Genomic DNA, 57,671 nt, shown 5'->3' on the forward strand with positions numbered 1-57,671 from the left:
CGACTCTATTCCTTATGGAGTTCCCTCTTCACGATAAAGAAGGAACTTAAATTAAAGTTGTTAACCGATAAAAATCGATTATTTAGCGTTACGAGCTTCGATTACAGCTTGTGCAACGTTGTTTGGTGCTTCATTGTACTTCAGGAACTCCATAGAGTATGAAGCACGACCTTGTGTCTGAGAACGCAGGTCAGTAGCATAACCGAACATTTCTGACAATGGTACTTGTGCACGAACGACTTTACCAGTAGGCAGGTCATCCATACCTTCAATCATACCACGACGACGGTTCAGGTCACCAATAACATCACCCATGTAGTCTTCTGGTGTTTCCACTTCAACTTTCATGATTGGCTCAAGTAGAACTGGTTTAGCTTTTTTGAAGCCATCTTTAAACGCGATTGAAGCCGCAAGTTTAAACGCCAATTCAGAGGAGTCAACATCATGGTAAGAACCGAAATGTAAACGAACACCCATGTTAACAACCGGGTAACCAGCTAATGGACCAGATTTCAGCTGTTCTTGGATACCTTTGTCAACCGCAGGGATGTATTCAGTAGGAATTACACCACCTTTGATGTCGTTGGCAAATTCGTAATCCATTTGAACGCCGTCTTTATCGTTTTTGTTCAGTGGGAACATATCGATAACGACATGACCATACTGACCACGACCACCAGACTGTTTCGCGTGTTTACCTTCGATATCAGTCACTTTCATAGTGATTGCTTCACGGTAAGCAACTTGAGGTTTACCAACGTTCGCTTCAACTTTAAATTCGCGACGCATACGGTCAACCAGAACGTCCAAGTGCAATTCACCCATACCAGCGATGATAGTCTGATTAGTCTCTTCATCACTTGATACGCGGAATGATGGGTCTTCTTGAGCCAGACGGCCTAATGCGATACCCATTTTTTCTTGGTCAGCTTTAGTTTTTGGTTCGATTGCAACAGAGATTACTGGCTCTGGGAATTCCATACGCTCCAGGATGATTGGTGCATCAACCGCACATAAAGTATCACCTGTAGTTACGTCTTTCAGACCGATAGCCGCCGCGATGTCACCAGCGCGAACTTCTTTGATCTCTTCACGTTTGTTAGCGTGCATCTGTACGATACGGCCAAAACGTTCTTTCTTCGATTTCACTGCGTTCAGAACTGTGTCACCTGAGTTAACAACACCAGAGTAAACACGGAAGAACGTTAAGTTACCAACGAATGGGTCGGTTGCAATTTTAAATGCTAATGATGAGAATGGCTCATCATCACTTGCGTGACGCTCTGCAGGAGTGTCTTTACCGTCGTCCAGAATACCATTGATTGCAGGTACATCTGTTGGCGCAGGTAAGTAATCAACAACTGCATCCAGCATCGCCTGAACACCTTTGTTCTTAAATGCAGAACCACAGGTAACCAGAATAATTTCGCTTGCAAGAACACGTTGACGTAATGCAGATTTAATTTCTGCTTCGGTCAGTTCTTCACCGCCCAGATATTTTTCCATCAGTTCTTCTGATGCTTCTGCTGCGGTTTCGATCAGGTTGTTGTGCCACTCTTCAGCAGCTTCTTGCATGTTCGCAGGGATATCTTCGTATTCGAAGGTAACGCCCTGGTCTTCGTCGCTCCACTTGATTGCCTTCATTTTCAGCAAGTCAACAACACCAGTGAACGACTCTTCTGCACCGACTGGTAATTGCAGTGGAACTGCGTTAGCAGCTAAACGTGATTTTAATTGCTCAACAACACGTAAGAAGTTCGCACCCATACGGTCCATTTTATTAACGAACGCGATACGTGGAACTTTATATTTGTTAGCCTGACGCCATACAGTTTCAGACTGTGGCTGAACACCACCAACCGCACAGTAAACCATTACTGCGCCATCAAGAACACGCATAGAACGTTCTACTTCGATGGTGAAGTCAACGTGTCCCGGGGTGTCGATGATGTTGATACGGTGTGGCTCATACTGTTTTGCCATACCAGACCAGAATGCAGTAGTCGCTGCAGATGTGATAGTAATACCACGCTCTTGCTCCTGCTCCATCCAGTCCATTGTTGCAGAACCTTCGTGAGTTTCACCAATTTTATGGTTTACACCAGTATAGAACAGAATACGTTCAGAAGTTGTGGTTTTACCGGCGTCGATGTGTGCACTGATACCGATATTACGATAACGTGCTATGGGCGTTTGACGGGCCATTTTTTCCTCTCTCGTGGGCGTTCAATGCTTCATATAAAGGGTAGCAAATGGCTACCCTGAGATACATCACTAATGTGGGTAAGAAATAATTACCAACGGTAGTGTGCGAACGCCTTGTTAGCTTCTGCCATACGGTGAACGTCTTCACGTTTCTTAACAGCGGAACCTTTGTTCTCAGCAGCGTCTGATAATTCATTTGCCAGGCGAAGCGCCATAGATTTATCACCGCGTTTACGAGCAGCATCAACGATCCAACGCATTGCCAGGGCATTACGACGAACCGGGCGAACTTCAACTGGAACTTGGTAAGTTGAACCACCAACACGGCGGGATTTAACTTCCACAGTCGGACGCACGTTATCCAGTGCTAATTCGAATGCATCAAGTTCAGTTTTACCAGAACGCTGAGCAAGGGTTTCAAGTGCGTTATATACGATTGCTTCAGCAGTAGATTTTTTCCCGTCTACCATCAGGATATTTACAAACTTGGCCAGTAATTCTGATCCGAACTTAGGATCTGGAAGAATTTTACGTTGACCTATTACGCGACGACGTGGCATGGATATGACTCCGTTGTTAATTCAGGTTTGTCCAAAACTCTACGAGAGTATTTTGACATTAAGATTAAAATGTTTGGCCTTACTTAACGGAAATCCATTAAGCCTTAGGTTTTTTCGCGCCGTATTTAGAACGAGCTTGCTTACGGTCTTTAACACCAGAACAGTCCAGTGCGCCGCGAACGGTGTGATAACGCACACCTGGTAAGTCTTTAACACGACCACCACGGATAAGGATAACGGAGTGCTCCTGCAAGTTGTGGCCTTCACCACCGATGTAGGAAGAAACTTCGAAACCATTAGTTAAACGAACACGGCATACTTTACGTAATGCTGAGTTTGGTTTCTTAGGAGTGGTAGTATATACACGAGTACATACGCCACGTTTTTGCGGGCAAGCTTCCAGTGCTGGAACGTTGCTTTTAACAACTTTCGAGCTACGAGATTTGCGTACCAGCTGATTAATAGTTGCCATTATTAAAAAAGCTCCTGGTTTTATTGCTTCGTAAACACGGATTTTGACCTCGTTCGCCAACATGACGATACACGAGGACGCGAAATTTTATTGCTGACTGGCTCAGGTGTCAAGAAATATACAACTTTTAGTGCCTTTATATGGCAAAATGTTGTTTTTGGACTTCTGTTAGCTTCACAAAACCTTGATATGTGATTACAGAAACTGCGGTTGAGAGGGTATTTTGCAACCCGCGAGCATTGATGTCGGCATCCAAAGCGTACAACTGCGCACCTGTTTTTTGTAATGCAATAAGAAAAGGTGACTGTGCGACTGCCGCAACCACGCCATCTTGCATCAGTAAAACTACGTCTTCCGCCGTAATAAAGCCTAGCATCGCAGAAAAATCACATTTAAATGGAGATGTTGCTAATGTATACAGCATAGAAAAGATCCTACTATAGATCAAAACTTAACCCAAGCTCAAAATTCACACAACAGATCAAAAATTAAGCACCACATCACATTCAGCTATTCTCGCTCTGATCTCTTTCTTGTTGAGAATTGTTGGCGTCACGACCCATTTGGTATTTTCCCCTAACCCTCTTTCTTGTAATGAAGAGCCGCAGAGATAAATCTTTTCAATGTCATATAATGGCAATATTTTAAATGTTGCGATGTAATCCCGAGCAAGCACTTCAGCAGGGTGTTGGTTTGCCAGAAGCTGATAGACGCCATCAGAGAGAAAAAACACCTGAATGTCTTCTGTCAGTGCTGAAGTTGCTAATAATGCATCTAGCCCTTCTCGACCACTGGCATTTCCATGGGGCATGGTTGTAAAGACAAAAGCTATTTTTTTCACACGATACCTTGTATTGAGCTGTTCTTAGAATTGAATTGTCCGGTCTGTGGTTATCATCGCTTCCGCAAGGCTTCCTAACCCACTCATTATAAAGCCCTCAGCAAGGTTGGCTGTTGGAAGTGATAAACTTTGCGCTTGTTCTTGGTCAACAACCCCTCGGCGCAAAGCTGCGGAAACACAGATATGCATTTCACACCCTGATTGTTTTGCCAGTTCTTGCCAAGCTGAAACTAAATTGAATTCATCTGTTGCCGGCGAGGTAAGCTGATTCGCATTGAAAACACCTTCACGATAAAAAAATAATGTTTTCAATATATGCCCTTCTTCAAGAAGGGCTTTTGCAAATTGATACGCACTCGCTGCTTGTTGTGTACCGTAAGCGGGACCTGTCACAACTAAGCAGTAGGTTAGCGAATTTGTATTACTCATTCACCGCTCTTGAATTGACGAATATATAAGTAAACCGTGTGCTTAGAAATATTCAGGCGGTCAGCTACTTGGTTGATGGCGTCTTTAATATCAAAAATACCTTTTTCATATAAGTTAAGAACCACTTGCTTGTTTTTTGCATTATTAGAGACATTACGATCACCACCCACTTCTTCAATCGTATATTCCAATGTTTGCGCGACAAGGTCATCAACTGAAGAGGCAAAGTTCACATCTGAAGTGACTTCTTGTTTAGTTTCTGGAACAAACGATTGAATAATTTCAGAGAACGGTACATCTAAGTTCATATTGATGCATAGTAAGCCAATCACACGTTGCTTACGGTTACGAATCGCAATAGTAACGGATTTCATTAAATCACCGCTTTTCGCTTTCGTAAAATAAGCTTTCGAGACATTCGATTCTTCGTCTGCCATATCGTGCAGCATTCTCAACGCTAGGTCTGTAATCGGTGAGCCGATTTTACGCCCAGTGTGCTGACCATTTGCGATTCTGACTGCAGAGCAGTTTAAGTCTTCTAAAGAGTGAAGAACAATTTCACAGTGCCCACCGATTAGCATTGCTAGACCATCCACAGCAGCTTCATATGATTTTAAAATCTCGTGGTCTGTCTCAGAAAAGGGCTGGTTATCCAATATGTTAATATCGCTGAGGTCGTGTGATTGTATAGAATCAGACATTTCAACATCATCCTTCTAATGTAAAAAACTCATCCTGTTGACTAAAAAGGCGTTCATTATTCGACTATTTGGCCTTCATTACTTTGTCCGTAGCCAACAATTGTGATGATAAAAAATAAAATAGAGTCTTTTGAAGTTAAAACTCCACGGCGTTGCCGTCAAGCGAATGAATGCAAGACAGTCTGTTTTATCACAAGTTTTAAACAATTTGAGAATTTTTTTTGATGAGAAATACAAAAAAGCCCAACGCATGAATGTGTTGGGCTTCAAAATACACTTAACTAATGCTTAGTGAATCATTATTTAGCAGCAGGTTTGATATCTAATAATTCAACATCAAAAACTAATGTTGAATTTGCAGGGATACCCGGCACGCCATTTTCACCATAAGCTAACTCAGCAGGGATAACTAACTGCATTTTGCCGCCTTTTTTCAGGTTAACTAAACCTTCAGTCCAGCCTTTAATCACTGAGTTTAATGGGATAGTCAGTGGCTCGTTACGTGAATATGAGCTATCGAATTCAGTGCCATCAATCAGAGAACCTTTGTAGTGAACGACTACAGTTTCGTCTGCTTTAGGTTTTGCACCTGTACCGTCTTTTTCAATTTTGTACAGCAGGCCTGATTTGGTTTTTACAACGCCTTTTTCTTTCGCGTATTTTTCGCGGTACTCAGCACCTTTTTTCTCATTGTTGGCTGATTCTTCTTTCATTTTTTTGTCGGCAGCTTCTTTGACTTGACCTTCAAACTGACGCAATGTTTCCTCAACTTCTGCATCGGTCATTTTGCTTTTGCCGTTAAATGCATCTTGGACACCAGCAAGTAATTGGGCTTTGTCCAAGTTAATACCAATTGTTTTTTGCTCTTCTAAAGAATTCTGCATGTAGCGACCTAAAGACGCACCTAGTGCATACGCATTACGCTCTTCTGCGTTTTTGAATGCGCTGCTTTGTGCTTTGGCTTCCGCTGCCATCACTTGCGGAGCAGCAAAAGTAAATGCTAGCGTAGTTGCTAAAAGGCTTGCCTTAAACAGTGATTTCATCCTAGTCTCCGATAACTTTTATTCGATTATATTCGAATAGCGAACTATTCGTTTTATGGGTAGGGCTCTTTAAGTTTAGACCCCGTTACCCCATTGAGTATTAAAAAAATATAATAACTACTGAGACCACATTAACAAAAAGTCGTTTCGTCGCCTATATCTTTAACTAAAACTTATCTATTGATTTGTAATGTTCAGTTATTATGATGGTTTAATTACGATATAAACGCTTAAGGAGAGTCGGATATGGACTCATCTGATACATTTGAACAACGCTTAGAACTTTTAGAAAGTAAAGTTGCCTTTCAAGAACTGGCGATTGAGCAACTTAACCAGGTTATTACTGACCAGCAAATGCAAATGAGCCGCCTTCAAGAGCATTTACGCATTGTGGCTGAAAGACTGAAATCATCCCAAGATTCTCACTTAGCAAGGCCAGAAGAAGAAACACCACCGCCACACTATTGATTTCAAATATAAAACTCTTGATTTCAAATACAAAAAAGGAAGCTTTCGCTTCCTTTTTTTACAAACACTAATACAAGGTATTAGTGGCAGCCGCAGCCGCCTTGTTTGTGTCCGTGACCTTCGCCGCCACCGCAGCAACCGCCTTCTGAACCATGGCTATGACCACCACCGCCACAGCAACCACCTTCGTGATCGTGATCATGGTCGTGACCGCCTGCACCATGGACGTGGCCATGTGCAATTTCTTCTTCTGTTGCTTCACGGATAGCCATGACTTCAACATTAAATTTCAGGTTTTGGCCTGCTAACATGTGGTTACCGTCAACGATAACTTCATCACCTTCAATGCCTGTGATTTCGACAGGAACTGGGCCCATGTCAGTGTCAGCTAAGAAACGCATACCCACTTCTAGCTCATCAACACCCATAAATACATCTTTAGGAACACGTTGAACTAAGTTGTCATCGTATTGGCCATATGCGTCGTCTGAAGCGACTTCAACATCGAAGTTTTCGCCCACAGAACGACCTTCTAATGCTTTTTCTAAACCTGAAATTAAAGACCCACGACCATGCAAATAGTCCATTGGTGCGCTTGCTGGTGATTCATCAACTAAAACACCGTCTTCTGTTCTTACTTGATAAGCCAAGCTGACCACCAAGTCTTTTGCTACTTTCATGACATCTCCTACTACCCGTAAGGGAAAAATTTTTGCCAATTGTACCGAAAAACTCAGATGATGTATTGAGAATTGACAAATTTCTATTATTCAGGTGTAAAAATTCCAATAACCTGCTCTTTTTGCCTAACATGACCAGTTGCTTCATCCCCTGCTTGGCGTTGTTGATCGCCGCAATTGACACACTCAACGACATCAATTTTATCTTCACGCCACATCATTAATGTGTCTTGTGACTTGCACTTAGGGCAAGTCGCTCCAGCAATAAAGCGTTTACGTATTGAAGCCATTTCTAACCCTTACTGTTCATTATTCCAACTATGGGGCTGGCGATGCTCTCTTTGCATTTCTTTCTCAAAGAGCTCATTAAGTTCACGACGCGCCTCTTTAATGCGTGAAATTTGCCCGCTATCACTATTTTCATTTTCAGGGTAGATATCCCTGAGCATTTTCATGTCTAAACGACGGAAATGCTGCTTGGCACGATAAGCTTTATGAGGGTGCATCCCCGTACTGACTAAAGCCTTGCTGCCAAGTTCAAGCGCACTCGAGAATGTTTCACGGCTAAAGTCAGTCACGCCACATTGCAATAGCTCATGAGCCTCAAGACGACCTTTAGCACGAGCAATAATATGCAAGTTAGGGAAGTTTTCTTGGCAAATTTGCACAATTTCCATCACTTCTTCAGGGACATCACTGGTAATCACAATAGATTTGGCTTTATCAGCTCCTGCTGAGCGCAATAATTGCAGTTCACGTGCATCGCCGTAATATACTGTATAGCCGTAGCGGCGCATGGTACTAATCGCCGTAACATCTTGTTCTAGTACTGTAATTTTAACCTTATTAGCCATTAATAATCGGCCAACCACCTGACCCATACGACCAAAACCGACCAAAATAACATGCGGGTCATTATCCTCTACAAACGGTTTTTCACTCGAGGCCGGCTGTTGATTATAACGATAGTTCAAATAAGCATCTATCAATTGCATCACAAGTGGAGTGGTCATCATCGAAAGCGTGACAACCACCAGCAATAAATCCATTTGCCGTTCATTAATCACACTTGCACCAAAGGCAGTTGCATAGATTACAAATGCAAATTCGCCACCTTGGCTAAGCACACCAGAAAATTGCGCTCTCGCACCATTTCGAAGCCTAGCGGCTAAACTCAGTCCGTAAAGTACTAACGCTTTGACAGCGACCAATACTACAACAGCAATCAATACTTGCGGTAAATAGGCCCACAACACATCTAAATTCAATGACATACCTACTGAGATAAAAAATAGCCCCAGTAGCAAACCTTTAAACGGTTCGATATTAATTTCCAATTCATGACGGAATTCTGTTTCCGCTAACATGACCCCTGCCATAAAGGTTCCCAGAGCCATAGAAAACCCAAGGCTTTCCATAATGAGTGCAGAACCTAATACCACCAATAAGGCGGCAGCCGTAAAAATTTCATGAACGCCAGATTTAGCAGCAAGCCTGAACATCGGCCGCAATAAGTAACGGCCAACGACCCATAAGCCTGCGAACGCCACTATCTTCAAACCAATTTTTTGCCAATCACTGGTTGCTGAATCCCCTGCTAACAATGGGATCAGCGCCATAATCGGGATAACGGCCATATCTTGGAATAACAAAACAGAGAAACCGAGTTGCCCGCTTTCTTTGTTGGACATCCCTTTTTCGTTCATCAATTGAAGTGCCATTGCCGTTGATGACATCGCCATACCTAATCCACCGACAATAGCCGCTTGCCAAGAGAATTTGGCTAAAAATAGCAGTGACGCCATGATAGCTGCGGTCACGACCACTTGAAGCGTGCCCACACCGAAAATAGAGCGCCTAAGTTCCCATAATTTAGAAGGTTTTAGCTCTAACCCAATAAGAAACATCAGGAACACCACCCCCATTTCGGAGAAGTGTAAAATATCATCAACATTGCGAATAAAGCCGAAAACAAATGGCCCAATCATGATCCCGGCAAGCAAATACCCAAGCACAGCACCTAAGCGGATTTTTTGTGCGATAGGTACCATAACGACCCCTGCACAAAGGAAGATGATAACGGATTCAAATAGCCCCAGTTCTGACATTAGGATAACCCTCCCGCACCTAGCGGTTGCTGCATCCATTGACGGTAGTCATCGATAAGCTGTTCAAAGCGTTCTTTAGGCTGCCGACGTGCTGCATAAATAATGGTTGGTTCTAACCACTGCATATCACACATTAATGCGGTCAATTCAAATGGGCGAAGTATTTCTGTAAGCGGGTAATGATTATACCCATCATGTTGATAAGCGTGGATAGGCTCCCCCGTCGTGATCACCGAGCGCCAATATTTGCCTTTTAATTTCTGGTACCCCACGTCGGTAGCAAAACGGCGAGTTAACACGCGATCAAACCACTCTTTTAACAAAGCAGGGCAACTATAAGTATAGAGAGGATGCTGAAAAACAATGATATCGTGCTGACACAATAATTTTTGTTCCGCGGTAACATCAATAAAATAATCTGGGTAAATTGCGTATAGATCGTGCACAGTCACATGGTCAAAATCACGTACTGCCCCCAATAACGCCTTATTAGCCATCGATTCGTCGGGGTCCGGGTGAGCGTAGACCACCAACACTTTCGGTGTATTTGACATCTTTCCCTCCTCAAAGGCGTGTCAGACGGAACATTTTCCGTTACCATGCAGCCTGCTAAATAGAGTTTACACCCTAAACATTGCAGTCTTTGTATTATTATTCGGGTGTGTAGATTTGGGTAATTTAACATATTTTTAATAGACGGTTGCTATGATTGTTTTCTCTTCACTCCAAATTCGCCGAGGTGTTCGTGTCCTACTGGACAATGCCACTGCGACTATTAACCCCGGCCAAAAAGTTGGTTTAGTGGGTAAAAACGGCTGCGGTAAATCGACGCTTCTTGCGTTATTAAAAGGCGAATTACAAGCTGAAGCAGGTTCTGCAACCTTTCCAAGCAATTGGTCTATGGCATGGGTGAACCAAGAAACTCCCGCGCTTGATGTGCCCGCTCTTGAATATGTGATTGATGGTGATCGCGAGTTCCGAGCCTTAGAACAAAAACTTCAGCAAGCCAATGAAAAAAATGATGGCCATGCCATCGCAGTAGTTCATGGGCAGCTTGATGCGATTGATGCATGGACCATTCGTTCTCGCGCCTCCAGTTTGCTACATGGCTTAGGTTTCAGCCAAGCACAGCTAGATTCCCCAGTAAAATCATTTTCGGGTGGATGGCGGATGCGTTTGAACCTCGCGCAGGCACTGCTTTGCCGTTCTGACCTGTTGTTACTCGATGAGCCAACCAACCACCTTGATTTAGACGCGGTCATTTGGTTAGAAAAGTGGTTAAAAAGCTACCAAGGCACCCTGATTTTGATTTCCCATGATAGGGATTTCCTCGACCCGATTATTGATAAAGTGCTGCATATCGAACAAGAAACCATGTTCGAATATACGGGTAACTATTCTTCTTTTGAGCGCCAACGTGCGACAAAACTCGCCCAGCAGCAAGCGTTGTATGAAAGCCAACAAGCTAAAGCTGCGCATTTGCAAAGTTATATTGATCGCTTTAGAGTGCAAGCCACCAAAGCCAAGCAAGCACAAAGCCGCATTAAGATGCTTGAAAGAATGGAAATGGTCGCACCGGCTCATGTGGATAACCCATTCCATTTTTCATTCCGCAAACCAGAAAGCTTACCGAATCCATTATTAAAAATGGAAAAAGTCAGCGCAGGCTACGGTGAAAAGGTCATTTTGCAATCCATCAAACTGAACTTAGTCCCGGGGTCACGCATTGGTCTGCTCGGGCGTAACGGCGCAGGTAAATCAACTTTAATCAAAATGTTAGCTGGCGACTTACCTCCATTACAGGGAGAAATCTCCCTCGCAAAAGGGATTAAACTCGGTTATTTCGCCCAGCACCAATTAGAGTATTTGCACCCTGAAGAATCCCCCTTGCAGCATCTTGCTCGCCTTGCCCCTGAGCAAACTGAGCAGCAATTACGTGACTATTTAGGTGGTTTCGGTTTTAAAGGTGACCAAGTTACTGACCCAAGTGGCCGTTTTTCTGGTGGGGAAAAAGCGCGCTTAGTTCTCGCTTTAATCGTCTGGCAGCGCCCTAATTTACTGTTGCTCGATGAGCCAACCAACCACTTGGACTTAGATATGCGCCAAGCGCTTACTGAAGCCTTAATGGCCTTCGAAGGCGCTTTAGTTGTCGTTTCCCATGATAGGCATTTATTGCGTACCACGACCGATGAACTGTATTTAGTCCACGGCGGTTCTGTAGAGCAGTTTGATGGTGATTTAGAAGATTACCAACAATGGCTAGCTGAGCAAAACAAGCTCGAATTACAGCAAGTGCGTGATCAACAAGAGAAAGATAAACCAGCAGCCGCTGCAACGGTGACGGCACAAGATAGAAAAGATCAAAAACGTCGTGAAGCTGAATTTCGTCAGTTAACTCAGCCTATCCGTAAAAAAATTACGGAATTGGAAAAGCAGATGGATAAACACTCTCATGCCCTGAGTGAGCTTGAAGCAAAACTTTCTGATGCAGCCATCTATGAACAAGATAAAAAAGCTGAATTGACGGAATGTTTGAAAAAACAAACTGAACACAAAGCAGCGCTTGAAGACGTGGAAGTGGAGTGGATGGAATTGCAAGAGCAGTTAGAAACCATGACTAGTGAGTTTGAATTAAATTAATTCGTTATAAAACATCACAATCCATTAAAATCACGAAAAGCTATCTTTTGATAGCTTTTCGTTTTTATCATCACTGAATCTTATTCTTTCACACACATCACATAATACTGGCCATCAATAATTTCAGTGCCTTCGGTTTCGTGTTCAAAACCAGGGAATTCGCTATCCCATGCTTGAAGACTATGTAAATAGCCGATATGTGGGCTATTTTTATCGCCAAAGCTTTCCCCCGATAACAACATTGGGATACCCGGTGGATAGGGAATAATCGAGTTAGCAGCAATACGCCCGGCGAGTTTATCTAAAGGAACCGACTCAACACGGTTAGCAACAATTTCTTGATAGGCATCGCGCGGGCTCATCATCACTGCAGGGAGTTGTTCATAAGCCTGATTTAGTTGACCTCCAGGGTTATTTTTTTGTAGATACACAAACATTTTATTCCCTAAATCACGTAGCCCCATCTCACTATAGATCTCAGGAGCCGCTTCAACCACTTCAGGCAATACCTTTTTCAGTGCCGTATTATTGTCATAGTGGCGCTTAAACGACAGCAGCGCGTTGACCAATGTCCCCCATTTTCCTTTCGTAATTCCCATCGAAAACAAAAACATAATTTGGAAATCGGTCGTACGGGTTGGCACAATACCATAATGATTTAACCAAGCTGTGACTAAAGCAGCAGGAACGCCGCTATCCAGTAATTTACCGTCATCTCCCATCCCCGGCGACAAGATACTTACCTTAATTGGGTCAAGCATCGCCCAATTTTCAGGGATATCTTTAAAACCATGCCATTTATCTTCAGGATTCATCACCCAGCAGCTTTGCTCTTTCATCAACAGTTCAACAGGGGCATCTTCAAATGCATAGCGTTTACCTGTTGCTGGGTCTTTCACCATTTCTTGATTCCATGGTTTGAAGAACCACTCATCATCATTGATAAATTCTTTGTATAGGAAGCCCAGTGATTGACGGAAGTCGATGGCTTCACGGATGACTTCATCAGTGAGTGAACGCCCACTGTTGCCGTCCATCATATCTGCGGCAATATCATTCGAGGCACAAATTGCATATAGCGGCGAGGTGGTCGCATGCATATGATAAGCTTGGTTAAAACGATTAAAATCAATCGCATTACGGCCATTTCGGACGTGGATAAATGAAGCTTGTGAAAGTGCATTCAATAATTTATGCGTAGAGTGGGTCGCAAAAACGGTAGGTTCATCGTCTTTTCTAGGGTCATCACGCATCGCAAAGTGGTCACGGTAGATAGGGTTAAAGCGCGCGTAGCCGTACCATGCCTCATCAAAATGGATTCTATCCAATGATTCATCAAGCAAATCCTGAACTTTGCGTGCGTGATAGCATACGCCATCGTAAGTACAGTTAGTTACTACACTATATGCGGGACGTTTGCCAATTTTATCCGAAGTTAATGGGTTTTTAGCGATTTTTTCAGTAATCGCTTCCGGTGTCATCTCTTGAGGGTAAATCGGACCAATAATGCCATAACGATTACGGCTTGGCGTCATATAAACCGGTTTTGCTCCAGTTAAAATCAAACCTTGCTCAATAGATTTGTGGCAGTTACGGTCAATGACAACAACGTCATCATCCGTCATACAAGCTTGCATAATCGTTCGGTTCGAACCTGATGTTCCCACGACCACTGAATAAGATTGGTCAGCACCAAAAATACGGGCGGCATTTCTTTCACATTCACCAAATGCGCCGGTATGGTCTAACAGTGACCCCACGGCAACTCGCTCGATACCAATATCGGTACGAAACAAGTTTTCTCCAAAGAAATCATGATAAATGCGACCCGCGGGGGTTTTGGTGAACCCAACCCCCCCCTGATGACCCGGTGCTGCCCATGAATATTCATGTACATCACTGTATTTAATCAAGCTTTTCATCAAAGGGGGCAATAAATTAGCGCGGTAGCGGATAATCGCGGCAAGAACTCGGCCTGCGATAAAATCAGCGGAGTCTTCTAAAATCCAAGCAAACTCATCAACTTGCTCCATCATTTTGCGGTCGAATGCCGTCAAGGCTTCTTCACGATCACTTAATAAAAAAACAGGAACATCTTCCTGCCTACGGTGAAGTTGGGTAATCAATTGATTTGCCTGAGTTTGTTCTTGTTTGTCTGACATATCTCGGCCATATAACAAGCAATCAATACTGGTATTTGATCGAATGTATGCCATCCCATCTTCAAAATTACGGATGATCACGGTTTCTACGTGCTCATCGTTAAGTTCACTAGCGAGTCTTGCTACGGCATGACTAATAACGGAGTCGTCATCAGTTAATTCCGTATAAACTATGAGTGCTCTCATCAATAACTCCCTTTTAACTTTTTAAAATCAAAATACTGATAATATTAGTCTTAACGTAAATAAGGTTTGATTGCAAAGTTATCGATGAGGATTCAAGCCACTAATCACTCATCTAATTTATTAATCACTACTCTTGCATTCATAACTAACGACTTTGCTTTCGCTTCTCGTCGTTGCAATAACGCCATAAAAATCAGGTCAGTAAGCGTATTTTGTGCGGTTCTTGAAGAAATTGATGAACTACGCCATTCATCTTCCTCCGCAATACTTTCAAGAACATAATCAGCAATTTGCCCCAGTGGTGAATCACAGTCACGCGTAATCGCAATGACACATGCCCCTTGCTTACGTGCAATATTCGCTGCTGTTAGCATGTCTTTACGCTTCCCTGTAAAAGAAATAACGATTTGTACATCATGAGCATTGAGAGTGAGTGCCGCCGCAATTTGCACATGATGGTCTGACTCCACGAGCGTTGTAATACCAATTTTTTGTAATTTATAACTTAAATCTTTTGCAGTTAAGCCTGACCCACCAATACCGACAATCTGTACTCTCTGTGCTTGGTCTATTCGCTCAACAATGCGTTCAAACTGTCTGAAATCAATTAATTTTGTTGTTTCTGTAATTGAATGATTTTTCTCCATTGCCAATTTCTGAGCAACAACCATCAAGTTATCATCAGGTGCAATGCGGTTATGTAAAGCGGAATGAGGTGCTCCCTCTTTCAGTTGCTGGCGTCCAATAATCTCACTAAGTGCAAGTTTCAAGGCGGGATACCCCTTCACCCCGACTTTTTGACTAAACTTAACGATGGCAGATTGGCTGACATCTAAAATTTCTGCTAATTGCTGAGACGATAAATTCAGTACATTTTCGGGATTTTCAAGGATGAATCGTGCAATTTTGCGTTGGTTTTCCGCTAATCGCGGTAGTGAGTAAGTAATGATGTCCAATAATGTCATGGTGACCTCTAATAATAGTTGTAATAGCCAGACCTATAGATAAAAAAATAATAATAAATTATTCCTCAACCAAATCACTGATACCTGATAAATAATACTTACAATTCAAAGAGTCGTAACTTTAGTCTGTAAAATAAATCACAAAATATTCTTGTATATTCACAAGATAGAATAGATAGCACCGTGATATTAGTCACATATAAGGAATAAATAATTCCTTAATATTAGCCCAATAACTGATCTAGGAGCAATTTTTATGACTATCGACTTAAGCAAAATGGTAACTGAAAGCCGTAATGCAGCCAGTACTAATATCGACCAACTATCAACGGCTGAAATGCTAAAGGTCATTAATAATGAGGACAAACTCGTTCCGTTAGCGGTTGAAAAAGTGCTCCCTGAAATTGCTCAACTGGTTGATAAAGTTGCAGAAGCCTTTTTAAAAGGCGGTCGTCTGATTTACTCAGGCGCAGGAACCTCTGGCCGTTTAGGAATTCTTGATGCCAGTGAGTGCCCGCCGACTTATGGAACGCCCCATGAGCAAGTTGTTGGTTTAATCGCCGGTGGTCATCAAGCTATTTTTCGTGCCGTAGAAAATGCAGAAGATAAGCCTGAACTGGGCGAACAAGACCTCAAAGATATTCAATTCAATGATAATGATGTGTTAGTTGGTATCGCAGCGAGTGGTCGAACACCTTATGTATTAGGAGCTTTAGCATACGCGAATGCTATTGGTGCAACCACAGCTGCCATTAGCTGTAACCCAAATAGCCCAATTGCCAATGCCGCAGATATTGCTATCACTCCCGTTGTCGGTGCAGAAGTTGTCACAGGCTCTTCACGCATGAAAGCAGGAACTGCACAAAAATTGGTACTGAATATGATCACCACTGGGGCAATGATCCGTATCGGAAAGGTGTTTGGTAATTTAATGGTTGATGTTGAAGCAACAAATGCCAAACTCATTGAAAGACAAACAAAAATTGTGATGGAAGCGACCGACTGTGACCGAACTACTGCAGAAACCGCCCTTCAACAATGTAATCGACACTGCAAAACTGCCATTTTAATGGTGCTATCGGGCTTGAATGCCGATGACGCACGTCAACTGCTCTTAGACAACAACGGTTTTATTCGTACGGCACTCAATATGGCCTCATCCGCCTAATTTGCGGATTTTAATGGGATAAATAGTATGGCTAAAATAACAATAGAAATGATACAGCAGGTCCTACAACACGTTGGAGGACGCCGTAATATTAAATTAGCGGGTAACTGTATGACCCGTTTGCGGCTCACACTCAACGATGACCAACTAGTCGATAAAGCTGCACTCAAACAAATCGCAGGGGTGCTTGGTGTCATTGAGAGTGATGAACAGCTGCAAGTGATCCTTGGCCCGGGTAAAGCACAAACTGCCGCAGACTTAATGAACCAACTGTTGGATAACGATGAAGAGGATAGCCATGAGGCAACAACCCAGCCTCAGGATTTAAACGACATTGCATCCGCAAATAAGCAGCAACTGAAAAAGAAACAAACCAGTGCCGTTCACCGGTTTTTATCCAAATTTGCCACGATATTTACACCGTTAATTCCGGGCTTTATTGCTGCCGGCCTACTATTAGGCTTTGCAACTCTAGCGAAACAAACCTATTTCCCAGCAGGGCTTCCAACAAAGCCTGAAGAGCAGACCCTACTCGTACATACTATTTTATATATGTCAGTATTTAGCAAAGGGCTGTTTAGCTTTCTAAGTATTCTCATTGGTTATAACACTCAAAAAGCCTTTGGCGGTAGCGCGGTAAATGGTGCCATCATTGCTTCACTGTTTGTTCTTGGATATAACCCTGAAATAGCCAAAGGGTTCTATTCTGACATGAATAGCTTTTTCGGGTTGGCTATCGACCCAAGAGGTAACATTATTGGGGTATTGATTGCGTGTATTTTTGGCGCATGGGTTGAAAAACAGGTACGCAAAATTATCCCAGCTAACCTTGATATGATTTTAACCTCAACAATTACCTTATTAATTGTTGGTGCTGCTGTGTTTATCTTTATCATGCCTATTGGGAGCTGGTTATTCTCTGGCATGTCATGGCTGTTTGTTCATTTAAGCAGCAACCCATTCGGAACTGCCATACTTGCTGGGCTATTCTTAATTGCAGTCATGTTTGGCGTGCACCAAGGTTTTGTTCCGGTATATATGGCACTCGTTGAAACTCAAGGTTTTAACTCACTCTTCCCTATCCTAGCGATGGCAGGTGGTGGCCAAGTTGGTGCAGCAATGGCGTTGTATGTTAAAGCCGCAAAAGATTCGGTGTTACGCAATCAGATTCGTGGGGCTATCATTCCAGGTTTCTTAGGTGTCGGTGAACCACTTATTTACGGTGTAACTCTTCCGCGGATGAAGCCATTTGTTACCGCATGTTTAGGTGGTGCCGCAGGCGGTTTCTTTGTTGGGCTAGTGGCTTGGATGGGTTTACCCGTTGGTTTGAATACCGTCTTTGGCCCTTCTGGCTTAGTCGCTATCCCAATGATGACGTCAGCTGATGGGGTGTTCCCTGGAATGTTAGTTTATGTGGGCGGGTTATTCACATCCTACTTATTCGGTTTTATTTTTACTTATTTTTTCGGAACTAAGAACGTCGATTTAGACTAATCGCCTCCCTTATATGTAAAAAGCAGCCCATGGGCTGCTTTTTGATGAGTCATATAAACTGCACTTTTATCAGAAAATCATTCCAACCAAATCAGGGGAACGCACAAAGCCGTTAAAATCCCCATTACCCAGTTAAAAATAAACCAAGCACGGCGGCTACGCAAAAATAGGCTGATTAATGAACCAAACCCCATCCAGATTAAACCCGCCACTAAGTTAACCACCACAAATGCGATACTCATCATTAAAATAGATTGAGTAAATAACTCACCGGGTAAGCTAAATCCCCCTACGGCTCCCAAACCCATCATCCATGCTTTCGGGTTTAAAAACTGCAATAAGCCACCTTGATACCAAGTCACGCTTTTCGCAACTTCGCTATTCGTCTTCAGTGGTGCATAATTTGCCGTCGCTGTTTTCCATGCGAGCCATAACAGGTAGATGCTTCCGGCGACTTTTAAGGCGATATGAATCGCAGGATAGAGCAATAAAAGTGCAGCAATACCGAATGCAGAAAGATAAAGTATGGACTGCATGCCTAACATAATACCAAGGCATAATGTAATCGTATGGCGAAAACCGTAGTTTGCTGCACTTGACGTTAGCAACATATTGTTAGGGCCGGGTGTGACTGCTGCAATGAATAAAAACGTAAAAAGAGAAAAAATCAGCCCCAGTGTCATTTATAATTTAGCCTCAAACTCAAATTTGTTTACTTGCATCACAAAAAAATAACAGTATGTTATGTGACTCACAAGAGTCTCCATTAAATAAAAATAAGGCTATGTCAGAAAACTTTCGTCCAATAAGTTGGGCTAAAAATCCACACCTCCAAACATTACTGCCAAGGATTTTCCGTAGAACACCGAAAATCAAACCTATATGGCAACGGCTTGAATTGCCTGATGGCGATTTTATCGATCTCGCTTGGAGTGAAAAACCCGAGCTAGCAGCGCATAAGCCACGATTAGTGATTTTCCATGGTCTAGAAGGTAATTTTAAAAGCCCTTACGCTCACGGAATGCTAGAAACTGCCCAAAAACATGGTTGGTTGGGTGTGATTATGCATTTTCGCGGTTGTAGTGGTGAACCCAATCGCCAACAGCGAATTTACCATTCAGGTGAAACCAGTGATGCTCGCTATTTTCTCCGCTGGTTGAAACAAACCTATGGTGATGCGCCAACCGCCGCAGTTGGTTATTCTCTTGGTGGCAATATGTTAGCCTGCTATTTAGCTGAAAGCGGTCAAAATGCAGATGTCGATGCGGGTGTTGTTGTTTCAGCTCCTTTGATGTTAGAAGCCTGCTCTTTACGCATGGAAAAGGGCATTTCTCAGTTTTATCAACGTTACTTACTAAATGGCTTGAAACGCAATGCCACCCGGAAATTAGTCCGTTATCCAGGCTCATTACCCTTAAACCTCTTACAATTGAAGCAGCTTAAGCGGATCCGTGAGTTTGATGATGTGATTACTGCTCGTATTCATGGATTTGATGATGCGACAGATTATTATCAAAAATGCAGTGCATTACCCAAGTTAGCTTATATCACTAAACCAACGTTAATTATTCACGCCAAAGATGACCCATTTATGGCGCCTGAAGTTGTTCCTGATTTATCATTTTTACCCCACAATGTGGAATACCAAATGACAGAACATGGCGGGCACGTCGGCTTTGTGAGCGGTACATTGAGAAAACCGCAAATGTGGTTAGAAAGCCGTATTCCTCAATGGCTAACCCCTTATTTAGATAAGGAAATAATGTGATTATTCCTTGGCAAGAACTTGAGCCTGAAACATTGGAAAACCTGATTGAGAGCTACGTATTGCGTGAGGGAACCGACTACGGCTCCCATGAAAAAAGCCTGCAAGATAAGGTTAACGATGTGAAACGGCAGTTAGTTTCTGGCGAAATTGTGCTAGTCTGGTCTGAATTGCATGAATCGGTTAATTTCATGCCTAAGGGAAGTTTTTCTGTATGATGTTTTTATTCCATGGTTCATTTTTACGTCATCTTTTGTCATAAAAAAGTTGCGTGTTTTCCAACATAATCATGTCGTAAAACCATCAAATAAGGCTCACAACCCTAACACCCGTTAATCCGCTTCATGCACTATTGATTAAAATAGTGCTTATAAGCGCAGCACAGGGAGTCCACGATGTCTAAAAAGCACCCAATCATTGCTATCACCGGTTCAAGCGGGGCTGGCACAACGTCAACTAGCCAAGCATTTCGTAAAGTCTTTCATCAATTAAATATCCAGCCTGCAACATTAGAAGGGGATAGTTTTCACCGCTATACACGCCCTGAAATGGATATGGCTATCCGAAAAGCCAGAGAACAAGGCCGGCACATCAGTTACTTTGGCCCCGAAGCGAATGATTTTGCTTTGCTTGAACAAACTTTAGTCGACTATGCAAAATCGGGTTGTGGGCAATCCCGTAAATATCTACATACTTATGATGAAGCGGTACCTTATGGCTTGCAGCCCGGGACATTTACCCCTTGGGAACCGCTGCCAGATAAAACGGATATTTTGTTTTATGAGGGGCTACATGGCGGTGTTGTCACACCGGAACATAATGTCGCACAACATGTTGATTTACTTGTCGGTGTTGTCCCTATAGTCAACCTAGAATGGATCCAAAAATTAATCCGTGATACGACAGAGCGAGGGCACTCCCGCGAAGCCGTTATGGACTCTGTCGTGCGTTCTATGGGTGACTATATTAATTACATCACGCCACAATTTTCTCGCACTCACATCAATTTTCAACGCGTTCCGACGGTAGATACCTCCAACCCATTTTCGGCTAAAGCCATTCCATCACAAGATGAAAGCTTTATTGTGATCCGCTTTCGTGGGCTAGAGCAAATTGATTTCCCCTATTTGCTATCAATGATATCTGGCTCTTTCATTTCTGCAATGAATACAATTGTCGTCCCCGGAGGAAAACTAGGTTTAGCCATGGAATTAATTATGGCGCCAATAGTCGAAAAACTAATTAATCAAAAGGACAACAATTAAATTATTTTTTGATTAATAAATAAGATGCTTATCATTAATTAAGGTAAGCATCTTTTAATTCAAATATACCAATAAAAATTAAATTTATTTTTAGTTTTTTATTTCAAAGCTATGTGTGACTTCCACGGTTTTCTCTAACATCAATGCGACTGAACAATATTTTTCAGCAGAAAGTTGAACGGCTCGTTCGACCGCTTTTTCCGTTAATTCATTCCCTGTTACAATAAAATGTAAATGGATTTTCACAAAATAACGAGGGGCTTCTTCGCGACGCTGTGAGGTTAATTTCACCTCACAATCCGTAATATCATAGCGGCCCTTTTGTAGAATCGAAACGACATCAATCGCGCTGCAACCGCCCGCTGCCATTAGCACCATTTCCATTGGACTTGGGGCTTTATCACCTGCATTGCCGTCCATCATCACTTGGTGCCCAGACGCAGACTCCCCTAGAAAAGAAAGTCCTTCAACCCACTTAACTCTTGCTTCCATTATATTTCCCCTTGAAATGAAATCGGTTTAAAGGCTACATTGTTCCATAGATGCAATGAATGTTATATCAACTTTATTTGGCTGAAGCGATACAGGGAAGACTTTCTTTATTGGATATGCTACAAACAATACTTAGTTGATAGGATTAAGATCAAAACTCAACGGTTTAATTGATCATATTATAGTGTTGATATCAATTTGCGTTACCCAAAGCAATCAAAAACGCTGAAGCAATCAGCTGTTAGATTATTTAAAGGTATATAAGGCAAATTAATATGCTAAGCTAGTGACTTTAAAGCCAGCCTTTCTAGTATGTTTTTCTGAATGGCTGCAATAACATACAGAGGATAACGCTAATGGTTCTCGGCAAGCCACAAACAGACCCTACTCTTGAATGGTTTTTGTCACACTGCCATATTCATAAATATCCATCCAAGAGCACTCTTATCCATCAGGGTGAGAAAGCAGAAACCCTTTACTATATCGTTAAAGGTTCGGTGGCTGTTTTAATTAAAGATGAAGAAGGCAAAGAAATGATCCTCTCTTACCTGAATCAGGGGGATTTCATTGGTGAGCTTGGGTTATTTGAAGAAGGGCAAGAACGTACTGCGTGGGTTAGAGCCAAAATAGCCTGCGAAGTTGCTGAAATTTCTTACAAAAAATTCCGTCAATTAATTCAGGTAAACCCTGATATTTTAATGCGCCTTTCTGCGCAAATGGCTAGTCGTCTACAAACAACATCTGAGAAAGTCGGTAACCTCGCATTCTTGGACGTTACAGGCCGTATTGCTCAAACTCTATTAAACTTAGCTAAACAGCCTGATGCAATGACACACCCAGACGGTATGCAAATCAAAATTACTCGTCAGGAAATAGGCCAAATCGTGGGTTGTTCCCGTGAAACAGTCGGCCGTATTTTAAAAATGTTAGAAGACCAAAACCTGATCTCTGCACATGGTAAAACCATCGTTGTTTATGGTACTCGCTAATTAACCTTTCAGCCTCGCTCTCTTGGCGAGGCATGCAATTTAAAATAACGTTATACCTCTGGTATAACGTTATTTTTTCTTATCCATAGCCTATTTATATACTTTCATTAATGAGTATCGTTTCTTTATATTCTTCTAGCTAATTATCGAACTAATATAATGGGAGTTAACCATTATTAGGAGATTATTAGTCGTGACGTTAGATACTAAAGTAAATAATCAAGCCAGTATATTTATTAACATTAACAACAAAGTAATTCCATACAAAAAAACCTCAGTCATTGATAATCTAAATGTTATTAAGCCATTGAGCTCAGAGAGTTATAATAAAATAAACTTCGCAATTCAGAATAGTGAATTTCACGAAAGTGCACAGCCCGTACTAAATCAACTACCCTATTCACCACCTGTTGAAAAGCTCTTATTACCTTATACCTATCATGAGGATGATTTAGTTTCCTCATCAGATATCTTCAAAAATAGCATTGAAATAAAAAATGATTCACTTATCAGTGAAAAAAAGGATACCGAGCTAATGCCACTTAATAAAATAAGCACTACAGAAACCAAAGTTTTTAAAGATTTCCGTTTAAATCGCTCAGCTGGTCGATTTTCAAATTTAATATTAGAAATAAAATCAACACATGAAAAAGGCATTCGTTATTTAAAAAATATACTTAAAAAAAATAACAATGAAGAACTATGTGTTAAGTTTGAAAGTGGAAAGGCTAAAATTATAGACAAAGCCACTATAGCCAGACAAAATTTAATGAAACAACACGAAAACATTAATGACGCCAAGGCTACGAATAACGTATTTTATACAGTACAGCAAGAAAATTCAGATTTATATAATAGCTATAAAATCCTACTGGATGAAATAGGTATAGTTGAATCAAAAGCTAATAAACTGATAATGGAAAATTCAAACAATAAAAATCAATCCCAGTACCATAAGTTATTTGAGGAATTAGATATCATGGATATGATAAACTCACCAGAACTATCGAATGATAACCTTGAAAAAATCAATAATACCTTTGATGAAATGAAATCAGTCATTAAAATGTTAGAAAATTATATCGATGAGTCTGCTACCAATGAACAATTAGTCTGGGATGATTATGACCCTAACTGGAATAATCTACCAAATGAAAGCCTAAATACACAAAATAAAGAAATGATTAAACAAAACATTTCACAAGATGTTATTGATGATGCAGTTTATATAATCAACAAGTCAGACACTGACATTATAGACGATGATGCAAAATCTGAGCTTAATTATTTTTTTAATAATTCCCCTCAGTATTTAAGATATACCTACTATTCAAGTAATGAAAGCTTAAATTCCAATTCATCTGGCTATCATACAAATAGTAGCTTTTCCCCAAGCAGTTCAAAATATTCTTCAACCGAATCGTTACACCAAGAAAAAGACAATGAAAACTTGAGTGATATAAATAAAATTACAGCTAACAAAGTAGATATAATAAACTCACCTGAAAGAGAGAAAAACAAAAACACTCAAACACAAACACAAACACAAACACAAACACAAGCACAAGCACAAAAAATGAAACTATTAATGGAAGGGAAAAGTTCAACAGGTTATCTTCCCCCCTCTCATCAAAATAAAGAAAATGACTCAATTAAAATGGAACAAATAGAACAACTTGATAAAAAATAGCTGAGTTGAAAGCTTTGAAAAAAGAATACCAAGAAATGGCTATTATCTCTTCAACACAAGAAAAACAAACTGCGCAATTAATATTAAAGGTAAAACAAGACCCTGTAAAAAGTAGAAAAATGTAATTGATAAAACGTTTATTACAGAGGCAAAAATGCCTCTGTAACTTTACTCAACAATTTAACCTAACAACTTACCGATCGCCGTTTCTAATTTCGCCATACCACTATTAATTTCTTCCTCAGAAATAATCAGTGAAGGCGTAAAACGTAAAACATTCGTGCCAGCATTGAGCATCATCAGACCTTCTACCGCACTGGCTTGCAAGATATCTTTCGAACGGTTCAATAGTTTGCCGTCTAATTCAGCACCAATTAATAACCCCATTCCTCTGACCTCAGAGAAAATGTGGTATTTTTCATTCAGTTTATTCAAATGAGCGACAAATAATTCACGACGCTTTTCGACACCATTTAATACTTCCTCAGTATTAATAATATCAAACGCCGCATTACCTACTGCGCACGCTAAGGGATTGCCACCATAGGTGGTGCCGTGCGAACCCACTTCCATGGTTTTTGCCACTTCTTCAGTGGTGATCATTGCACTAATAGGGAAACCGCCACCCAATGCTTTTGCCGTGGTTAAAATATCAGGCACAATATTGTAATGCATATAAGAAAATAATTTACCTGTACGGCCCATACCGCTTTGTACTTCATCAAAAATCAACAATGCATTATTTTCATCACACAGCTTACGAACTCCTTGCAGAAATTCCGCTGTTGCTGCGGTGACGCCACCTTCACCTTGTACTGGCTCAAGAACAACTGCGCAGGTATTTTCATCAATCACCGCTTTGACAGCATCAAGGTCATTAAATGGCACATGAATAATATCCGCAGGCTTTGGCCCAAAACCATCCGCATATTTCGCTTGCCCACCAACCGAAACGGTAAATAATGTGCGTCCGTGGAAAGCTTGTTTGAAAGCGATAATCTTAGTTTTATAGGGGCTGTATTTAGTAATAGCGTAGCGGCGTGCTAATTTAAACGCAGCTTCGTTAGCTTCTGAGCCGGAATTCACAAAAAATGCGCGGTCAGCAAATGTCGCATTCGTGAGCTTTTGTGCTAACTTCAACGCCTGCTCGTTGGTGAAAATATTACTGACATGCCATAGCTTTTCGCTTTGTTCACGCACCGCAGCCACCAAACTAGGGTGGCAATGCCCCAAAGCAAGAACAGCGATCCCACCAGCAAAATCAATATATTCTTTACCTTGCTGATCCCAAACGCGGCTACCTTCGCCTTTAACTGGAATAAATTCCGCTGGCGAAAAAATAGGTAACATAACTTGATCAAAAGTTTGCCGATTTACTACTGGTTGCTCAGACATACCCCTCACCTGCTCTTATTTAATGCAATTATGAAAATATAAGCATTAAATATGAATAAAAAATCAAAAAAGAGCAATAGTAAAGGGCATAATATGCATAATTAATTTTTTCTGAATACGATTGCTAAATTAATATTTTAGAAAATTGTTTAGTAATTCATGGCCTTGTTCACTCAGAATGCTTTCAGGATGGAACTGAACACCTTCTATAGGCAAGGTTTTGTGCCGTATTCCCATGATTTCATCAACATCGCCATTATTCAGTGACCATGCTGATACATCAAAAGAAACAGGGAGTGTCTCTGCAGCAATCACCAACGAGTGATAGCGTGTCACTGTTAAGGGACGATTTAAGCCTTTGAATACACCTTGATGGTTATGGTGAATAGCAGAAGTTTTACCGTGCATAACTTCTCGTGCTTTGACGACTGATGCACCAAAAGCTTGCCCAATCGCTTGATGCCCTAAGCAAATACCCAAAATGGGTAATTTACCTGCAAAGTATTTTATCGCCTCAAGGGAGATGCCAGCCTCATCCGGTGTACATGGCCCAGGTGAAATCACAAGATGTGTAGGCGAAAGCTGTTCAATTTCTTCGATGGTAATTTCATCATTACGTTTTACAACAACTTCAGCCCCTAACTCACAAAAGTATTGGTATAAGTTGTAAGTAAATGAATCGTAATTATCAATAAGTAGAAGCATATTAGCCTATCCGACTGATTTTTATCATTATATATTATTTTCTTATGCATATTTTTATTGTGTTGGCAATCAGAACGATGATTAAAACACCATAAAAATAATAAGGGCGGCTATCATAGCACAGCCAAAGCAGGAAAATAGCCTATTTAAGTCAATGATTGTTTTTTCTCAGCTAAAAATTCCATATAAAAATCATGGAATTATATTTACACCCCTATAACAAAGCTGTATTTTGGTTAAGAATTACTTTAAATACAATGAAATAAAAGGTTGATAAAAATTAGCAAGAGCTAACATATTTTAACTAACATAGTTAATGAAGAGAAACTCAAAGAGGAAGGAAAAACGCTTTTAAGAAAAGTGGGCACGTTAAAACAACCTACCCACAGTATTCGACACGACAGCTTTTAATGACTATCGTTTTTAATTACTACGGTTTTTTAATCACTTCAGCAGAAATAATTGTAATCGGTTCAACTGGGACATTTTGATATGGCCCTACGTTTTCCGTTTTTACTTTAGAGATTTTATCTGCAACATCCATCCCTTTCACCACCTTACCAAATACAGCGTAACCGAAGTCACGTTGGCCGTGGTCTAAGAAAGCGTTATCAGCCACATTAATAAAAAATTGGCTAGTTGCACTGTCTTTACTTGCAGTACGCGCCATAGAAATAGTACCGCGTAAATTACGTAAACCGTTATCCGCTTCATTTTTGATTGGAGCACGGGTTTGTTTTTGCTGTAAATCTTTATTAAAGCCACCGCCTTGAATCATAAAACCAGGGATAACACGGTGGAAAGTGGTTCCGTTGTAATAACCTTCATTAACATACTGAACGAAATTTTCTGTCGTAACAGGGGCTTTTTTACTATTCAGTTCTAATTCGATATCACCCGCCGACGTGACTAATTTAACATAAGTCTCACCCGCAGATAATGCAAGAGAAGATGCGCTCATTGCGCAGATGGCCAAAAGTGGCACAAAAATTCGTTTTAACATGTAAGGTCCCTTTCGTTATAGCTCATTACAACTGCAATCAAGCAATTCTAGAGTGAAGCCAACAAGAATGCTGAAGATTTACCTATATTTACGCCAAAAAATAAAAACACACCAAATGCGCTAAATTCTAGACCAATTTTAGTGAAAAACGTCATTAATAATGGTTATTTTTCTATTATTACAATTTCGCAGACTACAACACACAAAAAATAATACCTGACACCAAGGGAAAAGCGGTTAAGAGGATATTTCGAGTTGTCGGGAAGCGCTAAGCAAAGCTATAATCCTCGAGCCTTTTGAGGCTAACTCAGGGAGAAAGACAAATGGCAATTAAAAATCATAACTACCAGATGGCAAAATTTGTCATCAGTGCACCCGATATCCGTCATCTACCTAAAGATACCGGAGTTGAGGTGGCTTTTGCTGGCCGTTCTAATGCGGGGAAATCCAGTGCGTTAAACGCATTAACACAGCAAAAAAGCTTAGCACGCACCAGTAAAACGCCAGGAAGAACTCAGCTAATCAACCTATTTGAAGTTGAGGAAGGCGTTCGCCTTGTTGACCTTCCAGGCTATGGTTATGCCGAAGTTCCTGAAGAAATGAAACGTAAGTGGCAACAAGCACTCGGGGAATATCTCCAAAAACGCGAATGCATTAAGGGGCTTGTTGTATTAATGGATATCCGTCATCCATTAAAAGACCTCGATATGCAAATGATTGAGTGGTCTGTCGCAATGAATGTGCCAGTTCTGGTTTTACTCACTAAAGCAGACAAACTGGCCTCTGGAGCAAGAAAGAAACAGTTAATGGAAGTGCGTCAAGCACTTGCTCCACTTGAAGGGGATATTGAAGTCGAATACTTTTCAGCACTGAAAAAAATTGGTGTCGATAAACTCCGTATTAAGCTAGATAGTTGGTATAACACACCGGCTTGATTTCTTTAGTAGTGAGCCAGAAATGGTTCATTACACCCTCATAGCTTCTAATTCACTGAATTTTAGATAAAAAAATGCTCCAGTCAAATACTTGACTGGAGCAGCTAATATTCAGCTAAATCCGATTACGTGAAGTAAAAGGTCTGAAAGATAGAACATCTTACCTCTGTACCCTACGCCTATTAATGTACTTTATTTTTCGCTCGAAAAAAAGCCTTTTTGTAATTTTTTTTCAAAGCTGTCTACGATTCAGCATGATAATACGAATAAAATAAGACAAAAAAACGGATTTTAATTACATATTTATGAGATATATGTCGCATAAAAATGTTAATCATATCCTCAAATTTCATCATGAAATAATTGATTTATTACAGAGTTATATTAAATTTCTAGTTAATAATTTCAAATGCATAATTATCTGTTATGTATTCACTTAAACATAAAAAAACCCCCAATAACGTATTGGAGGTTTTGTAGATTCAATATTGTTAAAAATTAATGGGCTTCATCCCAGTTATCGCCTATCCCCACATCCACTTTTAATGGTACATCCAATTTCATGCTTTGTTCCATTAACAATTGGACCTGAGCTTGGACACGCTCTAACTCAGATTCTTTCACTTCAAAAACCAATTCATCATGAACTTGCATTAGCATATCTGCATGTGGCTTTTTGGTTTGCAACCAATTATCAACAGCAATCATCGCTTTTTTAATGATATCCGCTGCGGTTCCTTGCATTGGTGCGTTGATCGCTTCGCGTTCCGCGGCTTTACGGCGCATTCCATTACTGGACTTAATATCTGCCAGATATAAACGGCGACCTTCGAGGGTCTCTACATAGCCTTGCTCAGACGCTTGCAAGCGTGTGTTTTCCATATAACGTAATACACCTGGGTAACGTTCAAAGTAAAGATCCATATAGCGCTGCGCCTCACCTCGAGGGATCCCTAATTGACGCGCTAAACCAAACGCACTCATGCCATAGATAAGCCCGAAGTTAATCGCTTTGGCACTACGGCGTTGGTCACTAGTGACTTGTTCCAGTGGTACACCAAAGACTTCAGCGGCTGTTGCTTTATGGATATCTTTCCCTTCCGCAAACGCAGTTAATAGGCCCTTATCTTGGGATAAATGCGCCATAATACGTAATTCAATTTGCGAGTAGTCCGCCGCCATCACTTTGTAGCCTTCACGAGCAATAAAAGCTTGGCGGATCCGGCGCCCTTCCTCAGTTCTAACAGGAATGTTTTGTAGGTTAGGATCTCGAGAAGATAAACGCCCTGTTGCTGTGACGGCTTGATGGTAAGAAGTATGAACACGCTGAGTACGCGGGTTAATCATGAGTGGCAGTTTATCCGTATACGTGGATTTTAATTTGGCTAAACTACGGTGCTCGAGCAACAATTTTGGCAATGCATGATTCAGCGCCAATTCTTCAAGCACTTCTTCATTAGTCGACGCTGCCCCACTTGGTGTTTTCTTTATCACCGGCAATTGCAATTTTTCGAATAAGATAGTTTGCAATTGTTTTGGCGAAGCGAGGTTAAACTCTTCCCCTGCAAGCTCGAAAGCCTCTTTTTCCAGCTCAGCTAAACGAGCGGTAATCACCTTTGACTGCGCTGCAAGTACGTTTGCGTCAATTAAAACACCTTTGCGTTCCATGCGGACTAACACAGGCACAAGTGGCATTTCAATATTTTGGAAAATATGATTAAGCGTTGGCTCAGCTTCTAATTGTGGGTATAACGCTTGGTGCAGTAATAACGTGACATCCGCATCTTCCGCGGCATAATTAGCTGCTTCTTCTAAGGCGATTTGATTAAATGTCAGCTGTTTTTTACCTTTACCCGCGATTTCTTCAAAGCTCACAGTTTTGTGGTTCAAATGGCGATCGGCCAAGCTGTCCATATCATGGCGCCCCATTCCCGCAACACTATTTAACACATACGATTCCAGCATGGTGTCATAGCCAATACCTTTTAATTCAATGCCGTAGTTTTCAAGAACTTCTGCATCATATTTCAAGTTCTGGCCAATTTTGAGAATTTTTTCACTCTCAAGCAAAGGTTTCATAACTTCCAAAACCTCTTCCAGAGGGAGTTGTACTGGCGCATCAAGGTAATCGTGACCTAATGGCAAATAAGCGGCATGCCCTGGCTCAATTGCAAATGACATGCCCACTAAACGGGCTTCTTGGGTATCTAAGCTATCGGTTTCAGTATCAAAAGCAAATAACGATGCCTTGCTCAGTTTTTCAACCCAGCGCTCTAAATCCGCTTTTTCTAAAATCGTTTGGTAATTTTCAGCACTCAATGTTGGTGCTGTTGGGATTGATGGCTTGGCAGCTGACGTTGCTGGCGTTGGGCTCACTTTTGTACTTGTGCCTTTCCCCTCCATCCAAGTCCCATTTTCAACATCCGTTAACCAACGTTTAAATTCATAACGGCTGAATAATTGATGTAGCTTATCCACATCTGGCTGAGCAACTTGTAACTCTTCACAGGTCTTTTCCAGCTCAACATCCGTTTTAATTGTCGCTAATTGATATGATAAAAAAGCAACATCACGGTTTTCAGCCATTTTAGGGGCTAAGGTTTTAGAGCCTCTAAAACCTAATGGAGCGATAGCTTCAAGGTCATTATAAATTGCTTCTAAGCTACCAATGCCTTGCAGTAAGGCTAGTGCTGTTTTTTCACCGACACCAGGCACGCCAGGAATGTTATCTGACGAATCCCCCATTAAGGCTAAAAAGTCGATAATAAGTTCAGGGGGCACACCGTATTTTTCTTTGACTTCATCAGGCCCTAGAATAGTGTTATTCATGGTATTAATGAGCGTAATATTAGGCTCAACTAATTGCGCCATGTCTTTATCGCCCGTACTGATTAATACTGGCATACCTTTTCGGCTTGCTTCACAAGCTAATGTCCCGATGACGTCATCGGCTTCCACCCCTGAAACAACAAGTAAAGGTAACCCCATCGCTTCTACCATTTCATGCAATGGAGCGATTTGAGCGCGCAAGTCATCAGGCATAGGTGGGCGATGAGACTTATAGCTTTCGAACAATTCATCACGAAATGTTTTTCCCTTCGCATCAAAGACAACCGCTACATGGCTAGGTTTATACTGCATAATTAAACTGCGTAGCATATTAAGCACGCCATACATTGCCCCTGTAGGCTCACCAGCACTATTGGTCAGTGGAGGGAATGCATGATAAGCACGGTATAGGTAAGAGGAACCATCAACCAAAATAAGGGGGTTTTCTGCAATCTGAGCCATAATCTGTCATCATCTTTTAGTCAGGAACGAATGCTAATAGGATGCCATAATGTCGCCTCAGATACATCCCAAGTTTTATATTCCGCTTAATCGCATTGTTAAAAGCACATCAAATCATTCACGATTTCAAATACATTATTTATTACGATTAGTTAAAATTATTATTTACAATTAAATTAATCACACCAATGTACTAAATACCTGATTAACATCCTGTGGATAACCTTGTGTGTAAATTTGTGTTACTCAGTAAATTCAATAAGTAATATGATGATTAACAGTATGAACAGGAAAGTAAAATCAAAGAGTTAGCACAAGATTGAGTAGATTTAATGCGCCGGAGAGAACGTCTTAGAATTGTGGATATTGATAGGAGAAAAAAGACGATGGCTAATTTACCACCGTCTATTTGCTATTATTTTTTACTTACTAAGAAGTTCACAACGTTAGAGAACTCTTTGCCATAATCAGCGGCATTATCAACTGAGATACCGTTATTACGAACTTGGTATTTACCATCAACAAATAATGCAGGAACACCACGCAATTTTAAGTCTTGCGCTGCATTTTGCTGTTTCGCAACGATAGATTTTACAACGAAGCTATTTAAAGCTGCATCATACTCATCACCAGAAATACCCGCTTTGATAAAGGCATTACGAATATCTGCTTTGCTGTTGATAGTTTGCGTTTTTTGGATACCTTCAAACAGAATAGGCGTCACTTTGTCTTCTGCTTTCAGGACAATCGCAACGGCCCAAGCTTGGGTTAAATCAGCACCTAAAGGACCAAGAAAATCAACGTGATAACGTTCCATTTTCACGCCTTCTGGCAAGTTTTTCTCTACGGTTTGAGGCACTTTATACACACTCTCAAATTGATAGCAGTGTGGGCAATAAAATGAGAAGAACTCCAGAACTTGCGGTAAATTTGGTACAGCTTTAACATCAGTATACTCTTTACCTTCCGTGTAGTTTGCCGCTGCAGCACTAAAAGACATGGCAATACCAAGCAAAGCCAACATAATTTTTTTCATAGACTACATTCTCCAAAAACAAAAACTTAAAAGTTAAAACTGAGGGGTTAACTGCAAAGGGGCGTCTTGCAACCGTTCAATCTGTTGATTAAATTCGAGCGATTGTTTTTGCCAAAAATCATCAGCTTGTAGCCAAGAAAATGCTCGAGGAAATGCAGGGTCTTGCCAACGGCGGATAATCCACCCGAGATAATGTACCATACGCATTGCTCTAAGAGGTTCAATAAGCTTCAGCTGTTTTACATCAAAATCACAAAACTCATTATACGTTTCTAATAACGTATTCAATTGAATGACTTGTTCTTGGCGAGAGCCATTAAGTAGCATCCAAAGGTCTTGGATTGCAGGCCCGTTTCGGGCGTCATCAAAATCCACCAGCCAAGCTTCATCGCGCCATAGAATATTGCCTGGGTGGCAATCACCTTGTAGACGAATAGATGAAATTGAGCTAGGCCACTGCAATTTTACTTGTGCAATCAATGCATCTAAAGACGTTATAAATTGGGACTTATAACGTTCTGCAATCAAAGGACTCGATGCTATCACTTGGTGAGGTTGTGCCAAATATTCATCGAGACCTATTGTCGGACGAAATGCAAAATTTTTACGCTGACCAATTTGGTGTATACGCCCTAATAAGTGGCCGACACTTTCTAATTGAAACAAGTTATCTGTTTCATATTGTCGGCCACCGACACTCGGAAAAATTGCAAATATAAACCCACCAAATTCCAATACCGTTTGCCCGGCAAACTCAAGAGGTGCAGCTACAGATAACCCTTCATCTCGTAGCTCTAAAGTGAAATCATGTTCTTCTTGAATTTGCGAACGATTCCAACGCTCGGGACGATAAAATTTAACCACAAAGCGTTGCCGATTTTCGTCTTGGAACTGATAAACTCGATTTTCGTAGCTATTTAATTCAAGCAGCCCAGATTCAGGGTAAACCCCAACTTCCATTAAGGCGTCTAAAATTAAGTCGGGGGAAATTCCACTAAAATGGAAATTCGAATGTTCTATTTGATCCATCGCGTTTTAATCTTTAATAATGCCACGGGCACGCAAAATAGCGGTTTTAAAGTCATCTTCATAATCTTTTTTTAAACCAGGGATCGCTTCATTGCTGTCCGAGCCACGCATTTTTAAATGATAAATCAGCACATCATCTGTTAACTCAGATAAACTGCCTTTAAAACCTGCTTCGTCAGCCAGTTTTTGCAATAATTCAACTAAGTTTAAATCTGAATTATCTTTCCAGACAGGGTGCAGAAGCTCAATAACTTCATTTAAGCGATGGCATTTCATGTTTATTCCTTTATCACGAATATTCGATACAAGTTACCAATAATCATACAAGAGAAAAAGCGAACTGTTGTCAATCTACGTAAAGTTTAACTGCAATACGCGGGAATATTCATTGATTTTATAGCAAAATAGAATAAATTTTAGTAATTACTATACTCGAAAGTGTTTTCTACGAATGTTGAAACATTTTCTTGAAGATATTCAAGGATATTGAACATGTCATTTCGTCAGTCAATAACCGGTGTCATACTTGCAGGCGGCCGAGGAAGCAGGATGGGTGGGCAAGATAAAGGCTTAGTTCCTTTACTCAGTAAACCACTCTACCAGTATATTTTAGCGCGTTTAAGCCCCCAAGTGGGCCAAGTCATCATCAATGCAAACCGCAATCAAGCGCGTTATCGAGAGAGCCAGTTGACCGTTATTTCTGATTTAAATAGTGATTTTTCTGGTCCACTCGCTGGAATGCAAGCTGCACTACACTATGCTAAGACAGAGTGGTTGCTATTTGTACCTTGTGACGTTCCTGATTTTCCACTTAATTTAGCTAAAAAAATGTTTAGTGAGAAAGGCACTCACCTTGCCTGTTACGCACAAGATAATGAACGAGAACATCCAACATTCGCTTTACTACACAACTCGCTTAAAACTCGCCTTGATGATTACCTTGCAAGAGGCGATCGCAAACTGATGCTATTTATGCGTGAAATCGACGCAAAAGGTATCATTTTCACGTCAGAGTCTGACACGTTTATTAATTTAAATACTCCGGAAGATAGCCGTCTATGGGAGCGGCAACGAAAATAGCCATGAATCAGAATACTCTACCTCTACTTGGCATTACCGCTTATAGCGGCACTGGCAAAACAACATTATTAAAAAAAGTGATCCCGTTACTTCGCAAACGTAATGTTCGCGTTGGTTTAATTAAACATACCCACCATGATATGGAAGTGGATAAACCGGGCAAAGACAGCTTTGAATTACGTAAGGCAGGTGCAGACCAAACGCTCGTTGCTAGTGAAAAACGTTGGGCGTTAATGACCGAAACCCCCGACGCTAATGAAATGGATCTACGCTATTTAGCCAGCCGTTTCGATCCCGCTTCGTTGGACTTGATCCTCGTTGAAGGATTTAAACATGAAACAATCGATAAAATCGCGTTGTTTCGTTCTGAGGTGGGTAAACCCCTTAATGGCTTGATAGATAACTATGTGGTTGCTGTTGCCAGTAATGAAATCATTGATACTCACGTGCCGCAATTAGATATCAATAACCCTGAGCAAATCGCTGATTACATTGTGTCTTGGTGGCAAAAAACAATCAAATAGGTACTATACCGCCATTCGTCATGTACAAAAGAGATTGGCTGAATTGAGCGTGTTAGTTCACATTTTCATACTTTGCTGTTTGAATAACCCAAAAAGTTTAATTACAGTACATGAAAATTAAGTTATTGGATTGTTACTGCACTTATCACGCAGGCAAAACCTGATTAGTCAATGAATTGTCATTGCGCTATCAGGTTTTTTTCGTTTTAGGGGAAACAAAATGCAGATCGCAAAAATTTTAAACAACAATGTGGTCGTTGCCCTAAATGAACAGCAGCAAGAAATTGTCGTTATGGGACGTGGGCTCGCCTTTCAAATGAAAGTTAATGACTTTGTCGATACTAAAAAAATAGAAAAAGTCTTTGAGTTACGTAGCCATGAATTAACAAGTCGGCTAAGTGAACTGTTGAGCCAAATACCAATTTCTGTCATGAAAGTCTGTGACAAGATAATTGAAAATGCGAAAAGTAAACTTGGCAATCTGCATGAAAGCTTATATATCGTTTTAACGGATCACTGCAATTATGCGATTGAAAGGCAGCAAAAAGGCCTAGCTATCACTAATACCATGTTATGGGAAATTCAACGGCTTTACCCAAAAGAGTACCAGTTGGGGTTAGAGTCATTGGCATTGATTAAACAAGATTTAGAGATTGAGTTACCCATCGATGAAGCTGGGTTTATCGCGTTACATTTCGTCAATGCACAGTTGACGGGTGAAATGCCAATTGTCATGGAAACGATGGCAATCATGAATGAAATCATGAACATCGTAAAATATTACCTTCAAATTGAATATCATGAAGACACGCTAAGTTACCAGCGATTTGTAACTCATTTGAAGTTTTTCACCCATCGAATGATGAGTAATGAGCCAGTTCCTAATGACGATATTGCGATGCATCTTGTCATCAAAGAAAATTATTCAACTTCTTGGAAATGTGCTGAAAAAGTCAGTACTTTTTTAGCTAAGAAATACCAACGCGACTTAACAGATGAAGAACGAATGTATTTAACCATTCATATAGAGCGAATTAGGAAAGAAAAATCGTCACATAAGTGACGCGAAGTAAGCCGAAAAACTATTTATTGATACAAACTGATAAAAACCGATGGATTGCTACTGCCCGTTGGCAGGCAAAACCTGATTTTCACTACTAGCCTTATTCGTGCTGGTGGTGAGTCAGGTTTTTTTTTGCTTATTTATCAATAGTAACGTGGCTTCTATTGTTTAGGTAATAAAGGAAATCAATATGAAATATCAAGCTTTGGCGGAGCAAATTATCGAAAACGTTGGAGGAAAAGATAACGTTGTCGATTTAATACATTGCGCGACACGCCTACGCTTTAAACTGAAAGAAAGTAAAAAAGCCAATGCAGAGCAATTAAAACAAAGTCCAGAGGTTATTACCGTAGTTGAAAGCGGCGGTCAATTTCAAGTCGTCATCGGTAACCACGTTAACGAGGTTTTTAACGCTGTTAATCAGTTAATTGATACAACCTCAAGCTCAATAAATCAGCCCAAAAAAGCGGAAAAAAAAGTGGTAAAACAAGATAAAGAAAGCTTACTAGGCTACTTTATCGATATTGTTTCCAGCATTTTTACGCCCATTTTAGGCATCATGGCTGCTTCAGGTATTTTAAAAGGGTTACTTTCATTAGCAGACGCATTAGGTTGGCTATCCACAAGCAGCGGCACTTATCAAATCTGGTTTGCAGCAAGTGACTCTTTATTCTATTTTTTCCCACTGGTACTCGGCTACACCGCAGGGAAAAAATTTGGTGGAAGCCCATTTGTTACCATGACGATTGGTGGTGCACTCATTCACCCAATGATGATTACCGCTTTTCAGCAAAGTCTCGTTGCGGGTTCTACACCTGAATATTTTTTGGGGATCCCAGTCACCTTTATTAACTATGCAGCATCTGTCATTCCGATTATTTTTGCCTCTTGGTTAAGCTGCTTGCTTGAAAAGCGACTAAACCAAATTTTACCTTCTGCAATGAAGAATTTTATTGCACCTTTTCTGTGCTTACTCATTATTGTTCCACTCACCTTCCTTGTTATTGGGCCTTTAGCAACATGGATAAGCATGTTAATTGCGGAGAGTTTCCAAGCTATTTATAACTTTGCCCCAGTTATCGCAGGTGCTTTCATGGGAGCCGTTTGGCAAATATGCGTTATTTTCGGCTTACATTGGGGAATTGTCCCTATTGGTATTAATAATTTAAGTGCCCTAGGCCACGATGCGCTATTCCCTCTATTACTTCCCGCTGTAGCTGGGCAAATTGGCGCCACTTTAGGTGTTCTATTAGCAACAAAAAATGCAAAAATGAAAATTATGGCAGGCTCTTCCGTCACCGCTGGCTTATTTGGTATCACTGAGCCTGCTGTCTACGGTGTGACTCTTCCTCTGCGCCGACCTTTTATTTTTGGCTGTATTGGTGGTGGTGTTGGTGGCGCAATTGTTGGTTATAGCCAAACTCTGACATTCTCATTTGGGTTGATTAATATTTTTACCTTTGCACAAATCATCCCAGAACATGGTGTTGATAATACGGTTTGGGGGGCCATTATTGGTACAACGCTTTCTTTCTTATTTGCCGCTATTGCAACCCGTTTCTTTGGTATTAAAAAGGAAGCGATATCCCCTGAAATATCGGTTAAAACTGAGATTACTTCAACCCCCAATGAAGTTCTTGCACCATTGAGTGGTGCCGCTATCTCATTAAAAGATACCCCAGATGAAACTTTTGCAAGTGGCTTACTTGGACAAGGCGCGGCCATTATTCCAAATACTGGAGAAGTATATGCGCCATTCGATGGTGAAGTGAGCTCATTATTTAAAACTGGCCATGCATTAGGGCTGTTGAGTCAAAGCGGTATTGAACTGCTCATCCATGTGGGGATCGATACTGTGAAATTAGATGGGCTTCATTTTTCACCTCAAATTAAACAAGGTGATGTTTTCAAAACAGGTGATTTATTACTGACATTTGATCGAGAAAAAATTCTCGAGGCTGGGTATGACTTAACAACCCCTGTCATTATTAGCAACAGTGATGATTATACGTCAATCGAGTTCGTTGAGCTTAATAAATCAATTCAAAGCTGTCAGAAATTTATCACCGTTAACCACAAATAAGGAGCTAAGCATGATTAAATTTCCAAATTCATTTTTATGGGGTGGCGCAATCGCAGCCAATCAAGCTGAAGGTGCTTATTTAACTGCGGGTAAAGGGCTCAGCACATCCGATATTCAACCTCATGGCATATTTGGTTCATTAATTGAAAGAACACAAAATGAGAGTTTTATTAAAGATATTGCCATCGATTTTTATCACCAATATAAAACCGATATCGCACTTTTCGCTGAAATGGGTTTCACCTGCTTACGAACCTCGATTGCATGGAGCCGTATATTTCCACTTGGTGACGAATTAACGGCCAATGAAGAAGGTCTCGCTTTTTATGATAATTTATTTGATGAAATGGCGAAATATAACATTCAACCTGTTATTACCTTATCCCATTATGAAATGCCCTATCACTTAGTGACACAATATGGTGGTTGGGGAAATCGTAAAACGATTGAGTTTTTCGAACGTTATGCACGCACCGTCTTTGAACGTTATAAAAATAAGGTCAAACTATGGCTGACGTTCAATGAGATTAATATGTCACTACATGCACCAATGACTGGTGTAGGCCTACCTGAAAATAGTTCTCCTTCAGAGGTTTACCAAGCGATTCACCACCAACTTGTCGCCAGTGCAAGAGTCACTAAAGCCTGCCATAGCATTATCCCTGATGCTAAAATCGGTAACATGTTATTAGGAGGTCTCGTTTATCCATTAACTTGTAAGCCTGATGATGTATGGGAAGCCATGATAGAGAATCGCAAATGGCTATTTTTTGGTGATGTACAATGCAGAGGCCAATACCCAGGTTATATGCTGCGTTATTTTCGAGATAACCAAATTAATATTACAATAACAGAAGAAGATAAGCGTGACTTACAAAATACCGTGGACTTTATCTCATTCAGTTATTATATGACTGGTTGTATTACCGCAGATAAAGATGAATATGAGAAAAAACGCGGAAATATCCTTAGTATGGTGCCAAACCCTCATTTAGAAAGTTCAGAATGGGGATGGCAAATAGATCCAAAAGGAATTAGAACACTATTAAATTTATTATGGGATAGATACCAAAAACCTTTATTCATTGTCGAAAATGGCCTAGGTGCAGTAGATGAAATAACCTCTGATGGCCATATTAATGATGACTATCGTATTCAATATATTAATGACCATTTAGTTCAAATCCATGAAGCTATTGAAGATGGTGTTAATATTATGGGTTATACCAGTTGGGGGCCTATCGATATTGTCAGTGCATCCAATGCAGAGATGTCAAAACGTTATGGATTTATCTATGTTGACCGTGATAACAAAGGTAACGGCTCTCTCGAAAGAAAACGTAAAAAAAGTTTCTATTGGTACCAAGGTATTATCAACAGCCAAGGAGAATTATTAAATCAATAGAATAAATACCCAAATATAATAACACTCTCTCGGGGTAATTTATTTATCTCGAGAGCCCCTATATTAAAAATAAAACCGCATGAGCCCATTTTCTATTATTGGGTTAAAGCAAACTATTGCTAATAGGTTATATCCGACATGAATAAAAAATTATTATTCTCTTTGTTATTTTTAACATTGCCTGCTATTGCTAATGAACAACAATGGAATGGAACTGTTTTAGGCTTTGAACCCGCACCTAAAGGAATATTCGGTGATATGTTGGGCATACGTCCTATATTATCCGACTACGGTTTTTCATTTCACAGTAATTATTTGAGCCAAGTCGCCTATAATGCAGGGGGCGGTTATAATAATGATAAACATACTGCTTATATAGACCAATTTGCTTTCACATTCACACAAGATCTTGAACGTTGGACAGGTATTCCCGATGCTCGTATCGAAGGAAATATTGTCAATCGTAACCATGAAGACAATCTAACAGTTAAGCGCCTGCAAGACCCTCGAGTACCTAATAACGACCTTGCACAAGAAAGCTATGGGGGCGGCTCCGTAACACGGTTAGGTTGGCTTACTTTTGCTCGCAGTTTTGATGACCGTCGACTAACTTGGCGTATTGGGATGATGAATAAAGTACAAGAGTTTGACCAAATTATCCCTTGTGATTTTCAACTACTTAGCCAATGTGGTGGAAAATCAGCCAACGCCCTGACATGGAGCAACTGGAATATTCATACTTGGGGAACGACCGTTAGCTATAAAATCACCCCTGAGATTACCATCAAAACAGGAGTTATGGAGCAGAATCCTCAAGCGACGGATAGAAGCCATGCGTGGAGTTGGTCAACCAAAGGCAGTAAAGGTATTTTATTACCCTTAGAAGTTGAAAATCGTACTTTCGTCAATGGGTTGCCTGGTGCTTATAACTTAGGATTATTATATACCAATGCCAAACAGCATGATCTGTATAAAGATAAAAGCTATAACAACACATGGTTTGTCTATGGTGGAATGAACCAACAATTAACTCGCCATCAAGATGATGAAAATCGAGGTTTAAGTTTATCTGTCAGTGGCAGTTATCATGATGAGCGCAGTAATTTCATGAATTATGTTGTTTCAAGTTCCCTTCGCTACCGCGGGGCATTTGATGCAAGGCCTGAAGACTGGATTGGTCTCGGTATCTCGTATATTGAGCTCAGCGACCACTTTGCGAAAAACCAAAAAATACAAAATGAGCAGCTAGGGATCACCGATTATAATGACCCGTTATATCACCCTATTACTTCAAACGCATTAAATGCAGAACTCTATTATCGCTTTAAACCTGCTTATTGGCTGGAACTCCAACCAAGTGTGCAATATTGGCATCAACCAGGCGGCGTCCAGAAAACATCAGATGCATGGGTTTTGGGGTTAAAAACGGTTTTAACATTTTAAATAATATTACTGTGTATTTATCGGTATTGATAAAGGGAATTTTCCATTCCCTTTATCGCCAATTAACATATTAATTAGCATTCAGCTCATTGTTTTTTTACTATAGCTAAATTATCTTTGCTATTTTTCTCACTCCATAACATTAAGCAGACAACTTCATGACCCGCACTCAGCGCCTACTCACGTTATTGCAGATACTTAAAGAGAATCGCTATCCTATTACCGCTGAAGCACTTTCATCACAACTGCAAGTCAGCGTGCGTTCTATCTATCGAGATATTGAATCCCTACGAGACCAAGGTGCTGAAATTGTCGGGGAAGCCGGTATTGGCTACCAATTAAAAACGGGTCTATTACTACCGCCTTTAGCTTTCGATGAAAATGAACTTGAAGCCTTAATATTAGGTTTACGTTGGGTAAAAAGTAATGCAGACACCGAACTAAAAAACTCAGCAATACGGGCGATAAGTAAAATTAATGCCGTAGTAGCAGGTCATTCACAGAAAATTCTAAATCAAAATACCTTATTTGCTCCTACCACACATTTCTATGAAATTAACGACATCATCGTTAAAGACTTACGTTTAAGTTTACGAGAAGAATGCAAAGCCAAAATGACTTATCTTGATGGACAAAACCAGCCTAGTGAGCGAGTCATTTGGCCAATTGCAATTGGTTATATGAAAGATTCACAAGTACTGGCTGCTTGGTGTGAATTACGGAAAAGTTATCGCCATTTTCGTTTAGACCGCATTCAATCTTATTGTGCTCTTACTGACAAACTCCCTTATCCAAAAAACTACCTGCTAGAACGCTGGCAAAAAGAAGTATTGTGCGTCTCTCCTGACAATTTCTGACACTCAACTCCCTTATAGTAAGTGCTCAACTTCATATAAGGAAATCACCATGAGCGAACTGGTTCTTTTTACTAATTCAATGTCACGTGGCAACACGGTCGACCTACTATTAAAAATTTTAGATGTTCCTTACAAGCGTATTGAATTAGGTTATGGTGCAGATATGCATACGGCTGAATATCTTGCAATTAATCCGATGGCGAAAGTTCCCGCACTTGTTGATGGTGATGCGATTGTGACGGAAACGGCGGCTATTTGTCTCTATTTAGCCGATAAATTTATTGAAAAAGGCTTAGCGCCTGCATTGAATGACCCTAAACGTGCAGATTATTATCGCTGGTTCCTATTTACTGCAGGGCCCATTGAATCCGCATTCACTATCAATAACTTAGGTATTCAATTAGATGAAGAGCAGCAAAAATCTTCTGGTTTTGGTTCTGTCGAACGCACAATGGCCTGCTTAGAAATCGGTTTAAATAATGCAAAACCATTTATTTGTGGCGAGCAATTTACCGCAGTGGATGTGTATGTCGGGGCGTTTGTCATGTTTTTAGTCAAATACCAAATCATGGAAGCGACTCCTGCAATGCAAAAATATCTTGATAGCTTAACAGCCATTCCTGCGATTGCAGAGCTGTTGGCAAAATAATACAAAAAAAGCTAAGTTCAGATGAACTTAGCTTTTAATTTTAGATAACCAATGCTTAACGCATTGTCACAAATTCTTCTGCCGCTGTTGGGTGAATAGCCACCGTATTATCAAAATCTTTTTTGGTTGCACCCATTTTTAATGCAACCGCAAAACCTTGTAGGATTTCATCCATTCCGAAACCAATACCATGGATGCCAACGATTTTTTCATCTTCACCAACACAAACTAATTTCATACGGCAAGGTTGACGGTGTGAAGTGACGGCGGTATACATTGCAGTGAAAGATGATTTATAACATTTCACTTTATCAGCACCATATTTTTCAATCGCTTCAGGTTCAGTTAAGCCGACAGTACCAATTGGTGGGTGTGAGAACACCACTGTTGGGATATTACTGTAATCTAAGTGTTCATCCGGTTTATTATTAAATAAACGTTCAGATAAACGACGACCAGCCGCAACCGCTACAGGAGTTAACTCAACCGCGCCAGTGTTATCACCAACCGCATAAACACCCGGCACATTGGTGTTCTGGTATTTATCAACCTTGATATAGCCTTTTTCATTCAGTGCGACGCCTGTTGCTTCAATATTCAGGTTATCTGTCATTGGTTCACGACCAATAGCCCAAATTAATGCATCGACCGTTTGTTCTTGGCCATTTTCCAGTTTTAATGTTAGTGAGCCATCTGCATTTTTCACGACTTCTTTTGGAATTGATTCCGTATGCAGTTTAGGGCCTTCGGTATTCATGACTTCCACTAATGTTTCGACAATCAGCGGGTCAAATGAGCGCAGTGGGGCGTGTTTGCGCACAAATAAATGCGCCTCTGCACCTAAACCATTTAATACACCGGCGAGTTCAACGGCAATATAACCGGCACCCACAACCGCAACACGTTTTGGTAATGCTTCAAGTTCAAAGAAACCGTCAGAAGTCATACCATATTCTGCACCTGGGATAGCAGGGATCACTGGGCGCCCGCCAGTTGCAATCAAAATATGGTCTGCGGTGTAGGTTTCACCATTCACTTCAACAGTGTGCGCATCAATAAACCGTGCAAAACCATTGATGACATCAACTTTATTATTACCTAAGACACGGTCATAAGACTGGTGAATGCGGTCAATATAAGCAGTACGACTATCAATAAGTGTTTTCCAATCAAAACGATTAATTGTCGCATCAAAACCATAATCAGGACCATAATTGCGAATAGCTTCTGAGATTTGTGCTGCATGCCACATCACCTTTTTCGGTACGCAGCCCACGTTAACACAAGTCCCACCTAATGCTTTCGCCTCAATTAAGGCACATTTTTGCCCATACATTGCTGCACGGTTCATCGACGCAATACCACCGCTTCCGCCACCAATTGCGATATAGTCGTAATGTTTGCTCATAATTTGGTTATTCCCATTGATTAAATGATTTATGAATGCATTTTCTCGCATCATGCTATTGATTGTCATGGCATAAATAGCGCTTTACGATAGATAACACCTGTTAATTTAATCGGTATTACCTATCAAAAATACAGTTTACTCTGGAACAATCCACTCAACTAACGTATGTCCAGTCCCTTCAGGGACGAGTGTTTTGTGTAACCACGGCAGCACATTCTTCATTTGCTGCTCAAGTTTCCAAGGTGGGTTGATAACAATCATACCGGATGCCGTCATTCCACGTTGATCGCTATCAGGACGTACCGCCAATTCAATTTGTAGTATTTTTCGAATGCCTGTTGCTTCTAATTGATTGACCATACGCTTAATTTGTTGACGCAATACAACAGGATACCAAATTGCATACGTTCCTGTTGCAAAGCGTTTATAGCCTTCCACCACCCCTTTCACGACCGCTTCATAATCCGTCTTCATCTCATAAGGTGGGTCCATTAGCGCAAAGCCGCGTCGACTCTGTGGGGGTAATTTAGATTTCAGTTGTTGATAACCATCTTCTCTGAAAACCTGCGCGCGGTTATCCCGTGAAAATTCCGTACGTAATAATGGATAATCGCTCGAATGTAATTCAGTTAATACCAGCTTATCGTGTTCACGTAATAAATATTTTGCCAATAATGGTGAACCTGGATAATAGCGTAAACGCCCATTATCATTCAGCTGGCGCACAATATTCATATACGGCAATAATTCCTCAGGTAAATCCGGTTGCTCCCAAATACGCGCAATCCCTTCAAGATATTCACCTGTTTTTTCCGCATGTTCCCCCGTTAATTGATAACGGCCCGCACCTGAGTGCGTATCTATATACAGAAATGGTTTTTCTTTCTCTTTCAGAGATTCAATGATCAAGCTCTGTACCGTGTGTTTTAGCACATCGGCATGGTTGCCTGCGTGAAAGCTGTGACGATAACTTAACATGTAACGTTTATTTCCTGAGGAAATTCAATATTAGCCACTAAGATGACTATTATTAAATAGGTTCTTTAAAGATAGCCTTTTTGAACAAAAAATAGACCGGATTTATTCTTCCGCCTCATTATAGCTAAATTTAGCGACAAATGTCATAACCATAGTCATGCTAAAATTCACATGACCAGAATGAAAGAAAACGCTATCCTAAACACAAATTTAAAAATAAACAGAGGTAAATTATGAATAAGTTACTTATCACCACCAGCGCTTGTGTTTTATTTTTTGCTAGCTCATCGGCAATGGCAGCAAAAACACAAAACGGCTGCGAAATAAAAAAACAACGCATCGAAGAACAAATCAATTACGCTAAGCAACATGGAAATCAGCATCGAGTAAGAGGCTTAGAAGAAGCATTAGATAATGTGAATCGTTATTGTACGCCTGAATCTTTATACCGTGATAGCCAAAAAGAGGTAGCAGAGAAAACAGAAAAAGTGCAAGAACGCGAAGCTGAATTACAAGAAGAAAAACTAGAGGGCAATGACCGTAGCAAAATTGAAAAGCGCGAGAGAAAATTAGCAGAAGCACAAGCTGAATTAAAAGAGGCCCAAGCTGAGCTGAAAGTTTATAAAGATGCGCTTTAGCCTATCGCCCCTTTTCCTCTGATTAATTAATTAGTTACTTTAACTTTAAACAAACATCCCAATGACTATTTATCTCATAACACAGTCATTGGGATGAATTTATTGGCCAATTTAAGCTATAGTATTGTGCATATCATTCATTTATAGGCATTAAATAGGTCGAAAAGTCAGACAATTTTAGTTGCGGGAAAAGGGGATTAAATGTCGAATACGCAGGAAGAAGAACAAAAAGATACCAATAAACTGAAAGCGACACTGAATAAAAGTATTGATGGCAGTAAAAAAGCATTGACCTTCTCAATGCGAGTTGTGAACTTTATTTGTGCGATTCCTTTTATTGCTCATATCATTCGTACTGCACAACGTTTTAACGACCGAATGGGAAACCAGTTTGGGGCTGCAATTACCTATTTCTCCTTTCTCTCTTTAATTCCTGTTTTAATGTTTTCATTCGCCGCTGCCGGTTTTGTATTAGCCAGTAATCCTGAACTACTTGAAAAATTAGTTCGTGGAATTTCTGCAAATATTACTGACCCTACGCTCGCAAATACATTAGAAAGAACAATCGATACGGCAATACGTCAACGTACGACAGTTGGATTAACCGGGTTAGCTTTAGCCGTATACTCCGGAGTTAATTGGGTTAATAACTTACGCTTGGCTATTTTGGCGCAATCACGTTCTGTATGGGAACGTAATGAAGATGAACATGAAAATATTATTTTCCGCTACATTCGCGACTTCTTTGCTTTAATTGGTCTACTTATTGCCTTAATTGTGACAATTACCCTGACTTCTGTTGCTGGCTCTGCACAGGCGACGATTGTCAGTACGCTTGGGCTAGACGGTATAGAATGGCTAAAACCTGCTTGGACACTGATTGGTTTAACCATATCCATTACAGCCAACTTCCTATTATTTTTATGGATTTTTTGGATCCTACCGCGCATGCAACATCGCCGCAGATCACTATTTAAAGGAACATTGCTGGCGGCCATTGGGTTTGAAATCATTAAATCCATTATGACTTGGATTTTACCTAACCTTGCTTCATCGCCTTCTGGAGCCGCATTCGGTTCAGTCCTTGGGTTAATGGCCTTCTTCTACTTCTTTGCACGTTTAACTTTATTTTGTGCAGCTTGGATAGCCACTGATGAGCCAAAAGGTTCATTGGATAACGAAATGGTTGAATAGCAGCTTATTGAGGGCGGTGATGTAACCCGCCCTACCACGCTTAAAACTAGCGTTTCATTTCTTCTGCTAACGTTTTAACCAATAAAGGCGCTGGCATCTCGCGAGCTTTCGCCACACTCTGCCCCGCCCAATATGCCGCAAACTCATCGCTATCTGACTTCATTGCCGCCGCATTAAGTTGCTTACCAATATCATAAACTAATGGGTAATCAGGTAATTTACTTGTCTCGTAGCCGTTGCCTACTTGAATAAATTGATTAATAATCCCTCTCGCTGGACGCCCTGAAATTGCAGAAGTTAGTTGAGTGTGATCCCCAGTTTGCTGCTTGATCTTAGCTCGGTATCCTGCATTCGCAGCAGATTCAGGACAAAGCAAAAATGCCGTTCCTAATTGCGCGGCGGCAGCACCGCACTCTAAAGCCATATTAATAGCTTGCCCATCCATCATGCCACCAGCTGCAATCACTGGTAAATCAATATGTTGAGAGATTAACGTCACTAATTCATAAGTGGTGAGTTCTTCATCTAAAGCTTGCAAATCAAACATGCCTCGATGCCCTCCCGCTTCAATACCTTGTGCAACAACGGCGTCAATTCCAACCAATTCAATTTGTTGTGCTTCGTGCAAATTCGTAGCCGTCGCCATGGTATAGATACCCTGTTGCTTGAATTGCTGTATCACCTCGGTGGATGGAATATTAAAATGAAAACTCACTACTGCAGGTTTTGTTTCGAGTAACATCGATAACATTTCTGAGTTATCTAAAAAAGTTTGATAAATTTCATTGAGATAAGTAGGGGGAGTCTCATTAAATTGGGCGAAATAAGGTGCTAAATACTGGATCCATCCCTGCTCATTAGCGGGATAACGTTTAGCCGGTAAATGGCAGAATAAATTGACATTGAATGCTTTACTTGTCAGTGCTTGCGTTTGAGTAATCAATTGGCGAGCTTGTTCCACTGAATTTGCGCCTAAGCCTAGCGAGCCAAGCCCACCAGCCTCTGAGACCGCAGCGGCTAGTGTTGGAGTAGAAACACCCGCCATCGGCGCTTGTATGATGGGATAACGCAAACCTAACCGTTGTAGAAATATATTCGAGTTGTTCATGTTTTTTCCTTTACTTCAATATCCGGGTACATTTTATGTTCTTATATTGAAGATAAACATAGCACCAAATTTATATAAAAAGAAAAAACACTTGCCATCATATGGTCGCCAACTTGTTTCTTTAAGCGCATTTAAAGCGTACATTGAATTGTATAAATATGATTAAGATGGCATGCATCTTCATCTTAATCATTTAATAATGAGATTATTATGCCCCTCCCTATTCAACAGCTCGAAAATTTAACTTGTGGTGTCGTCCTTTACTACCATAATCAAACCAAAAATAGCGTGAATACCTTCTGTGCTAGAGGGGCGGATATTGAAGGTATGCCTCTTACTGTTGATACACCGCTGCGAATTGCCAGTAATACAAAGACATTTACCGCCGCTGCCATTTTACGCCTTACTGAAATGGGAAAACTCAGTATTGATGATGCAATACCTAAATATATTGACCCGCAGTATAATGCACTACTCAGTAGCCAATATAACACTCAAGCTATCACTATCCGCCATTTACTAGAACACAGTAGTGGTCTACTAGACCATGCAGATGGTGACTACCTCAAAGCCGTTCTTAAACAACCTAATTATGTTTGGAGCCGAACCGAACAAATCGAAATGTACATGCGTAAACAGTTTCCAACATTTTCGCCTGCTGAATCCTTTATCTATTCAGATACTGGATATATTTTGCTCGGTGATATTATTGAGAGGGTCACGGGTAAATCCCTTGGCCTAGCTGTTAGAGAGCTTTTGCATTTCGACACTATTGGTCTTGAAAGTGCCTATTGGGAATCATTAGAACAACCATCCCAAGACTCAGCCCCAAGAGCACGTCAATATTTAGGGAAATGGGATGGAACTCATATTCACGCCTCCATGGATGCCTATGGTGGCGGTGGCTTAGTTATGTCATCGAAACAAATGGCGATATTTTTAGAAGCACTGTTTGAGGGGAATATTTTTTCATCACCGAATACACTAGAGACGATGCTAAGTATGGGGTCTCACGAAGGTGCAGAACACTATCGATTGGGCATTATGGTGAATGTTGTCAATGGCATCACCTTGTATTCCCATTTGGGTTTTTGGGGGTCTGTCGCCTATTACGCACCTGAAGCAAAAACCAGTGCAGCAGGGTTTGTTGATGACAAAGAATCACGAGAAACGCTAATTTGTGTGATTGAATCGCTATTAAACCAACAACATTAAATTAAAAGATAGCCACTGAATCATTCAATAGCTATCTTTCATATTTCTATTTTTGCCCACTTATTGTGCGGCTGGCTTTTCTGCAACAGGCTTAACAGGAGCCACTTCTGTTGATGCTGGCGCGGCAATTTGCGGCCATAACACCTTGGTAAATTTCTGGCGAATTTGTTCTGCATCCATCATTTGTTTATCTTTTGGCTGCGCTAATACAAAAGCGGCTTCTTGAGATAACAACCGACGGGCTTCCATATTTACCTGTTCAAGGCTTTGTGAAGCCAAGAAAGTTTGCCTTAACCGCTGGTACTGTTCAGGGGCGATGTCAACGACCCCATTTTGTTGGGAAATCAGACGTTGACTAATCAAAACATCGGTACTCGTACGCGCGTAAGCAGCAAATAATTGCGATAACTGCACCTGTTTTTCTTTGAGCATGTCGTCAAATAACTCAGCAGCAATACCATTTTGGTTAATCGATGCAAGTTCACTCGCGACGATATCTGTCACCGCTTCCATTTTTTCAGGCGCTGCCGTCACCGTTAATGTGCAACTGGCTTTTTGATATTGCACGCGGCAATCTAGCCCTGGAACAACTTCCCCTTGATTAAATTTCTGATTGAACGCTTTTTGCAGAGAACGATAAACTGCCTCACGCGCTAAGTCACTCGACCAATAACGCAGTAAAACGTTTGAATCTTTAATGGGTAGCCAATCAATGTCCCAAATTAATGAAAGCGTATCCTGTGCAGGTTGTTCCTGCAAAATATCAATAGATTGCGGTTTTACTGCTGATAATACCGCAACAGAAACAGGCTCAGAGCGCTTACCTTCCAATGAAGAGAACGTTTGTGAGATTGAATCAGATAACATTCGAGAATCTACATGGCCCGCAACATACAATGTCATCACATCCGGTGTGTACCATTTTTGATAAAACGAGTTCACACTATCAAGAGCGACAGTACCATTCGGTTTTTGGCCAGGGTCATACCCCATCATCGTTGAACCCTTTAAACGCGCTCGCCAAACAGGATCGTTGGCATTTAAAGGTAGTGTTGCAACTGGGACATTTTGTGCCGTCAAGCCGTTATGCAATGTCGTTTCTGTATACTCAGCACCTGCAACAGAAGTCGCTAGCCAGCTTAGGGCTTGCTTAATTAAGTCAGGGCGATTATTTGGTAAGCTTAAGCTATAAATAGTGTAGTCATAGGAAACAACCGCGGGTGGAATTGGCATATCAGGGTCTGCGGCCTGGCGCCAGAATTCTTGCAATGTTGTTGTTGGAAATGCTTCAGTTTGATGAAACAACGCCATTTTAGGTATAAGGTAACTGTATCCTTTCTCGCTCGCTTTTTCTGTTAATGAGCCTGTTTTAATTGCTAACCTGAGCTGGATACGGTCATTTGGACGTTGTGGTGTTTGTAATAATTGCCAGCTAAAGCCATTTTCTAGCTTCCCTTGCTGCCATGCTGGATCAGGTTGTAAAGGCTCAGCGCCGGCTAAATGCGCGACTGAGAATAATACAACACCAATGATATACCGAACTTTCAAGCCCTGCATGTAAACCCCTATGTGTTTTATATCTTTATATTTAACCGCAAATAACGACAGATAAATTAACGAAAAACGCGAACTTATCGGGTTAAACGATATAGTTTGGCTTTATTCCATTTTTCATTGTCACCACTATAACGATATTAGACCATAAAGCTGAGTCCATGTTCATGGCTTAGTCTGATTTTTGCTGTTTTCTTTGACGATTATACCCTTTTGCTAGCAAACCTAGCTCATCGTCACGATGATATTCAGACACAGCAATTTGATTAACTTCAGAATTTGTCTGTAACTCAATTGCGATTTTACGCAGTGGCCTTATTATCATACGACTGACACACCACGTCATTCCAATAGCAATAATGAGCACCAACAACAAATAAGTTGTCGTCATCAAAGCAAGGGTGTTGAGCGCAAACCGATAAACACGGTTCGGGTCAACTTGTAATGTCAAATACCCTTGAGGCTTAGCCTGCAACACAACATTCCCGTATGCATACAGTGGCACGGTCATTTCGACAGGGATGCCCACAAAATGAGTCACCCAATTAGGTATCGGCTTAGGCGTTGCAAAGCTTAGATTCATTACCGTTGTACCATCAACAGTAATAATCGCATTTCCCATAATGCCTGATGTCTTTAAACTTATCAGTAGCCGTTTAACTTCGTTGAGGTCAGAGCTTAACAATGAATCTGTTAATGGTTTTTGAATTTGTACTACAGCGTTACTGAGTTGGTCTAAATAATCTTGCTTACGTTGCTCAACTAAGTAACTGAATTGAATAGCTAAAAAAAGCGCAAGTGATAGCAACGTAATCATAAAGAATACGACCATACTTTTTAATGTTAGTGAGCGTTGGACTCGGGTATTCATTTGGCCACAACCTTTCTAATCAAGCAGCTTTTTAAAGAAAATGGAAACGTCTGCCAGTATACTTGATTTTATCCGCAAAAGAGTAGTTTAAAAAGAAAGATTGGGTATTTAGGACAAACAGCATGTTAACGCCATTTAAAGGCACGATGAAATAAAAAACGGCAGAAAGTTAACCTTTCTACCGTTTCACACATCAACTCACCGTTATCGCCTGTTTTTCATCTTCATCAACCGCAAAACATGCAACCAACTGCTGGTCATATTCCTTCAATGTTGGCTGGAATTGCGTACATTGGCCAAATGCTCTACGGCACCGCGCTGCAAATGCACATCCCGGTGGTGGGTTTAAAGGGCTTGGTAACTCTCCCGTTAACTTAATACGTTCGCGCCGAGCGTCTGGGTTTAACCTTGGTGTCGCTGATAATAACGCTTGGGTATAAGGGTGAAGAGGGTTATTAAAAATCTGCTCTTTTGTCCCTTTCTCCACACAGCGGCCTAAATACATCACCATGACTTCATCAGCAATATGCTCTACCACCGATAAATCATGTGAAATAAAGACATAAGACAAACCTAAATCTTGCTGTAAATCCATCATCAGGTTTAATACTTGAGCACGAACAGAAACATCCAGCGCGGAAACCGGTTCATCAGCAACCACGATGTCAGGGTCAAGCATTAAACCCCGTGCTATCGCGATACGCTGACGCTGCCCACCAGAAAACATGTGAGGATACCGGCTATAGTGTTCTGTTTTTAAACCCACTTTTGCCATCATAGATAATACTTTTTCTTTGCGCTGCTCTTTCGACAATGAAGTATTAATCAATAACGGCTCTTCCAAAATTTGCCCCACCTTTTTACGAGGGTTCAAAGAGCCATAAGGGTTTTGAAACACAATTTGGATTTTTTGACGACGCAGTTTCTCTGCAGACTTATCTTTTACTAACAAGTTTTGCTCTTGGTAATACAACTCACCCTCAGAGGGTTGCTCAATCATGGTTAATAAACGACCTAATGTCGATTTACCACAACCCGATTCTCCAACTACTGCCAACGTTTTGCCTCTTTCTAGCTCAAAAGAAACGCCATCCAATGCTTTCAAGGTTTTTTCCGCAGCAAAAACCCCTCTTTTGACAGAGTAATATTTTTTCAAATCCACCGCTTTGAGCAATGGAGCATGTTGTTTGTCACTCATAATGTTGGCCTCCCCATATCATCCAGCGGCATATGGCATTTGACTTGGCGATCACCAACGGTTTGTAACATTGGCTCTTCTTGACGGCATTTCTCCGTTGCATACGGACAACGTGGATTCAATAAACAACCCACAGGCCTATCATATTTTCCGGGCACTACACCCGGGAGTGAGGCTAAACGTGATTTATTCGTCGCAAATTCAGGCAAAGCACGTAGTAGCGCTTGTGTATAAGGATGACGAGGATGCTTAAAAATATCGTTCGCTTTGGCTGACTCAACCACCTGTCCCGCATACATCACAATAATATGATGTGCAGCTTCTGCCACTAAAGCGAGGTCATGAGTGATAAGTACCAATGCCATATTTTCTTGTTGCTGTAATTCCAACAGCAATTCAATAATTTGCGCTTGAATAGTGACATCTAACGCTGTTGTCGGTTCATCCGCAATCAATAACTTAGGACGACATGCAATTGCCATTGCTATCATCACACGCTGGCTCATCCCACCGGACAACTGGTGGGGATACACATCTAAACGTGATTGTGGGTCAGGGATCCCTACCATATCTAAGAGGTCGATAGCCCGCTGTTTACGTGTACTTTTGCTTCCTCCTTGGTGAACTTTCAATGCTTCCATGATCTGATACCCTACTGTAAAACAAGGGTTTAAACTGGTCATCGGGTCTTGGAAAATCATCGCCACATCGGCACCAACAATCTGTCTTCGTTCTTTTTCGGGGATCGACAGTAAATCACGTCCATCAAATTTTAAAGAATCAGCCATCACTTTCCCGGGGTAATCAATTAACCCCATAATCGCGAGTGAGCTAACGGATTTACCTGAACCCGATTCACCAACGATACCAACGACTTGGCCTTTATCAACGCTATAACTGATGCGGTCAACGGCGCGAAACGGTGCTTTTTCGTCTCCGAAATGTACCGAAAGTTGTTCTACATTTAACAATGCCATTTGGTTACCTCATCACTGCTTGAGTTTTGGATCAAATGCATCACGTAACCCATCACCCATCAGGTTAAACGCAAGCACCGTCAATAAAATTGCCAGTCCAGGGAAAGTCACAACCCACCATGCGCTTTGTGCAAATTGCAGCACATCAGACAGCATCGTTCCCCACTCAGGAGTCGGTGGCTGTGCGCCCATTCCAAGGAAACCCAAAGCAGCCATATCTAAAATGGCATTCGAAAAACCTAAAGAGGCCTGCACAATCAATGGAGCCAAGCAGTTAGGCAAGATGTTTACGAACATTTGGCGTACTGCCCCGGCACCCGCTACACGAGAAGCCGTCACATAGTCACGGTTTACTTCCACTAAAACCGCTGCTCGTGTTAATCGAATATAGTGAGGTAATGCAACAAACGTCAAAGCAATCGAGGCATTAACAATAGAAGGACCAAAAATGGCGACCAGCACCAAGGCTAATAATAAGCTTGGTAATGCCAGCATGATATCGACAACTCGCATAATTAATGCGTCAACGACACCACCAAAATAGCCAGCGATCACACCAATAGTGACCCCCATGATTAATGATAAAACAACCACTAAACAGCCAACTAACAGTGACAGGCGGGCGCCATACATTAAACGAGACAGTAAATCACGCCCAACATCATCAGTCCCTAAAATAAACTGCCAACTTCCTCCATCTTCCCAAACGGGTGGAGCAAGTAAGAAATCACGGAATTGTTCGTCTGGGGCATGTGGGGCTAATACTCCCGCAAAAATCGCAATCAGTACCATCAGGATAATGTAGAACATCCCGACAACTGCCCCTTTATTACGTTTAAAATAGTGCCAAAATTCTTGTAATGGTGTCATCGGCTGTGGGGCGCTGATAACAGTTGGCTCAGTAGATTGAGACATTTAGCGCTCCTTATTTTTTATGACGAATACGTGGATTTACAATGCCATACAGCACGTCGACCACTAAGTTTACGAAGATAATCAATGTCGCAACCAGCAGAACTCCCCCCTGTACAACAGGGTAGTCTCGACGCTGTAGCCCTTCGATTAACCAGCGTCCTAATCCGGGCCATGAGAAAATAGTTTCTGTCAAAATAGCCCCTGCTAACATCACCCCAACCTGCAAGCCAATTACCGTAACCACAGGCAATAATGCATTGCGTAATGCATGAATTAAAATTACGCGCGCGCGGCCAAGACCTTTGGCACGAGCAGTACGAATATAATCTTCTCCCAGCACTTCTAGCATTGATGAGCGAGTCATACGTACAATGACGGCTAATGGGATCGTTCCCAAAACAATGGAAGGCAATATTAAGTGCTCTACGGCATCAATAAAATCGCCATCTTCACCCCAAATTAGGGTATCAATTAACATAAAACCGGTCAGAGGCTGAGAATCATCAAGAAAAACGGTGTCACTGACTCGCCCTGCAACCGGGGTGAGGTCTAACTGTACCGACACTAACATGATGAGCATGATCCCCCACCAGAAGATAGGCATTGAGTAACCCGTTAAAGAAAGGCCAATTGCAGTGTGGTCAAAAATTGACCCACGTTTTACTGCGGCTAACACCCCAACTGGGATCCCAACAGAAATCGCAAAAATCATGGCGCAAGTTGCCAGTTCAACTGTCGCTAAAAAACGAGGTAAAAATTCTTCCCATACCCCGATGCGACTTTTTAGGGAGATTCCTAAATCACCATGAAATATCCCATTGATATAATGGAGATATTGTTTCCACAGTGGCTGATCAAGCCCTAGTTCAGCCATTAAATAAGCATGCCTTTCAGGGGATAACCCCCTTTCACCAGCCATGATCATCACCGGGTCACCCGGGATCATGTGGACAAAAGCAAAAGTCAATAATGTAATACCGATAAACGTGGGGATCACAAGCCCCAATCGTCGGAGGATAAATTGCAACATATCCTGAATCTCTTTAATAATGCCGTTGACGGCTCTTAGTCCGTTTGGCTACTCAGAAAATCGCTTTTCCGGGTGCTCACAAACAACTCAACTTCTCTGCTTCTTCTAGAGAAGAAAACGCCCTCCGTTCTAAACCAGCAACGAAGGGCATAGACAGATTAGATACGATTACTTCTCAATATCGACGTTTTCGAAGTGGTGTTTGCCTAGTGGGTCAACCACATAGCCTTTGACTTCTTTACGTACTGGTTCAAACACTGTGGAATGCGCGATAATGAGGGCTGGAGCCTGCTCATTCATCACAACTTGCGCTTGTTTGTACAGCTCGACTCGTTTGTCGTGATCTGCTGTTTGACGTGCTGGTTGGATCAAGTTTTCGAAACTTTGATTACACCATTTTGAGTAGTTAGAACCTTGTTCTTTCGCTGCACAGCTAAATAAGGTTGCAAAGAAGTTATCAGGGTCCCCATTGTCACCCGTCCAACCCATCATTACCGTTTGTGGCTCGCCATCTTTCGCTCGCTTGAGGTATTCACCCCACTCATAGCTGACAACCTTTGATTTAACGCCAACTTTTGCCCAGTCCGCTTGGATCATTTCCGCCATACGGCGGGCATTTGGGTTATATGGTCGTTGAACAGGCATCGCCCATAGGTCAATTTCAAAGCCATTCGGGAATCCCGCTTCAGCTAATAATGCTTTTGCTTTTTCAGGATTATATTCGTAATCGTTCACCGCATCGTTATAGCCCCACATTGTTGGTGGGATAAGGTTTTTCGCTTTTTGGCCTGCACCTTGATAAACCGCTTCGATAATTGCATCTTTGTTCACCGCCATAGACAGTGCTTGGCGAACCTTTTGATTATCCAGTGGTTTTTTCTCAACGTTATAAGAGAGATAACCGACGTTCAGCCCTGGTTGCTCCATTAACGTAATATCTTTATCTTGCTTCATGCGCTCTAAATCAGCCGGGTTTGGATATGGCATGACTTGGCATTCATTTTTTTGCAATTTTGCATAACGAACGGAAGCATCTGGTGTGATAGAGAAGACTAAGCGGTCAAGTTTAGGTTTTGTGCCCCAATATTGGTCGTTAGCTTTATAAAGAATACGAGAGTCTTTTTGATACTGTTGCAGAACAAATGGACCCGTTCCAATTGGGTTTAAGTCTACTTTTTCTGGCGTGCCCGCTTTCAGCATCTGGTCTGCATATTCAGCAGAAAGAATTGATGCGAAGTCCATTGCCATATCAGCTAAGAATGGAGATTCAGGGCGAGTTAAGGTAATTTTCACCGTATTATCATCAACTTTCTCTACTTTATCGATGATTTTATCCATATCCATTCCCATAAAGTATTCATAGCTGCCGCCTGAAACTTTATGATATGGATGGTTAGCATCTTTTTGACGCATAAATGTATAGATTACATCGTCTGCGTTCAAATCACGGCTTGGTTTAAATTCTTTATTCGAGTGCCATTTGACACCTTTGCGCAAATGGAAAGTGTATTCTTTACCATCATCGCTCACTTCCCAGCTTTCAGCCAAACCGGGTTCAATTTCAGTTGTCCCTAATTTGAACTCAACTAAACGGTTATACAGTGGAATAGAGCTTGCATCATAAGTCGTTCCTGATGTGAACAACTGTGGGTTAAAGCCCTCAGGAGAGCCCTCTGAACAATAAACTAATGTTTTTGCCTGTACTGATGCGGATACCGCTAATGCTGCCAATGTAAGCCCTACTGTCAGTAGGCCTGTCTT

At 41.1% G+C, this 57,671-nt stretch carries 55 protein-coding genes (1 of these 55 running past the window's edge); 21 read left to right on the forward strand and 34 right to left on the reverse strand.

The features are described 5' to 3' along the window. Window positions 1-78 precede the first annotated feature (78 nt). From fusA to fkpA, 8 genes are all read right to left on the reverse strand, one after another. Complete coding sequence (gene fusA / locus PSE72_RS10985) at window positions 79-2,205, reverse strand: elongation factor G (RefSeq protein WP_109912909.1); 2,127 nt, start codon at window positions 2,203-2,205, stop codon at window positions 79-81. Window positions 2,206-2,294: 89 nt separating this feature from the next. Then, the gene (rpsG, locus tag PSE72_RS10990) at window positions 2,295-2,765 is read right to left on the reverse strand and encodes a 30S ribosomal protein S7 (protein WP_004262486.1); all 471 of its coding nucleotides are present in this window, start codon (window positions 2,763-2,765) and stop codon (window positions 2,295-2,297) included. Window positions 2,766-2,862: 97 nt separating this feature from the next. Continuing rightward, entirely contained in the window at window positions 2,863-3,237 is a 375-nt protein-coding gene (gene rpsL / locus PSE72_RS10995) for a 30S ribosomal protein S12 (protein WP_004265905.1), read from the reverse strand. A gap of 136 nt (window positions 3,238-3,373) precedes the next feature. Continuing rightward, entirely contained in the window at window positions 3,374-3,661 is a 288-nt protein-coding gene (gene tusB, locus PSE72_RS11000) for a sulfurtransferase complex subunit TusB (RefSeq protein ID WP_004265906.1), read from the reverse strand. 57 nt (window positions 3,662-3,718) lie between these two features. Further along, window positions 3,719-4,078 (reverse strand): sulfurtransferase complex subunit TusC, encoded by a 360-nt coding sequence (gene tusC, locus PSE72_RS11005; RefSeq protein ID WP_115166427.1) that lies wholly within the window; start codon window positions 4,076-4,078, stop codon window positions 3,719-3,721. Between the two features lie 24 nt (window positions 4,079-4,102). After that, a complete protein-coding gene (tusD, locus tag PSE72_RS11010) occupies window positions 4,103-4,507 on the reverse strand; it encodes a sulfurtransferase complex subunit TusD (RefSeq protein ID WP_115166426.1) in 405 nt (134 codons plus the stop codon). Further along, complete coding sequence (locus PSE72_RS11015; protein ID WP_004262503.1) at window positions 4,504-5,208, reverse strand: helix-turn-helix transcriptional regulator; 705 nt, start codon at window positions 5,206-5,208, stop codon at window positions 4,504-4,506. Before PSE72_RS11015 ends, tusD begins: the two co-directional genes overlap by 4 nt. Window positions 5,209-5,507: 299 nt before the next feature. Next, window positions 5,508-6,251, reverse strand: coding sequence for an FKBP-type peptidyl-prolyl cis-trans isomerase (gene fkpA, locus PSE72_RS11020; RefSeq protein WP_004262506.1), 744 nt, complete (start codon window positions 6,249-6,251; stop codon window positions 5,508-5,510). Window positions 6,252-6,497: 246 nt separating this feature from the next. On the opposite strand from fkpA, the gene PSE72_RS11025 reads away from it, so the two are divergent. Beyond that, window positions 6,498-6,719 carry a SlyX family protein gene (locus PSE72_RS11025; RefSeq protein WP_004262507.1) on the forward strand — a complete coding sequence of 74 codons (222 nt, stop codon included), beginning with the start codon at window positions 6,498-6,500 and terminating at the stop codon, window positions 6,717-6,719. An 80-nt stretch (window positions 6,720-6,799) separates the two neighbouring features. Here PSE72_RS11025 and slyD read toward each other — a convergent pair whose 3' ends face one another. The 4 genes from slyD to kefG form a co-directional block, all read right to left on the reverse strand. Then, window positions 6,800-7,399: a peptidylprolyl isomerase gene (gene slyD, locus PSE72_RS11030; protein WP_004265922.1), complete on the reverse strand. Its 600-nt coding sequence runs from the start codon at window positions 7,397-7,399 to the stop codon at window positions 6,800-6,802. Window positions 7,400-7,485: 86 nt separating this feature from the next. Then, window positions 7,486-7,689 carry a YheV family putative zinc ribbon protein gene (locus PSE72_RS11035; RefSeq protein ID WP_115166425.1) on the reverse strand — a complete coding sequence of 68 codons (204 nt, stop codon included), beginning with the start codon at window positions 7,687-7,689 and terminating at the stop codon, window positions 7,486-7,488. Window positions 7,690-7,698: 9 nt separating this feature from the next. After that, window positions 7,699-9,507 (reverse strand): glutathione-regulated potassium-efflux system protein KefB, encoded by a 1,809-nt coding sequence (gene kefB, locus PSE72_RS11040; RefSeq protein ID WP_004265926.1) that lies wholly within the window; start codon window positions 9,505-9,507, stop codon window positions 7,699-7,701. Further along, the gene (gene kefG / locus PSE72_RS11045; protein WP_004265928.1) at window positions 9,507-10,061 is read right to left on the reverse strand and encodes a glutathione-regulated potassium-efflux system ancillary protein KefG; all 555 of its coding nucleotides are present in this window, start codon (window positions 10,059-10,061) and stop codon (window positions 9,507-9,509) included. The genes kefB and kefG overlap by 1 nt, the downstream gene beginning before the upstream one ends. A gap of 151 nt (window positions 10,062-10,212) precedes the next feature. Here kefG and PSE72_RS11050 point away from each other — a divergent pair, with 151 nt between their 5' ends. Beyond that, window positions 10,213-12,147 carry an ABC transporter ATP-binding protein gene (locus PSE72_RS11050; protein WP_117162957.1) on the forward strand — a complete coding sequence of 645 codons (1,935 nt, stop codon included), beginning with the start codon at window positions 10,213-10,215 and terminating at the stop codon, window positions 12,145-12,147. An 80-nt stretch (window positions 12,148-12,227) separates the two neighbouring features. On the opposite strand, the gene adiA is transcribed toward PSE72_RS11050, so the two are convergent. Both adiA and PSE72_RS11060 read right to left on the reverse strand, forming a co-directional pair. After that, window positions 12,228-14,495 (reverse strand): arginine decarboxylase, encoded by a 2,268-nt coding sequence (adiA, locus tag PSE72_RS11055; protein ID WP_117162956.1) that lies wholly within the window; start codon window positions 14,493-14,495, stop codon window positions 12,228-12,230. A 104-nt stretch (window positions 14,496-14,599) separates the two neighbouring features. Beyond that, a complete protein-coding gene (locus PSE72_RS11060; protein WP_115166424.1) occupies window positions 14,600-15,460 on the reverse strand; it encodes a MurR/RpiR family transcriptional regulator in 861 nt (286 codons plus the stop codon). A 256-nt stretch (window positions 15,461-15,716) separates the two neighbouring features. On the opposite strand from PSE72_RS11060, the gene murQ reads away from it, so the two are divergent. Next, a complete protein-coding gene (gene murQ / locus PSE72_RS11065) occupies window positions 15,717-16,628 on the forward strand; it encodes an N-acetylmuramic acid 6-phosphate etherase (RefSeq protein ID WP_115166423.1) in 912 nt (303 codons plus the stop codon). A gap of 27 nt (window positions 16,629-16,655) precedes the next feature. After that, the gene (murP, locus tag PSE72_RS11070) at window positions 16,656-18,122 is read left to right on the forward strand and encodes a PTS N-acetylmuramic acid transporter subunit IIBC (RefSeq protein WP_115166422.1); all 1,467 of its coding nucleotides are present in this window, start codon (window positions 16,656-16,658) and stop codon (window positions 18,120-18,122) included. Window positions 18,123-18,199: 77 nt separating this feature from the next. Here murP and PSE72_RS11075 read toward each other — a convergent pair whose 3' ends face one another. Beyond that, complete coding sequence (locus tag PSE72_RS11075) at window positions 18,200-18,805, reverse strand: LysE family translocator (protein WP_004265943.1); 606 nt, start codon at window positions 18,803-18,805, stop codon at window positions 18,200-18,202. 101 nt (window positions 18,806-18,906) lie between these two features. On the opposite strand from PSE72_RS11075, the gene PSE72_RS11080 reads away from it, so the two are divergent. The 3 genes from PSE72_RS11080 (at window position 18,907) to PSE72_RS11090 (ending at window position 21,152) form a co-directional block, all read left to right on the forward strand. Beyond that, window positions 18,907-19,890: a hydrolase gene (locus PSE72_RS11080; protein ID WP_115166421.1), complete on the forward strand. Its 984-nt coding sequence runs from the start codon at window positions 18,907-18,909 to the stop codon at window positions 19,888-19,890. Beyond that, window positions 19,887-20,105, forward strand: coding sequence for a YheU family protein (locus tag PSE72_RS11085; RefSeq protein WP_004262551.1), 219 nt, complete (start codon window positions 19,887-19,889; stop codon window positions 20,103-20,105). The genes PSE72_RS11080 and PSE72_RS11085 overlap by 4 nt, the downstream gene beginning before the upstream one ends. 177 nt (window positions 20,106-20,282) lie before the next feature. Continuing rightward, window positions 20,283-21,152 (forward strand): phosphoribulokinase, encoded by an 870-nt coding sequence (locus tag PSE72_RS11090; protein ID WP_115166420.1) that lies wholly within the window; start codon window positions 20,283-20,285, stop codon window positions 21,150-21,152. A 90-nt stretch (window positions 21,153-21,242) separates the two neighbouring features. On the opposite strand, the gene PSE72_RS11095 is transcribed toward PSE72_RS11090, so the two are convergent. Beyond that, window positions 21,243-21,644: an OsmC family protein gene (locus PSE72_RS11095; RefSeq protein ID WP_004262554.1), complete on the reverse strand. Its 402-nt coding sequence runs from the start codon at window positions 21,642-21,644 to the stop codon at window positions 21,243-21,245. Between the two features lie 356 nt (window positions 21,645-22,000). On the opposite strand from PSE72_RS11095, the gene crp reads away from it, so the two are divergent. Together crp and PSE72_RS11105 are read left to right on the forward strand one after the other, a co-directional pair. Next, the gene (gene crp / locus PSE72_RS11100; protein WP_004262556.1) at window positions 22,001-22,633 is read left to right on the forward strand and encodes a cAMP-activated global transcriptional regulator CRP; all 633 of its coding nucleotides are present in this window, start codon (window positions 22,001-22,003) and stop codon (window positions 22,631-22,633) included. A 193-nt stretch (window positions 22,634-22,826) separates the two neighbouring features. Then, entirely contained in the window at window positions 22,827-24,323 is a 1,497-nt protein-coding gene (locus PSE72_RS11105) for a hypothetical protein (RefSeq protein ID WP_272690962.1), read from the forward strand. A 180-nt stretch (window positions 24,324-24,503) separates the two neighbouring features. Here the strand turns inward: PSE72_RS11105 and PSE72_RS11110 are convergent, their stop codons facing one another. The 3 genes from PSE72_RS11110 to ppiA all read right to left on the reverse strand — a co-directional run bounded on the left by PSE72_RS11110 (window position 24,504) and on the right by ppiA (window position 27,426). Further along, window positions 24,504-25,718, reverse strand: a complete 1,215-nt coding sequence (locus tag PSE72_RS11110) for an aspartate aminotransferase family protein (protein ID WP_217007867.1) — start codon at window positions 25,716-25,718, stop codon at window positions 24,504-24,506. 129 nt (window positions 25,719-25,847) lie between these two features. Beyond that, window positions 25,848-26,423: an aminodeoxychorismate synthase component II gene (locus tag PSE72_RS11115; RefSeq protein ID WP_004265957.1), complete on the reverse strand. Its 576-nt coding sequence runs from the start codon at window positions 26,421-26,423 to the stop codon at window positions 25,848-25,850. 430 nt (window positions 26,424-26,853) lie between these two features. After that, the gene (gene ppiA / locus PSE72_RS11120; RefSeq protein WP_115166418.1) at window positions 26,854-27,426 is read right to left on the reverse strand and encodes a peptidylprolyl isomerase A; all 573 of its coding nucleotides are present in this window, start codon (window positions 27,424-27,426) and stop codon (window positions 26,854-26,856) included. Window positions 27,427-27,749: 323 nt separating this feature from the next. Between ppiA and yihA the strand changes: the two genes are divergently transcribed. Further along, on the forward strand, window positions 27,750-28,361 hold the full coding sequence (yihA, locus tag PSE72_RS11125; RefSeq protein WP_115166417.1) for a ribosome biogenesis GTP-binding protein YihA/YsxC: 612 nt from the start codon (window positions 27,750-27,752) through the stop codon (window positions 28,359-28,361). 111 nt (window positions 28,362-28,472) lie between these two features. On the opposite strand, the gene PSE72_RS19955 is transcribed toward yihA, so the two are convergent. The 5 genes from PSE72_RS19955 to PSE72_RS11145 all read right to left on the reverse strand — a co-directional run bounded on the left by PSE72_RS19955 (window position 28,473) and on the right by PSE72_RS11145 (window position 33,993). Beyond that, on the reverse strand, window positions 28,473-28,520 hold the full coding sequence (locus PSE72_RS19955) for a hypothetical protein (protein ID WP_438361642.1): 48 nt from the start codon (window positions 28,518-28,520) through the stop codon (window positions 28,473-28,475). A gap of 339 nt (window positions 28,521-28,859) precedes the next feature. Then, the gene (polA, locus tag PSE72_RS11130) at window positions 28,860-31,652 is read right to left on the reverse strand and encodes a DNA polymerase I (RefSeq protein ID WP_272690963.1); all 2,793 of its coding nucleotides are present in this window, start codon (window positions 31,650-31,652) and stop codon (window positions 28,860-28,862) included. Window positions 31,653-32,067: 415 nt separating this feature from the next. Further along, on the reverse strand, window positions 32,068-32,688 hold the full coding sequence (gene dsbA, locus PSE72_RS11135; protein WP_004265973.1) for a thiol:disulfide interchange protein DsbA: 621 nt from the start codon (window positions 32,686-32,688) through the stop codon (window positions 32,068-32,070). Window positions 32,689-32,721: 33 nt separating this feature from the next. After that, a complete protein-coding gene (locus tag PSE72_RS11140) occupies window positions 32,722-33,717 on the reverse strand; it encodes a serine/threonine protein kinase (protein ID WP_115166416.1) in 996 nt (331 codons plus the stop codon). Window positions 33,718-33,723: 6 nt separating this feature from the next. Further along, on the reverse strand, window positions 33,724-33,993 hold the full coding sequence (locus PSE72_RS11145) for a YihD family protein (protein WP_004262581.1): 270 nt from the start codon (window positions 33,991-33,993) through the stop codon (window positions 33,724-33,726). A gap of 216 nt (window positions 33,994-34,209) precedes the next feature. Between PSE72_RS11145 and mobA the strand changes: the two genes are divergently transcribed. The 8 genes from mobA (at window position 34,210) to PSE72_RS11185 (ending at window position 42,821) form a co-directional block, all read left to right on the forward strand. Then, entirely contained in the window at window positions 34,210-34,797 is a 588-nt protein-coding gene (gene mobA, locus PSE72_RS11150; protein ID WP_004265977.1) for a molybdenum cofactor guanylyltransferase MobA, read from the forward strand. A gap of 2 nt (window positions 34,798-34,799) precedes the next feature. Next, window positions 34,800-35,321, forward strand: coding sequence for a molybdopterin-guanine dinucleotide biosynthesis protein MobB (mobB, locus tag PSE72_RS11155; RefSeq protein WP_115166415.1), 522 nt, complete (start codon window positions 34,800-34,802; stop codon window positions 35,319-35,321). A gap of 220 nt (window positions 35,322-35,541) precedes the next feature. Beyond that, on the forward strand, window positions 35,542-36,384 hold the full coding sequence (gene licT / locus PSE72_RS11160; protein WP_115166414.1) for a BglG family transcription antiterminator LicT: 843 nt from the start codon (window positions 35,542-35,544) through the stop codon (window positions 36,382-36,384). Between the two features lie 190 nt (window positions 36,385-36,574). Further along, complete coding sequence (gene bglF / locus PSE72_RS11165; RefSeq protein WP_115166413.1) at window positions 36,575-38,467, forward strand: PTS beta-glucoside transporter subunit IIABC; 1,893 nt, start codon at window positions 36,575-36,577, stop codon at window positions 38,465-38,467. Between the two features lie 10 nt (window positions 38,468-38,477). Further along, entirely contained in the window at window positions 38,478-39,872 is a 1,395-nt protein-coding gene (locus tag PSE72_RS11170) for a glycoside hydrolase family 1 protein (protein ID WP_115166412.1), read from the forward strand. Window positions 39,873-40,010: 138 nt separating this feature from the next. After that, entirely contained in the window at window positions 40,011-41,315 is a 1,305-nt protein-coding gene (locus PSE72_RS11175; RefSeq protein WP_272690964.1) for a carbohydrate porin, read from the forward strand. Window positions 41,316-41,473: 158 nt separating this feature from the next. Then, window positions 41,474-42,172 carry a helix-turn-helix transcriptional regulator gene (locus PSE72_RS11180; protein ID WP_115166410.1) on the forward strand — a complete coding sequence of 233 codons (699 nt, stop codon included), beginning with the start codon at window positions 41,474-41,476 and terminating at the stop codon, window positions 42,170-42,172. Window positions 42,173-42,221: 49 nt separating this feature from the next. Next, on the forward strand, window positions 42,222-42,821 hold the full coding sequence (locus PSE72_RS11185; protein ID WP_115166409.1) for a glutathione S-transferase family protein: 600 nt from the start codon (window positions 42,222-42,224) through the stop codon (window positions 42,819-42,821). A gap of 55 nt (window positions 42,822-42,876) precedes the next feature. On the opposite strand, the gene gorA is transcribed toward PSE72_RS11185, so the two are convergent. Both gorA and PSE72_RS11195 read right to left on the reverse strand, forming a co-directional pair. Continuing rightward, a complete protein-coding gene (gene gorA, locus PSE72_RS11190; RefSeq protein WP_004266020.1) occupies window positions 42,877-44,229 on the reverse strand; it encodes a glutathione-disulfide reductase in 1,353 nt (450 codons plus the stop codon). Between the two features lie 138 nt (window positions 44,230-44,367). Then, entirely contained in the window at window positions 44,368-45,210 is an 843-nt protein-coding gene (locus tag PSE72_RS11195; protein ID WP_004266023.1) for a 23S rRNA (adenine(2030)-N(6))-methyltransferase RlmJ, read from the reverse strand. A gap of 233 nt (window positions 45,211-45,443) precedes the next feature. Between PSE72_RS11195 and PSE72_RS11200 the strand changes: the two genes are divergently transcribed. After that, complete coding sequence (locus tag PSE72_RS11200) at window positions 45,444-45,848, forward strand: DUF1090 domain-containing protein (RefSeq protein ID WP_004266026.1); 405 nt, start codon at window positions 45,444-45,446, stop codon at window positions 45,846-45,848. A 201-nt stretch (window positions 45,849-46,049) separates the two neighbouring features. Next, window positions 46,050-47,042 carry an inner membrane protein YhjD gene (gene yhjD / locus PSE72_RS11205; RefSeq protein ID WP_004266030.1) on the forward strand — a complete coding sequence of 331 codons (993 nt, stop codon included), beginning with the start codon at window positions 46,050-46,052 and terminating at the stop codon, window positions 47,040-47,042. Window positions 47,043-47,088: 46 nt separating this feature from the next. On the opposite strand, the gene PSE72_RS11210 is transcribed toward yhjD, so the two are convergent. Further along, complete coding sequence (locus PSE72_RS11210) at window positions 47,089-48,150, reverse strand: NAD(P)H-dependent flavin oxidoreductase (RefSeq protein ID WP_198641914.1); 1,062 nt, start codon at window positions 48,148-48,150, stop codon at window positions 47,089-47,091. Window positions 48,151-48,360: 210 nt separating this feature from the next. Between PSE72_RS11210 and PSE72_RS11215 the strand changes: the two genes are divergently transcribed. Beyond that, complete coding sequence (locus tag PSE72_RS11215) at window positions 48,361-49,365, forward strand: serine hydrolase domain-containing protein (protein WP_115166408.1); 1,005 nt, start codon at window positions 48,361-48,363, stop codon at window positions 49,363-49,365. Window positions 49,366-49,425: 60 nt separating this feature from the next. On the opposite strand, the gene PSE72_RS11220 is transcribed toward PSE72_RS11215, so the two are convergent. From PSE72_RS11220 to dppA, 7 genes are all read right to left on the reverse strand, one after another. Next, the gene (locus PSE72_RS11220; RefSeq protein WP_115166407.1) at window positions 49,426-50,922 is read right to left on the reverse strand and encodes a M16 family metallopeptidase; all 1,497 of its coding nucleotides are present in this window, start codon (window positions 50,920-50,922) and stop codon (window positions 49,426-49,428) included. A gap of 169 nt (window positions 50,923-51,091) precedes the next feature. Further along, the gene (locus PSE72_RS11225) at window positions 51,092-51,790 is read right to left on the reverse strand and encodes a HAMP domain-containing protein (RefSeq protein WP_004266042.1); all 699 of its coding nucleotides are present in this window, start codon (window positions 51,788-51,790) and stop codon (window positions 51,092-51,094) included. A 193-nt stretch (window positions 51,791-51,983) separates the two neighbouring features. Then, window positions 51,984-52,988, reverse strand: coding sequence for a dipeptide ABC transporter ATP-binding subunit DppF (gene dppF / locus PSE72_RS11230; RefSeq protein WP_115166405.1), 1,005 nt, complete (start codon window positions 52,986-52,988; stop codon window positions 51,984-51,986). Then, window positions 52,985-53,965 carry a dipeptide ABC transporter ATP-binding protein gene (gene dppD, locus PSE72_RS11235; RefSeq protein WP_004266046.1) on the reverse strand — a complete coding sequence of 327 codons (981 nt, stop codon included), beginning with the start codon at window positions 53,963-53,965 and terminating at the stop codon, window positions 52,985-52,987. Before dppD ends, dppF begins: the two co-directional genes overlap by 4 nt. A 12-nt stretch (window positions 53,966-53,977) precedes the next feature. Further along, window positions 53,978-54,880, reverse strand: coding sequence for a dipeptide ABC transporter permease DppC (gene dppC, locus PSE72_RS11240; RefSeq protein WP_115166404.1), 903 nt, complete (start codon window positions 54,878-54,880; stop codon window positions 53,978-53,980). A gap of 10 nt (window positions 54,881-54,890) precedes the next feature. Next, a complete protein-coding gene (gene dppB, locus PSE72_RS11245; protein WP_004262635.1) occupies window positions 54,891-55,910 on the reverse strand; it encodes a dipeptide ABC transporter permease DppB in 1,020 nt (339 codons plus the stop codon). A gap of 168 nt (window positions 55,911-56,078) precedes the next feature. Then, window positions 56,079-57,671: the 3' portion of a dipeptide ABC transporter periplasmic-binding protein DppA gene (dppA, locus tag PSE72_RS11250; protein ID WP_109912888.1), read on the reverse strand. The gene runs 15 nt beyond the window's last position; the window shows 1,593 of its 1,608 coding nt (coding positions 16-1,608); the start codon falls outside the window, past its right edge; its stop codon occupies window positions 56,079-56,081.

Source organism: Providencia sp. PROV116, from assembly GCF_028482485.1.
GTDB classification, from domain to species: domain Bacteria; phylum Pseudomonadota; class Gammaproteobacteria; order Enterobacterales; family Enterobacteriaceae; genus Providencia; species Providencia rettgeri.

Excerpts from the sequence above, each read along its gene's own strand:
- fusA (WP_109912909.1), bottom strand. The coding sequence starts at position 2,205 with ATGGCCCGTCAAACGCCCATAGCACGTTATCGTAATATCGGTATCAGT.
- rpsG (WP_004262486.1), bottom strand. The coding sequence starts at position 2,765 with ATGCCACGTCGTCGCGTAATAGGTCAACGTAAAATTCTTCCAGATCCT.
- rpsL (WP_004265905.1), bottom strand. The coding sequence starts at position 3,237 with ATGGCAACTATTAATCAGCTGGTACGCAAATCTCGTAGCTCGAAAGTT.
- tusB (WP_004265906.1), bottom strand. The coding sequence starts at position 3,661 with ATGCTGTATACATTAGCAACATCTCCATTTAAATGTGATTTTTCTGCG.
- tusD (WP_115166426.1), bottom strand. The coding sequence starts at position 4,507 with ATGAGTAATACAAATTCGCTAACCTACTGCTTAGTTGTGACAGGTCCC.
- PSE72_RS11015 (WP_004262503.1), bottom strand. The coding sequence starts at position 5,208 with ATGTCTGATTCTATACAATCACACGACCTCAGCGATATTAACATATTG.
- fkpA (WP_004262506.1), bottom strand. The coding sequence starts at position 6,251 with ATGAAATCACTGTTTAAGGCAAGCCTTTTAGCAACTACGCTAGCATTT.
- PSE72_RS11025 (WP_004262507.1), top strand. The coding sequence starts at position 6,498 with ATGGACTCATCTGATACATTTGAACAACGCTTAGAACTTTTAGAAAGT.
- slyD (WP_004265922.1), bottom strand. The coding sequence starts at position 7,399 with ATGAAAGTAGCAAAAGACTTGGTGGTCAGCTTGGCTTATCAAGTAAGA.
- PSE72_RS11035 (WP_115166425.1), bottom strand. The coding sequence starts at position 7,689 with ATGGCTTCAATACGTAAACGCTTTATTGCTGGAGCGACTTGCCCTAAG.
- kefB (WP_004265926.1), bottom strand. The coding sequence starts at position 9,507 with ATGTCAGAACTGGGGCTATTTGAATCCGTTATCATCTTCCTTTGTGCA.
- kefG (WP_004265928.1), bottom strand. The coding sequence starts at position 10,061 with ATGTCAAATACACCGAAAGTGTTGGTGGTCTACGCTCACCCGGACCCC.
- PSE72_RS11050 (WP_117162957.1), top strand. The coding sequence starts at position 10,213 with ATGATTGTTTTCTCTTCACTCCAAATTCGCCGAGGTGTTCGTGTCCTA.
- adiA (WP_117162956.1), bottom strand. The coding sequence starts at position 14,495 with ATGAGAGCACTCATAGTTTATACGGAATTAACTGATGACGACTCCGTT.
- PSE72_RS11060 (WP_115166424.1), bottom strand. The coding sequence starts at position 15,460 with ATGACATTATTGGACATCATTACTTACTCACTACCGCGATTAGCGGAA.
- murQ (WP_115166423.1), top strand. The coding sequence starts at position 15,717 with ATGACTATCGACTTAAGCAAAATGGTAACTGAAAGCCGTAATGCAGCC.
- murP (WP_115166422.1), top strand. The coding sequence starts at position 16,656 with ATGGCTAAAATAACAATAGAAATGATACAGCAGGTCCTACAACACGTT.
- PSE72_RS11075 (WP_004265943.1), bottom strand. The coding sequence starts at position 18,805 with ATGACACTGGGGCTGATTTTTTCTCTTTTTACGTTTTTATTCATTGCA.
- PSE72_RS11080 (WP_115166421.1), top strand. The coding sequence starts at position 18,907 with ATGTCAGAAAACTTTCGTCCAATAAGTTGGGCTAAAAATCCACACCTC.
- PSE72_RS11090 (WP_115166420.1), top strand. The coding sequence starts at position 20,283 with ATGTCTAAAAAGCACCCAATCATTGCTATCACCGGTTCAAGCGGGGCT.
- PSE72_RS11095 (WP_004262554.1), bottom strand. The coding sequence starts at position 21,644 with ATGGAAGCAAGAGTTAAGTGGGTTGAAGGACTTTCTTTTCTAGGGGAG.
- crp (WP_004262556.1), top strand. The coding sequence starts at position 22,001 with ATGGTTCTCGGCAAGCCACAAACAGACCCTACTCTTGAATGGTTTTTG.
- PSE72_RS11110 (WP_217007867.1), bottom strand. The coding sequence starts at position 25,718 with ATGTCTGAGCAACCAGTAGTAAATCGGCAAACTTTTGATCAAGTTATG.
- PSE72_RS11115 (WP_004265957.1), bottom strand. The coding sequence starts at position 26,423 with ATGCTTCTACTTATTGATAATTACGATTCATTTACTTACAACTTATAC.
- ppiA (WP_115166418.1), bottom strand. The coding sequence starts at position 27,426 with ATGTTAAAACGAATTTTTGTGCCACTTTTGGCCATCTGCGCAATGAGC.
- yihA (WP_115166417.1), top strand. The coding sequence starts at position 27,750 with ATGGCAATTAAAAATCATAACTACCAGATGGCAAAATTTGTCATCAGT.
- polA (WP_272690963.1), bottom strand. The coding sequence starts at position 31,652 with ATGGCTCAGATTGCAGAAAACCCCCTTATTTTGGTTGATGGTTCCTCT.
- dsbA (WP_004265973.1), bottom strand. The coding sequence starts at position 32,688 with ATGAAAAAAATTATGTTGGCTTTGCTTGGTATTGCCATGTCTTTTAGT.
- PSE72_RS11140 (WP_115166416.1), bottom strand. The coding sequence starts at position 33,717 with ATGGATCAAATAGAACATTCGAATTTCCATTTTAGTGGAATTTCCCCC.
- PSE72_RS11145 (WP_004262581.1), bottom strand. The coding sequence starts at position 33,993 with ATGAAATGCCATCGCTTAAATGAAGTTATTGAGCTTCTGCACCCTGTC.
- mobA (WP_004265977.1), top strand. The coding sequence starts at position 34,210 with ATGTCATTTCGTCAGTCAATAACCGGTGTCATACTTGCAGGCGGCCGA.
- mobB (WP_115166415.1), top strand. The coding sequence starts at position 34,800 with ATGAATCAGAATACTCTACCTCTACTTGGCATTACCGCTTATAGCGGC.
- licT (WP_115166414.1), top strand. The coding sequence starts at position 35,542 with ATGCAGATCGCAAAAATTTTAAACAACAATGTGGTCGTTGCCCTAAAT.
- bglF (WP_115166413.1), top strand. The coding sequence starts at position 36,575 with ATGAAATATCAAGCTTTGGCGGAGCAAATTATCGAAAACGTTGGAGGA.
- PSE72_RS11170 (WP_115166412.1), top strand. The coding sequence starts at position 38,478 with ATGATTAAATTTCCAAATTCATTTTTATGGGGTGGCGCAATCGCAGCC.
- PSE72_RS11175 (WP_272690964.1), top strand. The coding sequence starts at position 40,011 with ATGAATAAAAAATTATTATTCTCTTTGTTATTTTTAACATTGCCTGCT.
- PSE72_RS11180 (WP_115166410.1), top strand. The coding sequence starts at position 41,474 with ATGACCCGCACTCAGCGCCTACTCACGTTATTGCAGATACTTAAAGAG.
- PSE72_RS11185 (WP_115166409.1), top strand. The coding sequence starts at position 42,222 with ATGAGCGAACTGGTTCTTTTTACTAATTCAATGTCACGTGGCAACACG.
- gorA (WP_004266020.1), bottom strand. The coding sequence starts at position 44,229 with ATGAGCAAACATTACGACTATATCGCAATTGGTGGCGGAAGCGGTGGT.
- PSE72_RS11195 (WP_004266023.1), bottom strand. The coding sequence starts at position 45,210 with ATGTTAAGTTATCGTCACAGCTTTCACGCAGGCAACCATGCCGATGTG.
- PSE72_RS11200 (WP_004266026.1), top strand. The coding sequence starts at position 45,444 with ATGAATAAGTTACTTATCACCACCAGCGCTTGTGTTTTATTTTTTGCT.
- yhjD (WP_004266030.1), top strand. The coding sequence starts at position 46,050 with ATGTCGAATACGCAGGAAGAAGAACAAAAAGATACCAATAAACTGAAA.
- PSE72_RS11210 (WP_198641914.1), bottom strand. The coding sequence starts at position 48,150 with ATGAACAACTCGAATATATTTCTACAACGGTTAGGTTTGCGTTATCCC.
- PSE72_RS11215 (WP_115166408.1), top strand. The coding sequence starts at position 48,361 with ATGCCCCTCCCTATTCAACAGCTCGAAAATTTAACTTGTGGTGTCGTC.
- PSE72_RS11220 (WP_115166407.1), bottom strand. The coding sequence starts at position 50,922 with ATGCAGGGCTTGAAAGTTCGGTATATCATTGGTGTTGTATTATTCTCA.
- PSE72_RS11225 (WP_004266042.1), bottom strand. The coding sequence starts at position 51,790 with ATGAATACCCGAGTCCAACGCTCACTAACATTAAAAAGTATGGTCGTA.
- dppF (WP_115166405.1), bottom strand. The coding sequence starts at position 52,988 with ATGAGTGACAAACAACATGCTCCATTGCTCAAAGCGGTGGATTTGAAA.
- dppD (WP_004266046.1), bottom strand. The coding sequence starts at position 53,965 with ATGGCATTGTTAAATGTAGAACAACTTTCGGTACATTTCGGAGACGAA.
- dppC (WP_115166404.1), bottom strand. The coding sequence starts at position 54,880 with ATGTCTCAATCTACTGAGCCAACTGTTATCAGCGCCCCACAGCCGATG.
- dppB (WP_004262635.1), bottom strand. The coding sequence starts at position 55,910 with ATGTTGCAATTTATCCTCCGACGATTGGGGCTTGTGATCCCCACGTTT.